We start from the raw sequence: 57,024 nt of genomic DNA, 5'->3' as shown, positions 1-57,024 counted from the left end.
CTCTGGATATAGGCGCCCCAGCGGGCTTCGAAGTCCAGTTCCTTGGGTTCGTTGGCCGACATGGGGTCGCTAATCAGCCAGATGACCTGATGGGTGTTTTGCGGATCGCTGTGCCCAAAGACCCGAATGGACTGGGCGGTGGGCGCAGAGGTGTAACTCAGGGTGGGGCTGGCGTAGTCATAGCTGCCATCGGCCCGCACCGTCAGCGAGCAGTCGGCGCCGGACAGCGTTTTGCCCGCGTAGGTGCCCGCCAGGCAGGCGCTAGCCGCCGGGTCCGAGCTGTTGCTGACCGCCGGACAGGCGGCCAGCCGGGTCGTTACCGCCGAGCCTGGGTTGGGATTTGGGTTCGGTGTCGGAATGGGGTTTGGCGTTGGCGTGCCCGTGCCACCTCCGCCACAGGCGGCGAGCAGCAAGGGGAAAACGGCGGTGATCAGCAGGTGATGACGCATCTTGGGTCTCCTTAGAGGCAAAAAAAGGCAGAGAAAACCGTCGCCGCCTGAGGGCGGACGGCGACGGCGGGAAAGCGGGCTTCAGTTAACCTGGCAGATTCTGATCATGCATTTGAAACCGGGGTCGCCAGGGCCGGCGGTGCCGCAGGCACTGGCCATTGGCATCAGCAGAGTGACGCCCAGTGCCAGGCACCGAATAATGAGGGTTTTACTTCGCTCCATAACAGCCTCCTGAATCTATCTCCCGAAGTGGGGTGCAGCTTAGCGCCACCAGAATCCAAAAAACCCGGTAGAATTTTTCCATGCGGCGTGTTAACATCAATGATTCATCCGCAATAGAAGTGCTTCTGGATTTCTCTAAAACACGCCTTCTGGGTCCTTTTATGCTTGAGCCTCAGTCTATTGCCGCAGTAGCCGAGGTCACCGGGCAGTCGCAGAATGCTCTGACGTACTGGGTCAAGCGTTTTGTTAAATTGGGGCTGCTCAAAGAAGTTGGCACCAGCCGCCCAGCGCTTTATCAGGCAGTGGCGCAGACGTTCATTATTGATCCGTCGCGCGTAATGCCGCTGGACGACATGCTTGACCGCCTGAACCGGCCGGGCTGGACACGGTTGCTTCAGGGCTTTACCCAGGAATACCGCCGAATCTCACCGGACTGGTTGGTTGAACTGCGCGTCACAGAAGACGGCATGCTCAGTCGGCGTCAGTTACCCACCTGGGCGCTGGACGACGCGCAGGCCCCAGCGCCTGAACTGCCGCTGAACGAGTGGGGGGTCATTCAGCTGTCCAGGGAACAGGCCAGAGAGCTCAAGGGCCGCCTGGAGGCGCTCATCATGGAATACTTTGAGGCCGGCCCAGAGACGGAGCAGGACGAGGTGTATTTTCTTCACTTGGCCCTGACGCGCGACGCGGTGCATGGGTGACGCTAGATATAGAGTGGACGCCCGCCTTCCTCTATACTTTGACTGAGTACAAGTTTTTGCGCCTGTTCCCTTCCTCGACCAAGGAGTGCCCTCTTGCTGCCCCTCGTTCACCAGATTCTGTTTTTCGTCTTTGCTCTGCTGGCCGGCGGCCTCGGCCTGTGGGGCTTTTACCGCCTGTACCGCCGCATCACGCGCGGGGCGGCCGCGACCGAAGCCCGCTTTGACCGGCCAGTCGCCCGCTTGGTCTCGGCCCTGCGCGTCAGCCTGACCCAGGAGCGCACCTTCCGCCGCCGCACCGTTATCAGTACGCTGCACGCCTTTATCTTTTACGGTTTCGTGTACTACCTGCTGGTTAACGTGATAGACGGCCTGGAAGGGTACATTCCCTTTCACATCTACAGCAAGGACAGCCCTCTCCTGGCCGCTTACAACCTGCTGGCGGACATCCTGAGTTTTCTGGTGCTGGTCGGGGTCATTAGTCTGGTTATCCGGCGGCTGTTTCTGCCCAGCAAGCGCGATTTCCGCTTTACCGAAAAGACGCTGCTGCACCCGCTGGTGCGCCAGAACTACATCTTGCGCGACGGCCTGATCGTCTCGGCGTTTATCACCTTCCACGTGGGCAGCCGCGTACTGGGCAACGCCGCCAAGATGGTCGAGGAAGCCCGTGTGCTGGGCGGCTTTGACCCCTATCAGCCGCTCTCAGGGGCCCTGGGCCGCGCGCTGTTTAGTGGCGCCAGCGAGCAGGCCGTTGAAGGCTGGCGCATCTTCGGGTACTGGGGCGCGCTGGGCAGCGTGCTGGCCTTCCTGGCCTATTTTCCGTACACCAAGCACATCCATATCTTCATGGCACCTCTGAATTACGCCCTCAAGCGTCCAGTGGGCAGCGGCGTGTTGCCGCCCATGAAGGGCCTGGAAGAAGCGATGGAAGCCGAGGAGCCCAAGCTGGGCGTCGAAAAGCTGGAAGAGCTGGAGTGGCCGCGCCTGCTGGACGCATACGCCTGCATTCAGTGCAACCGCTGTCAGGACGTGTGCCCGGCGAACGCCACCGGCAAGGCCCTGAGCCCGGCCGCCCTGGAAATCAACAAGCGCATGGAGCTGAATGTCATCGCTTCGCACCCCAGCCCCTTCACGCTGAAACCGGCGGCCTTCGAGTCTGGGGCCAGCACCGCCCACCCGCTGCTGGAATACGCCATCAACGAGGAATCCGTCTGGGCCTGCACCACCTGCGGCGCCTGCATGCAGGTCTGCCCGGTGCAGGACGAGCAGATGCTGGACATCATTGACATTCGCCGTCATCAGGTCATGGTGGCCGGCGAGTTTCCGCCGCAGCTGCAAACCGCCTTCCGGGGCATGGAACGTGCCAGCAATCCCTGGGGCATCTCGCGCGACAAGCGGATGGAGTGGGCCGAGGGCCTGAAAGTGCCCACCATTGACGAGAATCCAGAGCCGGATGTCATCTACTGGGTGGGCTGCGCGGCCAGCTACGACCCCGGCGCGCAGAAGGTGGCCCGCTCGTTTGTGCAGCTGCTGGACAAAGCCGGCGTGAACTATGCCGTGCTGGGCAAGAAAGAGGCCTGCACCGGCGACAGCGCCCGCCGCTCGGGCAACGAATTTCTGTATCAGCAACTGGCCCAGGAAAACGTGGAAACGCTGAACACGGTGGCCCCCAAACTCATCGTGGCCACCTGCCCGCACTGCATGAACGCGATTGGCAACGAGTACAAGCAGCTGGGCGGCGACTACAAGACCGTTCACCACACCGAATATCTGGAAACCCTGGTGGCGGCGGGGCAGTTGCCGCTGGAACGACTGCCTGAACACGTCACCTACCACGACCCCTGTTATCTGGGCCGCCACAATGGCGTCTATGACGCCCCCCGGACGCTGATCACCAGGATGGCGGGCGAGGTGCTGGACCTGGAACGCAGCCGCGAGAATTCGTTCTGCTGCGGAGCCGGCGGCGCGCAGTTCTGGAAAGAGGAGGAAGAAGGCCGCGAGCGCGTGTCTGACAACCGCTTCCGCGAGCTTCAGGCGCGGCTGGACAGTGCCCAGGTTGCCAGCGACGAGTACGAGCGGACCGGGAAGGTCGTCGCCGTGGGCTGCCCCTTTTGCAAGTCCATGATGAACTCCACGCCCGAGAAACAGGGCCGCGACGACATTATCGTCAAGGACGTGGCCGAACTGCTGCTGGAAAGCGTGCAGCGCGCCGACGGCACCTTTCAGACCCCCGCCGCCGCGCCCACCGGGCCGGTGCCTGACGCGACTCCGCTGGAGCAGCCTGAAGTGGTCAGCGCCCCCAACGCCCTGACGCCCATGCACCGCACCGGCGACCAGCCCTCTGCCGGCGCTCCTGAAGCGGTGGAAGGCGAAACCGGCTCGGAGCTGTTCAATGCTCAGCCGGGCAGTCCAGTGCAGAACCGCGACACCCAGCCCGAACCCCAGGCCGCCCACCCCGAGGCCAGCGCCCGCAAGGCCTGGCAGCCCAAGACGGCGCCTGGTGCGGCGCCAGTGTCCACTGAAACGGCTCCCGCTGAGGCGGCGCCTACCCGCAAAAGCTGGAAGCCCAAAGCCAGCGGTGATGATGTGAGCCCAGCCCCGGTCGCCACAGAGGCTCCGGCAGCGGCCCCAGAGGCTGCCCCCACCAGGAAAGCCTGGGCCCCGAAGGCCAAAACTGACGATGTGAACCCCGCTCCTGTGGCAGCTGAGGCTGCGGCTCAACCGGCTGAGGCCCCAACGCCTGCCCCTACGGCCCGCAAGGCCTGGGCCCCGAAAGCGAAAGCCGCTGAAGCAGAGGCGCCCCCCGCTGCTTCGACCACTCCAGCGGCGGAGCTGATACCCTCAGCCGAGCCTCAACCTGCCCCTGCAGCTACGGGCGAGCGCAAGAAGTGGTCGCCGAAAGCGGCGGCAGCTCCTGCGGAAGTCCCCGCAGCTGAAGCGGCGCCTGTTGAGGCTGAGGTCAGCCCACCCGCCTCTGCACCGACGCCCCCCGCTGCCGCTCCGGGCGAGCGCAAAAAGTGGCAACCCAAAGCGGCGCCTGCCGCCGAGGCCGCTCCTATGAGTGAACCGGCGGCCACCGAGACCCCCATCACCGAACATGTTCATCTGAGCGAAGTCGGAGAAAATGCCCTGGAAGAAGGCCAGCAGGCCACCAGCGCGCCCGAAGTGGGCCGCAAAAAGTGGCAGCCTAAGAAGAAGGACTAAAGGCGCGTTCTCTTCACTTCGTCAGCAAGAGAGCTGAAAACAGTAGGGTCAAGTTGGACTGTCGTAGCCCAGCTTGACCCTCAGCCTCCTTCCTACTTTCAAAAGTCAGAACGACGTAGTCTGAAGACTGTGGACCGGCTCGTTTTTATCCCTGCGGACACAATATATTGCTCTACAGGCCGTCTTGGACAGAGCGGTGCTGTGGAGGACTGGTTCTGCCCCTACTGGCAAGGGCGCCGCCGGGGGCCTATCGCCTCACGCTGGGGACGATGTGTGCTGTTACAAAAGAAGGACACGCCGTCTTCAGGCCTGTTATGGGATGCGATCAAGGACAAGAAATGTCCGGAATATAAGGCCGCTGCCGATTCGGTGAGGGTCTCTCGCTACTCCTGAATAGGCTGCATGCTGCGGGCGCCAAGAAGGGGTGTGTGCCTTCTCCAGACGCTGGGCAGTAACCGATTCCTTGGACATTTTCAACTGTCATGGCTCCAGTCAGCTCCTTAACGTGTCTTCCGTCACGCTAGTATCTGCGAATGACCATTGCCATTGTCACGGATTCCACAAGTGACCTCAGCGCGCAGCTGTGCGCCGACCTCGGCCTCGTCAGTGTGCCGCTGTATGTGCTGTTTGACGGCAAGATGCACAAAGACGGCATTGAAATCACGCCGGCGGACCTCTTTGCTGGCCTGAAAGCGGGCAAGAAGACGCCTAGCACCAGCCAGCCCAGTCCCGCCGAGTTTGCCGAGGTCTACACCAAGGCCCTGGCCACCGCTGACCATGTGCTGAGCATTCATATCAGTGGGCAGATGTCGGGAACGGTGGGCAGCGCCCGCCTGGCCGCCCAGGACTTTGGGGACCGCGTGACCGTTATTGACAGCAAGTCGGTCAGCATGGGCCTGGGCATGCGGGTGCTGCGCGCCCTTGACCTTATTAACATGGGCAAGACGGTTCCCGAAATTGTCGCGGAACTGGAGCGCGTGTCGCAACACGCCGATATCCGGTTTACCGTGGATACCCTGGATTTCCTGCGGATCAATGGACGCATCGGCGGCGCGCAGGCGCTGCTGGGCAGCCTGCTGAACATCAAACCCATTCTGACGGTCAAGAATGGGCGTGTGGAATCGGCCGGGCGCGTGCGTGGGCACAAAAAAGCCATGCAGGACCTCATGGACCATGTGCGCAAGTACGCCGCGCAGCATGGCGGCGCCCGCGCGGCGTTTCTGTCCACCCCCGGTGGTGAGGGCTACTTGCAGGAGGTCCGCGCCGGATTAGCGGGCCTGCAACTGGATGATCTGGGTGACCACCCCATTGGCGCGGTCGTGGCCACCCATGCCGGGCCAGGCACGATTGGCGTTACGCTGGAGCCGTTGCACACCTGATCTGAACATAGTGAAAGGCCCGGTCAAGCTGCGTGGCTGACCGGGCTTATGTCTGTGGCGTTGCCAGGGCTCTGGCTCCCCTAGCCCACTTCGCCGGCCCGCTCCAGTTCGGCAGCAATGGCGGCGTCCAGCAGCGTGCGGGCTTCTGGATATCGGAGATTCAGGGTGGCGCCTGCCGCTGGCACGTGGCCGCCGCCGCCCAACGCGACCGCGATGTTCTGGGCACTCAGGGCGCCGCGTGATCGCAGCGACACCTTCACGCGGTCGCCGTAATCCTTGAGCATCACTGCCAGCTCGGCTCCCTCGGCGTTGCGCAGGGTGCCCACATAGTTCTCCACGTCGTCCCAAGCGGCGCCGGCGCGCTCCAGCATGGCCTCAGTGACATGCGCCTGCACCACGCGCCCGCCGTGCAGGAATTCCAGAGTGCCCAGCACCTCGCGCAGCAGCGTGTAGTAGGTGCGCGGGTTGCGCCCCAGCTGGTCACTCAGCCAGCCCAGGTCGGCCCCGGCCCGGCGCAGAGCAGCGGCGCACTCAAAGGTCTCGGGGGTTACGCTGTCAAAGCGGAAGCTGCCAGTGTCGGTCACCAGGCCCAGCATCAGCGGCGTGGCAATGGCCGGGGTTAGGGGCACGTTCATGGCGCCCAGCAGATCGGCCACCATCATGGCGGCGGCGGGAATGCCCGGCTCGACCACGCCCGCCGTGGCCTGCCGGGCATTGGTGCCGTGGTGGTCAATGTTTACAACTGGGCCGTCAAACACACTCAGATCGGCCCCGGCCACCCGCGAAGGATCATTGTTGTCCACATCCAACACGGCGGCCAGCGCGCCTGATGGCCAGCTGGTCAGCGGCTCATCCAGTTCGCCGGAGTGCGGAACAAATGCTAGGTAGCGCGGCGTGGCCATGGGGGCGTAGACCTCGCGGCCCAGCCCCCGCAGGGCCCGTGCCAGGCCCAGAACGCTGCCCAGCGCGTCACCGTCAGGGTTTTCGTGGGATAGCACCACAATGGGGCCGTCATGAGAGAGCAGGGTCTGGGCCACCTGCTGCATGAGCTGGTGATAGGTGGGCGTGCGCGTCATCCTGCCCACTATAAGGACCACAGCCCAGAAAGCGGGCCATGTGCCAAGCCTGTGACACCCGTCCCCTATGCTGTGACGTGTGCCCCGCCGCCTGAACCTGACCGCCTTGACCGACGAGGAGTTGCAAACGTTGGTCGGTGAGGCGCAGGCTGTGGCGCTGCTGCCTGACCTGAGCCGCGCGCGGCTGGTGGACCGCGCGGTGTTGGGGCCTACAGTGCCCGAACAGCTGAGCGCTGAGCGTCTGCCGGAACGCACCTGGGGCGCCAGCCCCGAGGCTTCACGCGCGCTGGCCGCTCTGCACGCCGACCTGCTGGCGGCGCCTGCCACCGCGCACGGCACCTTTTACCTGCCCACCCTGAGCGACACGCGGCACTGGCGCGCCTACACCCTGGAACCAGAGGTTGTGGCGGCGGTGCGCTGGAGCGAAACCCCCGAAACGGCTGGGGGCGGCTGGCCCTCCCTGTACCTGCTGACCTGGCTGCGCGACCGCGCCAGTGGCTTTGCCTGCGTGCTGAGTACGGGGGCGCCGCACGCCCTGTCCCCGTCATCTGGCCCCGAGGTGGATGTGCACCGCCACCCTGGTCTGGGCGCGGCCGAGCTACTGGCCTGTCACCGGCAACATGTGCTGCGCCATGGCCGTGGGCAAAAGATGGGCGCTGAAGACGACTGGCTGCGGCCCTGGCAGGCGCTGCACACCATGAACCTGAAAGCCTGGGAAGGGCGAGGGCTGCTGCTGGAAGGCTAGTTCTCCTGACACCGTGGAACGCGCCTCGAAGCTGGTGCAGTTGGAAAGGGTTCACCTCTTTCTTTGAATGCCTGATTGTCCTCTCAATGCTTGCTGCGCCAGGAAGGCGGCCGTAGGTCTGGCTCGTCAAGAGGAGAGATCAGGCGGCGCAGTCTGCACAGCACTGGGCTGACCAGCCCCTCCCGTGCGCGACAATCTGGCCCATGACCTTTCCTTCTGCCGCGCCGCGCCACGTTGCTTTCGACTGGGGCGGGGTCTTTACTGTAGGCACCTTTGACGGCCGCAGCACCCAGAACGTGGCCGAGCGCAGTGGGGTGCCAGTGGAACGTGTGCGCGAGAGTTATTTCCGGCATGTGCGGCAGCTTGAGGTTGGTGCCTGGACCCTGCCGCAGTTCTGGACCACTGTGCAGAAAGAGGCGGGGCTGACGCTGCCGTACAGCGAGTTCGAGCCGCTGTATCTGGGCAGCATTCACGACAACGCGCCCATGTACACCACGCTGGCGCAGCTGCCGGCTGGCGTGCGCGTGGGCCTGCTGAGTAACAACTACCCGGTGGTTAGTGACCATCTGCGCCGCGACCCACGGTTTGGCCGCTTCGACGCCCTGGTGTTTAGCAACGAGCTGGGCCACAAGAAGCCGGCTCCTGAAGCCTTCGCGGCCCTGGAGGATGCCATGGGTGTGCCAGCCGCGCAGGTGGCTTTCGTGGATGACGTGCAAGAGAACATTGACGCGGCGCAGGCGGCGGGCTTTCACGGCATGCTCTACCACCACGACCACCACGCTGAATTTGAGGCGGCGCTGGCCGACTGGCTGCAGGGCTAAGCAGGGAAGCGGCGGCGCCGGGGGCTGACCTCGGCGCCGCCAGCCATTTGCGTTGGGTGGTGTACTTATGGCGCTGGTGTACCCCGGTCTGTCATGGGTACACCATGCATTGTGCGCAGGTGCCCGGCGCACAATGCCCCTACAGCAAGACCCGCCCAGCAGGGCATCCCAGACGACCCTCTTCTGACCTCGCCGGCAGCGGTGAGGCGCACCTTTCACACCCTACGGAGGCCCACCATGACCACCAACCCCAAAACGCCCGCCGAGATTCTGGAGAAAACCTGGCAGACCGAGGAGCGCTGGCAAGGCATCAAGCGCAATTACGGCGCCGAGGAAGTTGTGAAACTGCGCGGCAGCCTGCCCATCGAACACACCCTGGCCCGCCACGGCGCCCAGAAGCTGTGGCGCGCCATGAAAGACGAGCCGTTTGTGAATGCCCTGGGCGCCCTGACCGGCAACCAGGCCATGCAGCAGGTCAAGGCCGGCCTCAAGGCTATTTACCTCTCGGGATGGCAGGTGGCGGGCGACGCCAACAATGCCGGGCAGATGTACCCTGACCAGAGCCTCTACCCGGCCTCCTCTGTGCCGGAAGTGGTCAAGCGCATCAACAACACCCTGCGCCGCGCCGATCAGATTCAGCACAGCGAGGGCAAAAGTGATACGGATTTCTTCGTGCCCATCGTGGCCGACGCTGAAGCTGGATTTGGCGGTCCCCTGAACGCCTTCGAGCTGATGAAGGCTATGATTGAGGCCGGTGCGGCGGGTGTTCACTTTGAAGACCAGCTGGCCAGCGAGAAGAAGTGCGGTCATCTGGGCGGGAAGGTGCTGGTGCCCACCAGTCAGTTCATTCGGACCCTGAACGCGGCGCGCCTGGCGGCCGACGTGAGCGGCGTGCCCACGGTCCTGATTGCCCGCACTGACGCCGACGCGGCCAATCTGCTGACCAGTGACGTGGATGACAACGACAAGCCCTTCTGTACCGGCGAGCGCACCCCAGAGGGCTTTTATTACGTCAAGCCCGGCATTGAGCAGGCCATCAGCCGCGCGCTGGCCTACGCCCCTTACGCCGATGTCATCTGGTGCGAGACCAGCGTGCCCAACTTGGAAGACGCCCGCCAGTTTGCCGAGGCCGTTCACGCCCAGTTTCCTGGCAAGCTGTTGGCCTACAACTGCTCGCCCAGCTTCAACTGGAAGAAGAACCTCGACGACGAGACCATCGCCAAATTCCAAGTGGAACTCGGCAAGCTGGGTTACAAGTTCCAGTTCATTACGCTGGCGGGTTTCCACTCCCTGAACATGAGCATGTTTGACCTGGCCTACGGCTACGCCCGCACCCAGATGAGCGCCTTCGTGGAATTGCAGGAGCGGGAATTTGCCGCCCAGGAGCGCGGCTTCACAGCTGTCAAGCACCAGCGTGAGGTGGGCACTGGCTACTTTGACCTGGTGGCGCAGGCGGCGGGTGGGGGCCAGAGCAGCACCACGGCCCTGGCGGGCAGCACCGAAGCCCAGCAGTTCGGCAAAGAGCGGACCCTGGCCGCTGCCCACGACTGAGAGGGCGACTCAAGCGTTTGCAAAAACGGCTTCATCCGGTCAGAAGAACAAGGGCAGAAGCGGGCTGACGGGTGTGGAGTGTGCACATCGGGCAGGCTGTGATGTGCAATCGAAATAGATGCAATCCGTAGAGGAGGAACTCCGAAACAGTTCAGGTTGGAGGGCTGCGCGGCCAAGTGGGCCAGAGTGGTGTCATCCGTCAGGAACTGGGTGAGAGGCGCGGAGGACACCGGCCTGTTGCTGGGCAGCTAAGGCAACATCAACTGCAACTCCAGCAGGGCATAAGGCTCTGCTGGAGTTCTGTGCTTGTGCTGCCCTGAGAGTGTCTGAGTCCTGGCGTGCCATTTACAGCCTCAGCACACTGGAAAGGCGATGGACTGCATGTCTCTCAGCGCGTGTTTTCTTTCAGCATTGGCACCCGTCTTGGCGGCCCAGCAGCGCTTGACGGAGTTCCGCCAGCAGGCCCAGCGTGGAGTAGGGCCCCTGAACGGCGCGGCTAAAGTCAAGGTTTTGTTGGGTTACGCGGTCACCACTGCGCCGAATGACGGTGAAGGCCTGGGCCTCAGCCATGTTGACGCCACCCGGCGAGGCCGTCACCACAATCTTTCCACTGACTGAGGCCCCCGGTTCTCAAAAGTAGGAGTGAGCAAACTTACTCACTCTGCTCACAAGACGTTCTTCAAGTCTCCTGGCCACTTGACACAACTCTTACTTGTAAATAAAAATATGACAAGGCGAAGAGACTTGCCAGAGGAGGAACTCTATGAACAGTCAGTACGCTATCGCTGTCCATATTCTGTCTCTGGTGAACGACTCGCCCGAGCCGCCCAGTTCTGAGGACATGGCGGGCAGTGTCGGGGTGAATCCTGTGGTGGTGCGCCAGGTGACGGGCTTGCTGCGGCGTGCGGGCCTGCTCACCACACAGCGCGGCGTCCCCGGAGCGCGGCTGACCCGACCGGCCCAGGACATCAGTCTGCTGGACATCTACCGCGCCGTAGATGCGCCAGAAATGGTCCTGAAGCGGCACCGCAAACCCAATCCGGCCTGCCCGGTGGGCGCGCGTATTCAGGGGGTGCTGGATGACGTATTTGATCAGGCTCAGGCGGCCCTGGAAGCCCGGCTGGCCCAGATCTGTCTGTCTGACATCCACCAGGCTCTGGCCCAGCCTGCCTGATTTTTTTTGCACTGACCTGTCAACTTTTTCTCTACACCCTTGCCTCTCGTCGCTGGTTCGGCGTTCCGAGCCTCAGGAGTTCATATGATTGCCATTACTGGAGCCACCGGCCACCTCGGCCAGCTGACTATCGCCGCCCTGCTGAAACGGGGCGTGCCCGCCCAGAACATCGTTGCACTGGTGCGGAACCCGGCCAAAGCCGCAGAACTAGAGGCGCAGGGAGTCCAGGTGCGCCAGGCCGACTACCGGCAGCCTGAAACGCTGGACGCCGCGCTGCAAGGGGTAGATAAACTCCTGCTGATTTCTTCGAATGATTTTGAAGACCGTGTGGGCCAGCACCGGCAGGTCGTGGACGCCGCTGTGCGCGCTGGTGTCAAGCTGCTGGCCTATACCAGCATTCTGCGCGCCGACACTTCGGGCCTCGCTCTGGCCGCTGACCACAAAGCCACCGAAGACCTGATCCGCGCCTCTGGCCTGCCGTTTGTGTTTCTGCGTAACGGCTGGTATCTGGAAAACTACAACCCGGCCCAGGCGGCGCAGTACGGCGCTGTAGCTGGCAGTGCGGGCGAGGGCCGCGTGAGTGCCGCCAGCCGCGCCGACTACGCCGAGGCCGCCGCCGCCGTGCTGAGTCAGCCGGGCCACGACAATGCGGTCTATGAACTGGGCGGCGATGAGGCTTTTACCCTGGGCGACCTGGCCGCCGAGGTGCAGGCCCAGAGTGGCCGCCCGGTGGTGTACCAGAATATGCCGGAGGGTGACTACGCCCAGATGCTGCGCGGCGTGGGCCTGCCGGACGCCCTGGCCGAGATGCTGGCTGACTCAGATGTGCACCTGGAAAAGGGCGACCTCTACACAGATTCGGGTGACCTGCGCCGCCTGATAGGCCGCCCTACGACCACCTTGACGGAGGGCGTGCGCGCCGCATTGCAATAAGCCAAAGAGAGGGTCAAAGGGGAGAGGCCGCACTGGCTTCTCCCGCTTTTATATTTCATGCCAAAGGCGGACGGCGCGCTGGGTCAGGCTGCGTAGGCTGGTTCATGCTTCTGCTGGCGGCGGCCCTGTTCTTTTCCGTGACATTCCCCGGTGGCACCGCAGTGCAGGTGCCCCTGCGCGACCCAGGGCCAGACGACCTGTTTACCGATACTCGCCCCACGGTCGCCTTTAACCGTACCCGCACCGCTGCGGTGGTTCAGCGGTGCGTTTTGGGGCCAGTGAACGCCGACTGGTGCGACCTTTTTCTGGTTAAGGCAACTGGTGATCTCCAGGCTCTCTAGCGTACTCGTGGTCTTCCTGGCACTCTCTGGACCCCCAACGGGCGGTACCTGGTGGCCTGGGGTGACACCTCGCTGCGGCTCTGGAACCTGCGGGGCCAGGTGCGTGGGGTAGTGCCCGACCTGCACCTGAAAGCGGGCCAGCGGATGTTTGGCCGGCAGATCAAACAGGTCTGGCTTCAGGATCAGGCGATCTGCATGCGGGTCACGTTGACCTTTGGCCCGGCAGGAGCGCTGGCGCCCGTTCCTCCCGACGGGCTTCCCCGGCCTCATAAGGCGCTGACCAGTGTGACCACCGTGCTGGCCTATCACTGGCCCACGCTGGCACCAAAGGAAGAGGCGGCTTGCCGCCGCCCCTGAATGCTCTGTCTTTACTGAACGCTGACGTCGTGGCCGTCGTCGCGCTGTTCCAGCCGAAAACCGTGGGGCAGAAAGTCCTTCACGTAGCCGCTGACCACTTCACCGTGCTGGTTGACACAGACCACGCGGGCGTCGGGGGCAAATTCGTAGAGCACCTGCCTGCATGCGCCACACGGGCTGGCTGGCGGCGAGGCTTCGGAATACACGACGATGTCGGTAAAGTCGCGGCCCCCGGCGGTGGCCATCGCCTGCACGGCGCTCTGCTCGGCGCAGCGGCCCAGGCCGTAGCTGGCATTTTCGACGTTGGCGCCAAAATACACGCGGTCATCACTGGTGCGCAGGGCGGCGCCCACATGGAACTTGCTGTAAGGAGCGTACGCCTGCTTAAACGCGGCTTTGGCGCCTTCAAGCAGTTGGGGGTCGGGGGTCAGGTTCAGGGCGTTACTCATGGGTGTCCTCGGGGTCCAGCGGGTCGGTGTTCGGGGCGCGCTCCACCCGCACCCGCGTCACGCGGCGCTGGTCAGCGGCCTCGACCGTGAAGGCCCAGCCGTTGTGGGTGAAGCTCTGGCCGGCTTCGGGAATGTCCCCAAAGTAGCCAGTCATGAAGCCGCTCAGGGTATCAAATTCGCCCTCACCGTCTTCTATATTGCTGGCCAGCCGCTCCTCGACCTCGCCCACCGTCAGGCTGGCGTCCATCAGGTAGACGCCCTCACCGATGACCTCGATCATGGGCAATTCTTCTTCGTCGGTCTCGTCGTAGATTTCGCCCACAATCTCTTCCAGGGCGTCTTCCAGCGTGACCAGCCCCGCCGTGCCGCCGAACTCGTCCACCACGATGCTCAGGTGGCTCTTCTTGTCGCGGAATTTGGTGAGGAGGTCCTTGATTTTCATCCCTTCCGGCACAAAGAACACCGGGCGCATGATGTCGGCAATCAGGGTGTGGTCCAGGGTGTCCAGGTGGGCGAGCACGTCTCCGGTATGCACGATGCCCACGATGTTGTCGGGCGTGTCCTGAAAGGCGGGAATACGCGAGTAACCGTGTTCGGCGTGCATTTCCAGCAGGCGGCGCAGCGGCGCGGCGCTGTCGGCCAGTACCATTTCGATGCGGGGTGTCATGACCTCGCGCACGGTGGTGTCCGAGAGGTCAAAGACGTTGTACACCAGCTCTTTTTCGTCGTCTTCCAGTACGCCTTCCTGGCTGGACGCACTGACAATCATCCGGATTTCTTCTTCGGAGTAGGCGGTGTGATGTCCCGCCACGCCGCGCAGGCCGAAGGCGCGAACAACCCCGTTGCCCAGGGCGTTCAGCCCCTTAATGGCCCACTTGAAAACCGTGGTAAAGGCCAGAAGCGGGCGGGTGACCAGCAGACTGACCTGCTCGCTGCGCTGCAAGGCCCAGCTTTTGGGCGCCAGCTCGCCGAACACGATGTGCAGGACGGTGCTGATGGCAAAAGCCACCCCAAACGAGATTGCCTTGACCTGTGCCTCCGTAAACTGGCCTTCGGGAAACAGAGGTTCGAGTAGGTGTTCAATGGCTGGCTCGGCCACAAAGCCAATCGCCAGGCTGGCCATGGTGATGCCCAGCTGGGTGGCGGCGATATACAGGTCGAGATTTTGCAGGGCGCGCTGGGTGACCCGCGCCGTGGCGTTGCCTTCCTCGGCCAGCTGGTCGATGCGCGTGCGGCGCACGCTGACCAGGGCGAACTCGGCGGCCACAAAAAAGCCGTTCATCAACACCAGAAAAAACAGGGCGAGAATACCAAAAAGGTCACTCATGTAAGGACGCGCTCCGTGGTCGCGTCGGGGTCATCCGCAAGGCACATGCTGCCCGCCTGACGCCGCTCGGGCGTCAGGGCGTCGGTGACCAGTGGGGGGGTGCCAAGCAAAAACGCCGCTCCCTGGCGGTCGTCACCGGGCGCGGTCAGAGAGCCGGAACTGGGAGGCTCCATATGCAGGGCGGAGTCTAACACAGAGGTGTCAGCTTGGGCGGGCGCCTCTGAATGGACGCTCAAGGCTGGGGCCTCTCGCGCTAGCCTGCTCTCATGTCCACCCTGCCTGCGACCTTCCGCGCCCTGCGTGCTCAGCAAGCCGACCAGAGCACGCACGCCGAGTTTCAGACCCTGCCGCTCAGCGCACTGCCCGCCGGGGACGTGGTGGTGGCGGTGTCTCACTCCAGCCTGAATTACAAAGATGGCCTGGCGGTGCTGGGCCGCCCGGGCGTCCTGAAGGCGCATCCCATGACACCCGGCATTGACCTGGCCGGCACGGTGCTGGAAGACCGCTCTGGGCGCTGGGCTCCTGGCGCCCCCGTCCTGCTGACCGGCTGGGGAATAGGCGAGCGCCAGGACGGGGGGTATGCCGAACTGGCCCGCGTGCACCCCGACTGGCTGGTGGCCCTGCCTCCGGGGACCACGCCCCACTGGGCCATGAGTGTGGGCACAGCTGGTTTTACGGCCATGCTGGCTGTGCTGGCGCTGGAGGCCGCTGGCCTGAAATCCGGTCAGGGTGAGGTGCTGGTGACGGGTGCGGCGGGCGGCGTGGGGAGTACCGCCGTGGCGCTGCTGGCCGCTGCTGGCCATGAGGTCGTCGCCAGCACTGGCCGCCCAGAGGAGGCAGCTTACCTGCACGACCTGGGGGCCGCCCGCGTGATAGGACGTGAGGAGGTGTCTGGCCTGACCCGGCCCCTGGAAAAGGAGCGCTGGGCCGGCGTGGTGGACACCGTCGGCGGCGCGACCCTGGCCGGCGCTTACGCTTCGACCCGCACCCACGGTTCGGTGGCGGTGTGCGGGCTGGCGGGGGGGCACGACCTGCGGACGACGGTGTTTCCGCTCATTTTACGCGGCGTCAATCTATTGGGCGTGGACTCGGTGACGTGCCCGGCCGAGCGCCGGGAGGCCGCCTGGGCCCGCCTGACCCGTGATCTGCCTGCCGCGCGCCTGGCCCCCATCACCCAGACGCGGGGGCTGAGCGAGGTGCCCACGCTGGCCCCAGAGATTCTGGCGGGGCGTGTGCGGGGCCGCACCGTGATAGACGTGCGCCGCTGAGGACAAGGCTCAGCGGCGCACTGAACGCTTAGGGGTCAGCGGGGTTGCAGGTCGCCGACATCCACGCGGGGCGTGGCCCGGGCCAGCGTCACCTCGCGCTCGACCCGCTTCTCGTGGGCTTCGCCGTAAATGCCGTTGCTGTCGGTGTCCAGGCCGCCGATCACGCGGTAGGTGCCGTCGCCCAGGTACGCCTGGAACCGGCCCAGGGCGTCCACGGCAGGCTGAAAGGTCAGGCCGCGCGCGCTTTGCAGCCGCAGGCCCAGGGTGCTGCTGACTGCGGGCGCATTCAGGGCGGCGGCCGCGTTGACCATACCGTAGCCAAACTGGTCGTCGCGGCCCTGGGCTCCCAGGTCAGTGGCCGTGGCCACCAGGCGGGCCAGCGTGTCGGCGGGGCCAGTCGTGACGCCCTTACTGAGGAGCAGCGCCGCCAGGGCCGCCACCTGCGGGCTGGCCTGGCTGGTGCCCACCTGGGCGGCGTAATTGGGCTGATTCTTCATGTAGTCCCAGTCCGTCGAGAGAATCACGTCTGGGAAAGGCTGGCCGTTCAGGGTTCCGCCATTAAAACGGTTGCCGCCGTAGGGCTCAGCGCCGCCCGGCGCCGAGAGCTGCACCTCGGGATAAGCGTTACTGAATTTCGACCTTTGCGGCGCGCTGCCGCCTGAGAGGGTCACGCTGCCCACGGCCACCGCCGCGGAGCAGGCAGCGGGGTAATAGGGCGAGGTGCCGTAGCCGTTGCCCGCCGCCGCAATGACCAGCGAACCGGCGCTGCGGGCTTCTGCGATGGCGTCGCACATGGGGCGGGCGGTATCGGCGCTGATGTCGCCGCCCAGGCTGAGGTTGATGACCTGCGCGGGGTGTGGGTTGCGGTAGGTGGTGGTGCCCAGGGTGACTGGCAAGCCCGCCGCGTAGCGCACCGCCGAAATCACATCAGCCTCGCTGGTGTTGCCCTGCGCGTCCAGCACCCGAATCGGCAGCACCTTGATATTGGCCTTGTAGCTGGCACCGACCACGCCGGTCTGGCTACAGCCATCACAGGACACCCCATTGTCGCCCCAGCGCGCGGCGATGATGCCGGTGACGTGAGTGCCGTGACTGCCTGTGGTGCGGCCCTGGATGCTGGGGTCGGTGGGGTCGGTATCGGGGCCGTCGCCGTCGCCGCTGTCGTAGGGCGAGGTCTGGGCGTCGCCGGCCGTAAAGGGCAGCACGTCCAGGGCGCCCTCGCCTGGGCCCCACAGCTGGCCCTTCAGGTCTGGGTGGTCAAAACGGACGCCCGTATCCACGACGGCCACCGTGACGGGCTTGGTGTAGCCGCCTGCTTCCATGTCGCGCCACACGCCGCCGTACCCCATCAGAGGGTAAGCCCATTGCAGCCCGGCAAACTGGTCGCTGGGGACGACGGGCTGGGCCTGGGCGCTCAGGACCGCGTTGGGCACGGCGTATTCGACTTGAGGGTCAGCGCGCAGGGCCGCCAGGGCGGCGTCAACATTGGTCACATTCAGTTGTGCGCTCTGCGTGCCTAGAGCAGAGGTGGCCAGCACCTTAAGGCGTGCTGCTTCCAGAGTGCGCTGTCCTAGCTGTGCGGCGCTCAAGCTGGCCCCGCCCTGAGGCTTCAGGCTGGCGCTGCGGTATTTCACAATGACGCCGCGTGCAGTGCCGGCTGGGGCCTGTGTCCTGAGCGACGCCGCAGACTGCGCGTCCTGACCCTGGGCCTGGGCTGGGGCGACCAGGCGCCCACCCAGCTCAAACTGCTGAGCGGTGACCGTCCAGAGTGCTGCCCCTGATTTGGCCACGCTGCCCGTGCCGGAGGTCCATTCAATCTTGATCTGCCCACTGAGCTCAGACTGATTGGCCTTCAGGGGCGTAGCTGCCGCGCGGTCGGCCGTGATGGTCAGGGTGACATTTCCCTGACCAGACAGAGGGGTGACGCTGAGCCAGTCCGGGCGGTCAGTGACTCGCCACTGCCCCGCGAACGGAACGCTCGTACTGCCGCTGGCGGCCTGGGCCAGTGGGACGGTGCGGGCGTCAAGGGCATCGCTGGGCGTCGGGGTCGGATTACACGCGGCCAGCAGGGCGGTCAGCAGCAGCAGGCCGGGCAGGCGGGGCAGCAAGTTGGGCATGTGGCCTCAGGATGCCTGAAGTTTTCTGAGGGTGCATGAAGCCCGGTGCATCCCACTGGACAGGTCTGGCACAATGGCGCGCGTGCCCAGTGGACGAGTGCATAACCTGATCAATATTGCGGCCTATAGCGTGCTGGCTGCGGCTACGCTGGTGGCTTCCCGGCTGGAGGCCGTGGTGGTGACGCCCGCGCAAGGTCTGTGGTTCACGCTGGCCTACGCCGCTGGCACGTTTCTGCTGTCGCCCGACCTTGACCTGGCCGAGGGGCGGGTGGACAGCAAGCGGCACTGGGGGGTCTTGGGGGTGCTGTGGGTGCCTTACGGCATGCTCTTTAGTCACCGGGGGTGGTCACACACCTGGCTGGTGGGGCCGCTCACTCGTCTGCTCTACGTGGCCCTGATCGTGGCGCTGGTACTGGGCCTGCTGACCTATCTGGTGCCGGGGTTGACGCTTCCTACCTTGCCCGAGCCGCTGAGCTGGAAGGTTGCCGCGCCGCTGCTGGTGGGGTATTACCTCAGCCAGTGGTTGCACTTGATAGCTGATGGTGTGCGGCCAGACCACGGCGCGCGGCGGGTGCGCCGCAAGTAGGGACTGACCGGTTAGAGCAGGCGCGGGCGTGCTATACCGTGACCTATTGGCCAGCAGAGTTCTGGCTCTCTTTCCCCGAGGTCTGTCATGATTCTGAACCTGTTTATCGTGCTGTTTGCGCTGGCGTGCCTGGCGCTGGTGTTTTTCGTACTGCTGCAAGTGCCCAAGCAGGCAGGGCTCTCGGCCAGCATGGCGTCAGGCGGTTCCCTGCTGGGTGGGCGCGGCGTCGAGGGTGGCCTGATTCGCATCACCAGCGTGTTAGGTGGGTTTTTCATGTTGCTGGCGCTGCTAATTAGCTTCGTCTCGCGCTAAAAACTTGTTCTTCGCTCTGGCCCGTCACGTGTGGTATGGCGGGCTTTTTATGGTGTCTCTGGGAATTCTGTCCAGGCCGGGTCGTAATTGTAAGTTTGGGCTGACCTTGCCATGACGCGCCTCTGTATTGTTGCGGCGTACCTTGACCAAATCTAAGCCATTCCATATAGTTGGCCTCGCTGGAAAACCCTTTTTCAATGCCACTCCCGGCGTGAGCCGGCGCGTTGTCATATTCCACAGCTGCAACTTTTCGGAGGAACCTATGAAGAAGATCCTGACCCTTGCCCTCGCCCTGAGCGTTGGCTCTGCCGCTGCTCAGACGTTTGCTTATCCTGCTGCGTGGACGGCTGAGCAAAATACTGCAAACAAGCGTGGCGGCGAGCTTCGCATCTCGGCCATCAGCGACTTCAAAACTATGAATCCTTTCACTAGCGCGGAGGCAGATAGCATCCCCACCCGTCTGTCGACGGGCGGCACAGGCACGGTAGGTCTGTTTGCTCAGGATCCCCGCAACGATGAGTTCATTCCATACATGGCTGCCGCCGCGCCTGTGGTGAGCAACAGCAATAAGCGGTTTGTGGTCAAGATTCGTCAGGGTATGAAATTCAGTGACGGTCAGAACATCACGGCTGAGGATTGGGTCACTACTTGGAAGATTCACACTGACGACAAGGTGGGCAGCAACAGCCGTGACACTTTTTTCCTGGCCGGCAAACCCATCACCATCAAGAAGCTCGACAATTACACTCTTCAGTTCGACTTCCCGCAGCAGAGTGCTTCTGCTCTGAGCATCATGTCCTTCACGCCCTGGCCTGACCATATCTTTGGTGCCGCTTACCGTAGCGGCGGCGCTGACGCCATCAAGAAGATGTGGGGTCTGGCCACGCCAGCCAGCCAGATCGTGACACCTGGCATGTGGGCGATGGAAAGCTACCGCGCCGGCGAGCGCACTGTCTTTAAAAAGAACACTTACTTCGGTGACTGGAATAAAGACAGCCGTGGCCAGGAACTGCCTTACCTGAACAACCTGTCGGTGCGGATTGTGGCCGACGCCAATGCGGCACTGGCGGCCTTCCTGGCGGGTCAAATTGACACCGTAGGCATGCGCAACGCCGACGACTTGGCGCAGACTAAGCGTGCTATTGACGGTGGCAGCCTCAAGGCCTTCCTGAAGGCCAACGTGAGCCCGCAGGCCACCAGTCAGTGGATCACCTTTAACTGGAACAAGACGGATGACGCCGCTAAGCAGAAGCTGTTCCGTGACGTGCGCTTCCGCCGCGCCATGAGCCACATTGCCAACCGCGACGCGATGGTTCAGCTGGCGCTAGGCGGCCTGGGCACCCCCACCTACTTCAGCGTTTACCCAATCTTCAAACAGCAGATTGACGCAGGTCTCGCTGCTGGTGCGCCCCAGTACAAGTACAACCTGGCCGAGGCAACCCGTCTGCTGGCCCAGCTGGGCTACACCAAGAAGAATGCCCAAGGCTACCTCGTGGATAAGGCGGGCAAGGTCCTGGAATTCAACCTCAGCACCAACGCGGGTAACACGGTGCGCGAGCAACTCGGCGCTATCTTCCGTGACGAGGCCAAGAAGGTGGGCGTCAAAGTCAACTTCACGCCTATCGATTTCAACACGTTGGTGGGTCAGCTGACTGCTAAGGGCGAGAATCGTCCATTTGACGCGATTCTGCTGGGCCTGTCTGGTGGCAGCAACATCTGGAGCTTCGGCACCAACGTTGTGCCCTGCGGTACCAACCTGCACAGCTACAACAACCCCACCAGCGGTAAGTGCCTGACCAGTCAGGAACAGCTGATGACCAAGCTGTATTACCAGGGTGACGCCGAGCTGAACGACGCCCGCCGCCGCACTATTGGTGGTCAGCTGATGAAGACCGAAGGCGAGTTGCAGCCCGTCATCTACCTGGTCGGCGGGAACTTCCATGTGGCTTTCAATGAGCGTCTGGGCGGCGAGTTCGCGGCCAACATGATGGACGCTTACTACGGCCACCGTCTCCAGGCCCTGACCTTCATCAAGTAATACCAGAGCATTTCTGCTCCCAACGGGGGGTGGTTCGCCCGCGCGGACTACCCCCCACACGCATGACCAGTCACGGAGTACGTTCATGATTCCATTCCTGCTGCGGCGGGTGGTGCAGTCCATCCCCACCTTACTTCTGGCCAGCCTGCTGATCTTTTTCGTGATTCAGCTGGCGCCTGGCGACTTTCTCACGCCTGCAAAACTTAATCCCAACATTAGCCCTGAGCAGTTGGCTGCCCTGCAACGCAATTTTGGCCTGGACCGCCATCCTATTGAGCAGTATTTCCTCTGGATGCGGAATATGCTTTTCAATTTCGACTTTGGCTTGTCCTTTTCATATCAGCAGCCAGTGCTAGATGTGATGGGACCGCGCATTTTCAATTCACTCTGCTTGGTGCTGCTGAACTTGGTGTTTTTCTATGCCATTGCAATCCCGCTGGGCGTATTCGGGGCGGTGCGGCAGAATTCATTGATCGATAAGGCCGTTAATGTGGTCCTGTATTTCTTGCTTGGCTTCCCTAGCTTTTTCTTGGCCTTGATTGTTATTTATGGCCTGCTGTTACTCAAGCAGAAGACAAATATCGATATCCCATTCATTGGTATGACCAGCAACGAGTTTGACGACTACAGTCCACTGGGAAAGATCTGGGACGTACTCAAACACATTCTTATTCCGGCACTGGTGTTGGCCGTCAGTGACGCCGCAGGAACGACCCGCGTCATCCGCGGTCAGATGCTCGAAGTGATGCGCGCTGATTACATCCGTACCGCACGGGCCAAAGGGGTTACCGAGCGGACTGCCATTTGGAAGCACACTTTCCGTAACGCTATCTTGCCGATTGTGGCTGGCATTGGCGGGTTGCTGCCAGCAGCGGTCAGTGGAGCTGGTTTTATGGAAGTGGTTTTTGCCTATCCTGGCATTACACCTATGATTCTGGACGCCCTGAACGCGCAGGACCTGTACCTGATTGCGGGTTTTACCGTGATCACCACGGTCCTGCTGGTGGTGGGCAACGCACTGAGCGACATTCTTTTAGCGGTTGTTGACCCCCGCATCAAGGTCGGGTGATGGCGGTGACCACAACAGCCTCTACAGTATCAACCAAACAAGTGAAGGCCCAAGGGCAATCACAGTTCGCGGTGGCCTGGTCTCAATTCCGCAAAAACCGCCTGGCTCAGACTGGCGGCGTCATGCTCATTGCCATCTACCTCATGGCGCTCTTTGCGCCGTTCCTGGCTCCTGCAGGTTTGTCTAACTATTCCACCAGCAACATCACGCGCTTTCATCCTCCTACGCCCATTCATTTCCGTGACCCAGAAACGGGAGCTTTTGGTCGGCCTTTCGTCTATAAGTACACCCAGCAGCTCAATCCGGAGACGTTCGTCAATGAGTACCGGCCATCGGCCCAGAAATGCCCTCTCTACCTCGGCGTGCGTGGAGATACATACAGGATTCTAGGACTGTTTCCTGGCAGCCTGCATCTATTTGGTACTGGTAACTCGGAATGCAGTATCTATCTCTTCGGAGCAGAAGACCTGGGTCGTGACCTGCTGAGCCGTACTCTGTATGCTTCACAGATTAGTCTGACCATTGGCGTGGGGGCCGTGCTTATCAGCACGTTGATTGGGCTCTTCATGGGCGCAGCCTCTGCTTACTTTGGCGGCTTCGTTGATACGCTTATCATGCGCCTTGTTGAGGTGCTGGCTTCCATTCCTACCTTGTTTCTGCTTCTCTTGCTGCGCAGTGTCTTCCCTAAGGACATCAACCCTATCTTTGCGCTCTATGTCATTCTCGGCATTCTGGCGTTTATCGGCTGGGGCGGCCTGGCACGCAGCACACGTGGGCAGCTTCTGAGTGTGCGTGAGCAGGATTTTGTCTCGGCCGCCAAGAGTCTGGGCGCCAGCGATAACCGCATCATGATTCGTCACATGCTGCCCACCATGACGACTTACGTCATCGTGGTGACCTCACTGGCCATCCCCAGCTACATCCTGCTCGAATCTGGCTTAAGCTTCCTCGGTATTGGTGCTGTTGAGCCCTACGCTTCCTGGGGCAGTTTGCTCAAGCAGGCGCAGGACGGCGGTTTAAGTAGCCTCAATCAGAGGCCCTGGGTCTTGATTCCTGGCTTCTTTATCGTGTTTACCGTGATGTGCTTCCAGCTGCTCGGTGACGGCCTGCGCGACGCCTTCGATCCTCGCAAGCGCTCGTAGGTTTTTCTGCCCGGACGCGGCCAGATTTGCGGGCCGCGTCCGGGCACTGATTGTCCCTTACCATTCAATCCAGTTGTATGATGTTTGGCGTGCGCAAAACGGAGGAACAATGACCCACCAGGGTGAAGTCCTGCTGGCCGTAAACGGCCTCAAGACGTATTTCAATACTGACGACGGCGTCGTCAAGAGCGTAGACGGCGTGACTTTCCACATCAAGAAGGGTGAGACGCTGGCTGTCGTGGGTGAATCGGGCTCGGGCAAGAGCGTAACCAGCTTGTCGGTCATGCGCCTCATTCCCAGCCCTCCGGGCAAGATCGTGGAGGGCGAGATTCTCTTCACGGGCAAGGACGGCGCGCCCAAAGACATCACCAAGCTCAGCGAAGCGGCGATGCGCAAGATTCGCGGCAATGACATCTCCATGATTTTTCAGGAGCCGATGACCAGCCTGAACCCCGTGTATACGGTGGGCGACCAGATTGCTGAAGCGGTCATGCTGCATCAGGGCAAGAACAAGAAAGAGGCCATGGGCGTGGCCACCGACATGCTGCGGTTCGTGGGCATTCCAGCACCTGAAAAGCGCGTCAATGAGTACCCACACCAGATGTCGGGCGGGATGCGCCAGCGCGTGATGATTGCCATGGCCCTGTCGTGCAAGCCGGCCCTGCTGATTGCCGATGAGCCCACCACCGCGCTGGACGTGACCATTCAGGCCCAGATTCTGGACCTGATGCGCAAGCTGCAAAAAGAAGTGGGTATGAGCATCCTCTTCATTACGCACAACCTAGGCGTGGTGGCCGAAATGGCCGACCGCGTGGTCGTCATGTACGGCGGGCGCGTGGTGGAAGAAGGCGACGTGGTCGAGATCTTCAAAGCCCCCCGCCATCCCTACACCATGGGCCTGCTGAACTCGATTCCCCGTCCGGGTGAGGTGGAGCATGTGCCTGGCCAGCCCAAGGGCCGCCTGGAAGCCATCCCTGGGAACGTCCCCAACCCCCTGAGCCTGCCGCCCGGCTGTGCCTTTGAGCCGCGCTGCAAGTTCGCTGTTCCCGACTGCTCGAAAGCTGTGCCCGCGCTGGAAGACACCGGGCACGGCCACATGGCCCGCTGCATCCGCTGGCGTGAATTTGCCCAGGCTCAGGAAGTGACCGCATGACCGCTGCCCCCAAACCAAGCGCCCAGACCCGCCGCACCATGCCGGCGACCGGCGACACGCTGCTGGACGTTCAGAACCTGCAAAAATACTTTCCCATTCGCGGCGGGCTGCTCTCGCGCGTGGTGGGAAACGTCAAGGCCGTCAACGATGTGTCGTTCAAGATTGGGCGCGGCGAAGTGGTGGGTCTGGTGGGCGAGTCCGGCTCGGGCAAAACCACGGCCGGGCGCGCCATCCTGCGCCTGATTGAGCCCACAGGCGGCCAGGTCATCTTCAACGGCACCGACATCACGAAGCTCAGCAAGGGCCAGATGCGGGACTACCGCCGTGAGATGCAGATCATCTTTCAGGACCCCTTCGCGTCCCTGAACCCGCGCATGACGGTCTCGGACATCATCGGCGAGGCCATGCAGATTCATAACCTGCACCCCGGCAAGGGCCGCATTGACCGCATTGCCGAGCTGCTGCAAAAGGTCGGCCTGCGCCCCGAGCATATGCGCCGTTACCCGCACGAGTTCTCGGGTGGGCAGCGCCAGCGCATCGGCATTGCGCGCGCCCTGGCCGTGGACCCCGCGTTTATCGTGGCCGACGAGCCGGTGTCGGCCCTGGACGTGTCCATTCAGGCGCAGGTCGTCAACCTGCTGCAAGACCTTCAGGAAGAACTGGGTCTGACGGTGCTGTTTATTGCCCACGACCTGGCCGTCGTGGAGTACATCTGCGACCGAATCATTGTGATGTACCTGGGCCGCGTGATGGAAGTTGCGCCCAGCCGCCAGCTGAACACCAACCCCAAGCACCCCTACACCGAGGCCCTGCTCTCGGCGGCACCGGTGCCCGATCCCACGGTCAAGCGCCAGCGCATCATTCTGGAAGGGGACATTCCCAGCCCCATCAATCCGCCCAGTGGCTGCGTGTTCCGCACCCGCTGCCGCTATGCGATTGCCGACTGCGCCAACATCATCCCCGAATTGCGCGAAGTCAGCCCCGGCCACTTCAAGGCCTGCATCCGCGACGACATTCTGTAACTGGATGTCATAGATGGGCAAATCTGCTTGAATGTGTCTTCCCTTCTTCCTACCCTTAAATCGAGCAATGTCTCATAGGGAGGAAGAATATGAAGAAATTTCGTGTGTCTGCATTGGCCTTGAGTCTTTTGATCGGTTCGTCCAGCGTTTCCGCTGCTGGTAATGAGACACTCAACTTTTGTTCTGGTGGCGGTATGAGTGGCCCTATCTGGTGTTTTATTGATGGTTGGTTTTACTAAAGTTTTCTGAGTCACGCCCGCCCCTCTATTTTGGGGGCGGGTCAGTTCTGTTTTATTTCTGACGGACACTCTCACATCTCACAATTGAGGGCGCGGCACGATACAGCCATGAAAACTGCGTTGCCCGCTGTCCTCGCCGTCGCCTCTGCTCTTGCCCTGGGCCACGCCCATGCCGCCGACCTTCGCATCTACCCCAGCTTCTCAGAGGTGCGCCAGCCAGTCAGCAGCACCACCAACACGCTGAACATCAACCTGCCGCAGGACACCTGGGACAGCATTCTGGTAGGCAGCCTGGACCTGGACGGCCTGGCTTTTACACAGGCCATTCAGAAGCAGGAACCCAACTGGCTGGCCAGCCTGGAAGGCAAAACGGTCTACCTGAAGCGTGACGGCGAGCTAGAGCCAGTGACACTGGTACGCGCCCGCGACCTGTTGGTGAAGGACGCCCAGGGCCGCTATTTCAATGCCCGCTACGAGGACCTGCAGTTTGACGTGTTGCCCCCGGTGAATGCGCAGCGGCCCACGCAGTCGGTAACCTACACGCTGGCCCGCCCCGGCCAGGGCACACTGGGCTACCTGACGCGCGCCGTGACCTGGCAGCCGCGTTACACCCTGAAGGCCAGCAGCGCCGGTGCCCAGCTGGGCGCTCTGGCCGATATTCGCAACACCACCGAGCAGCCCTACGAGGTGCAGAACACCGAGCTGTACGCGGGCGACGTGAACGTGCAAAACCAGCAGGAAGCGGCCTACATGATGCGCGATGTGGCGATGGCGGCTCCGGTAATGGCTGAATCAGGTGCTGCACCCAAAATCGAGAGCCAGGGCGAACTGCGTGGGCTGTACCGGTACGCACTGACCACGCCCTTTACGCTGCCCGCCAACAGCGTGGTGACGCTGCCCTTCCTGACGCCCAAGCTGACCACCTTCGAGCGCTACGTGGGCCTGAACACTTACTTTGGCACCGAGACGCGCGAGGGGAATCTGAACCGTTTCTACCGATTCAAGGCCGACCAGCGCCTGCCCGCTGGCCCGATTACGGTGCGAGAGGACGGCCGGATCGTGGGCCAGACGAATATCAGCGAGACGCGCGAGGGCGGCACCGTGGACTTCACGCTGGGCGAGGACCCGGATGTGGTCTACACCCGCAGCGTACAGACCACCGCCCAGGTCAAAGACGCCAAGGGGAACGTGACCAAGACGACCTACCGCGTCACCTACGCGTTTGAGAGCAGCAAGGACCGTGTGGTGCGCGCCGAGGTCGCCGAGCGCATCGGCGGGCGCATCATCATCATTGACAGCGCCGCGCCGGTTCGCAGCCAGGGCACAGCCAACCTGAAAGTTGATGTGCCGGCCAAGGGCAAGGCCAGCAAGAGCTTTACCGTCGTCGTAGACAACAGCGCGAGCTGAGTCGGGCGGCAGAAAGGCACCGGGAGACATCCTGGTGCCTCTTTTGTTGGCAAGGTGATTGGGAACGCATTTGCCCCGAGCTTTGGAGAGAGGGGCCGATTCACTCAGCGTAGACAGAGAGACCTGTTGAGGTGGAGGAGCCCCTACCCTCAAAGCAACCTTCAATCGCTTCCAGGCCCTTTGCAGAGAGAAACGCTCTGTGCCGTCAGCCCTCTACAGGCTGGCGTTCCAGACGGCTTCCTGACGAGGCCGCCGCTCCTGCTGGCCACTCAGCAGGCCGCCCAGGTAGTCGAGCACCTTGACCTTTACGGGCATGAAGTAGGCGTGCTGACCGCGTTCACGCGCAAAATGCAGCAGATCGCGGGCAAAGGTGCGGTTACACGCCAGCGTCGGCGTGAAGGAGCGGGGAAAGACTGCGTGGTTGCGGGCCCGCCAGTAGTTGAAGCTCGCCTCGGTGAGGATGCTGGTCGCCCCCCACCAGACTGGCGTGCCGTCCGGCAGCAGGTCGCCCCAGGTGTCGGCCACGCGCAGGTCGAAGAAGGGCTGGGTGAAAAACCCGCACGCGCCGGCGTCTAGCTTGCGTTCCAGATAATTGCGCTCGCGCACGAAAGACTGCCGGTAAGGGTCAAGCCCTGCATAGACCCGCAGGTGCGGCGCCTCACGGCTCAGGCGGCGAATCAGGTCCACGGCGTCCACGTCGTAGACCTTGGCGCTCATGTCCACAGGTGCGTCCCCTGTAACGACCAGCACTTCCTCTATGCCGTGCGCTTCCAACAGGGGCAGGAAGGGCAGCGGCTCGCGCGGGTTGAAATCCACCGCCCGCAGGTGGGGAATAGAGGTCAGGCCCGGTCCCGCAAAGCTGCATCCGGCCCAGGAGCGCAGGGAGTAGCGGGTCAGGTCGGGGATGTTGACGGTATCCACCTCACTCAGATGCGCCTTGACCTCGGCCAATTCTGCTTTCAGCCCCGAGCGGCTGCGGGGCACGAGTTCGACCGAGATGCGGCTCACAGGGAACCGCCTACAGCAGGTCTGAGGGTCACCGGCTCTAAGGGCCGAAGAGGCACGGCTTCCCTCGGCTCCTCCCGACCTGTGGCCTCTTCGGCGTTGTAGGCCAGGATGGGCCCCAGCCACCGCTCGGTTTCCTGCACGGTTAGGCCTTTGCGCGCGGCGTAGTCCTCCACCTGGTCACGGCCGATGCGGCCCACGGCAAAATAACGGGCTTCGGGATGGGCAAAATACAGGCCAGAGACGGCGGCTGCAGGGGTCATGGCGCAGGATTCGGTAAGGCGCAGGCCAGCTTCTTCTGCTTTCAGGAGGCGAAACAGGGTGCGCTTCTCGGTGTGGTCGGGCTGGGCAGGGTAGCCAGGGGCCGGGCGAATGCCCTGGTAGCGTTCCCGGATCAGGTCGTCGTTGCCCAGTGTCTCGTCGGGGGCGTAGCCCCAGTGGTGGGTCCTTACGTCGCGGTGTAGCTTTTCGGCGAAAGCCTCGGCCAGCCGGTCGGCTACCGCTTTGACCAGAATGGCGCTGTAGTCGTCGTGTTCGGCCTCGAACCGCGCGGCCAGTTCCTCGGCGCCGTGAATGGCCACGGCAAACGCCCCGATATGGTCGCCAGCCGGCTGGATGAAGTCGGCCAGCGCCGTGTTGGGCGTGGTCTGGTCGCGCTGTTGACGCAGGGTATGCAGATGCACCACCTCGGGGAGGGCCTCGCGTCCGGCGGCAAGTTCGTGCGTGTGCAGATCAAGCGGTTCGCCCAGAGGCGCGGACGGCGCCACCTGCACGGCAATGTCGTCGCCGTCGCGCGCTGCGGGCCACAGCCCGATCACGCCGCGTGCGGTCAGCAACCTTTCGTCTATCACGCGCCGGAGCAGCGCCTGGGCGTCGGCAAAGAGGGTGCGGGCCTCGGCGCCGCGCAGGGGGTCGGTCAGAATGTTCGGGTAGATGCCCTTCATTTCCCAGGCGATGAAAAAAGGGGTCCAGTCAATGTAGTCCAGCAGGCCAGACAGCGACTGCTCGATGACCTGCCGGCCACGTTCACGCGGGGCCGGGGCCGGGGCGGGGGAGAGCTGCGGCGCTCGGGCGCGGGCGTCTTTCAGGTCAATCAGGCGGACCTGCCGCCCGCCGTGGCGCTCACGCAGGGCGTCGTATTCGGTGCGGATGCGCGCCTGCACCCCGGCGGCGTCGGCCAGCAGGTCGGCGGTGGTGGTCACGGCGCGGCTGGCGTCCAGCACATGCACCACGGGGCCGGGGTAGGCCGGGTCAATCTTGACAGCGGTGTGGGCGCGGCTGGTGGTCGCGCCGCCGATCAGCAGCGGCAGGGTCAGCCCGCGCCGGGTCATCTCGCGGGCCACCGTCACCATCTCGTCCAGGCTGGGGGTAATCAGGCCAGACAGCCCGATTACGTCGGCGCCGATGCGCGCGGCCTCGTCCAGAATCTTCTCGGTGGGCACCATCACGCCCAGGTCGGTGACCTGATACCCGTTGCAGGCCAGCACCACGCCCACGATATTCTTGCCGATGTCGTGAACGTCGCCCTTAACGGTGGCCAGCAGCACCCGGCCCTTGCCGCCGCTCTGCTGCTTCTCGGCCTCCATGTACGGCGTCAGGTAGGCCACGGCGCGTTTCATCACGCGGGCCGACTTGACCACCTGCGGCAGAAACATCTTGCCGGCCCCGAACAGGTCGCCCACCACGTTCATGCCGTCCATCAGCGGCCCTTCAATGACGGCCAGCGGCGAGCCGAGTGCCTGATACGCTTCCTCGGCGTCGGCGTCCACAAAGTCGGTGATGCCGGCCACCAGCGCGTGCGTCAGGCGCTCCTGCACGGACAGGTCGCGCCACGCGCTGGCAGCGCCGACCTCCCGCTTGATGCCCTTGTAGCGGTCCGCCAGCTCGACCAAGCGCTCGGTGGCGCTGAGGTCGCCCGTCTGTGGGCGGCGGGCCAGAATCACGTCCTCCACGGCCTCACGCAGTTCTGGCTCAATGTCCTCGTAGACTGCCAGCATCCCCGCGTTCACGATGCCCATGTCCAGGCCCGCGCGGATGGCGTGGTACAGAAAGACCGCGTGCATCGCCTCGCGCACATGGTTGTTGCCCCGGAAGGCGAATGAGACGTTGGAAATGCCGCCTGACACCAGCGCGCCCGGCAGATTGGTCTTGATCCAGCGCGTGGCCTCGATAAAGTCCAGCGCGTAGCGGTCATGTTCCTCAATGCCGGTGGCCACCGTCAGCACGTTGGGGTCAAAAATGATGTCCTGCGGCGGAAAGTCGGCCTGTTCTGTCAACAGGCGGTAGGCGCGCGAGGTGATCTCGGTGCGCCGCGCCAGATTGTCGGCCTGCCCCTGCTCGTCAAAGGCCATGACCACCGCCGCCGCGCCGTAACGCCGCAGCAGGCGGGCGCGCTCCAGAAACTTCTCTTCACCGTCCTTTAGCGAGATTGAATTCACCACGGCCTTGCCCTGCACCCGCTTGAGGCCCGCTTCCAGAATCTCCCATTTGGAGGAATCCAGCATCAGCGGCACGCGGGAAATATCCGGTTCCCCAGCCAGGAGGTTCAGGAACTTCACCATTGCGGCCTCGCCGTCCAGCATGCCTTCATCGAAATTCACGTCCACCAGCTGCGCGCCGTTTTCGACCTGCTGGCGGGCAATTTTCAGGCCAGCTTCGTAATCGCCGGCCAGAATGGCTTTGGCAAACTTGGGGCTGCCCGTGACGTTGGTGCGCTCGCCCACGTTCACGAAGTTCAGTTCTGGGGTGACCGTCAGCGCCTCCAGGCCGCTCAGGCGCAGCTGGGTGGGCAGGCGGGGGGCGGTGCGCGGGGCAATGTCCCGCATGGCCTCGGCAATCGCGCGGATGTGGTCGGGCGTGGTGCCGCAGCAGCCCCCCACAATGTTCACCAGACCTTCGCGGGCAAAGTCGGCCAGCACGGCGGCCGTGTAGTTGGGGGTCTCGTCGTACTCGCCAAAGGCGTTGGGCAGGCCCGCGTTGGGGTGAACAGAGACCAGGGCCTCAGTGCTGCTGGCGATGTCCCGCAGATGGGGGCGCAGCAGGTCGGCCCCCAGCGCGCAGTTCAGTCCCAGGCTGAAGAGGTGGGCGTGGGCCGTGCTGATGGCAAACGCTCCGGGGGTCTGCCCGCTCAGCGTGCGCCCTGAGGCGTCGGTGATGGTGCCGGACAGCATGACCGGCAGGGTCTTGCCGGTGCGGGCAAAGGCTTCCTCGCAGGCGTACAGCGCCGCTTTGGCATTCAGGGTATCGAAGACCGTTTCTAGCAGCAGCAGGTCGGCGCCGCCCTCGATCAGGCCCTCGGCCGCCTCGGCGTACGCGGCCACCAGATCGTCAAAGGTGACGTTGCGGAACTCAGGGCGCTCCACATCCGGCGAGAGGGTGGCGGTGCGGTTCGTGGGCCCAATGCTGCCGGCCACCCAGCGGGGGCGGCCATCGCGCGCCGTGAATTCGTCGGCCACCTCGCGGGCCAGCCGGGCACCCGCCACATTCATGGCGCGGGCGTGCGCTTCTGTGCCGTAATCCGCCTGGCTGATGGTCGTGGAATTGAAGGTGTTGGTGCTGGCGATGTCTGCCCCGGCCTCAAAGTAGGCGCGGTGAACGCCGCGAATCATATCGGGGCGGGTGAGTTGCAGCAGGTCGAAATTGCCCCGGTACATCCGCAGGGGGTCGGCGTCAGGCAGGCGAAAGTCGGCCTCGGTCAGGCCGGCGCGCTGCAGCTGGGTGCCCCAGGCGCCGTCCAGAATCAAAATACGTCGGTGCGCCTCGGCGCGAATGTCCGTCACGTCGTGAACCTCTTGCAGACTGGGCTGGCCACCAGGGCCGCCACATCAAGCGTTGAGCGCGGGGGCGCCGTTAAAGCGGGCCATCGTTGCCGTTCGCGCTATCGTCAGCGCGCGGGGGCGGCACTTTCCTGAGGGCACCGTGCCGCAATGGGGGCCGGTTGCCACGCCGGTATGGGCAGGAAAAACCCCTGTCGGCGATTCTTGATGACCACGCCGGTTGGGCGCGGTAAGGCCCAGCATAGCGCAGAGGTGGGGGCGGCAGGTCGGGCGGGGTGGACAGGCTAGGCGCGGCAGCAAGGTGAGAGCGTTAGGCGCCCCACCAGGATCAGTAGTTCTGGATTTGCCTATTTGGGCTGCTTCAATCAGGTTTCAGGCACCTCAGCTAGATCGCCCGCACCTGCCGCAGCATGTCGGCTGTGCCGTTGTCGCCCTGTAGAGCCAGGCACCCAGCGGCATGAGTCACCAGGAGCTGTGGTCTTACCACCTGCACGACTATTGGCCGCACGACCTGCTAGGCGGTCTCAGCGCGAAAGAGCGCCATGCCGCAGGCAACGCCGTCTATACGAAGCACCGTACTGCCATGTCAGCCGCTTACGGCTGGGACGAAGAGTCCGCAGCAATCCATAGGCCGCCGGTAGAGCACAAATGCGTCTGACTCACAGAGAAAGAAGCCCTATGCTGCGCTCTGTTATGCCCCGTCTTTCAAGCACACAACGTAAAGGGCTTTTCTTCCTCGCGGGGGCCTTCGTCATCAATCTAGTCAGCGCTGCACTCACGGGCCACCCATTCGGGGTGCAAAAGAAAACGGACGAACCGAAAGCACCATAAGCTCAGAGAAAGCGTCCCCACCCGCCCGAAGGCAAGGTGGGGGTGTTATGCGCTCCTGGCAGCTCTAGGGACCACTGGGCAGTGGACGGCCCCGGGCTGTAGCGCTGAATCAAACGAAGAAAGCCCCCTACGTGGGGCGAGAGCAGACCTGAGGGCTACCGAATGCCGAACACCGTGATGCACACGCTGGCCTCGGTGCTGAACCGGTTCGGCTCTTTGGGCCGGTCCTGCAACTCCAGCAGGTAGGTGTAGCGCGGCGTGGGCTGCGCCGTGTATTGGCGGGCCAGCCACTGTCCCTCCTGCCAGGGAAAAGGCGTCTGAAAGCCGCCATTGTTGAAGACGTCCAGGTAGGTCCGCTCCGAACTGGCATTCGTAGTCCCCCGGAACGCGAAGGTCTTGATGAACTTCAATTTGGCCAAGGGCGCGCGCGGGTAGTTGTTGTAGGCATTCTGTGCGGCGCGGGCCTTGCAGAACTCGCTGTCCTGCCCAGTCCAGTTGCGCTTGACTGCCAAGCTATTGACGATGCTGGTTGGCGTGGCCGCATTGGCCACGGGGGCAACCGGTACGGCCTGGGCGGTCAGCAGCAGAGAGGAAAGCAAGACGCTGAACATGTGCCGTTATTCTGGCATGGCGCTCACTGTCGAGAAACGAAAAGGCCCTGCTCTATGCCGAGGCGCGTGCAAGAAGCTCTGTTTTGTCAGTGCGTTCTGGATTCAGCGTCAGCAGGCGCAGCGAGACTCCCCAAGACGAGCAGGGCAGCAGTCACCATTAAGCGCGTAGTAGCACCTTAGATAACTCTCGCCATCCGCCCGAAGGTGGATGTTGCTGGTTCTCTGCGGCCCACTCTGGGCTGGTCAAGATGATTAGGGGTCGTTTTTCTTCTCTCACAGTGCTTCCTAGGACGGGTGAAGCCGACTTGTCGCTTCTGGGGAAAGGGCTTCACAGGACGCCGCGATGGTGGAGTGCAGCTGCGTTCTCTGCGGCAAAGGAGCGTCAACGTCCACCCAACCTCTCGGTCCTGCCCAGCATGGCGCGCTCGACTATGGGCTGGCCGGCTCAATTTTGCTCGCCCCATCCGTTCTGGGCCTGAAGGGCTCTGCTCGCGCCTGGTGTTACGGCTTTGGAGCGGCGGCCGCCTTCCTGAATGGCCTGACTGACCAGCCCTTCACCGTCAAACGGCTCATTTCATTCCGGGTGCATGGGCAGGCCGACACCCCCTTTGTGCCGCTGCTGCTCCTGCTGCCGTGGGCCACTGGAGCACTGAAACAGCCGAAAGCCCGCGTGTTCTTCACAGGGTACTTTCTGGCCGCCCTGACCAATTACCTTCTGACCGACTATGACCGTTTGCCGGCGAAGAGGAGCCAAGCAGGCCGCTAGGCAAGCTTGTCAGGTTGGAAAACAGGCTGGGCTTCAGCGGTCGGCCTTGTAGTCTTATCCCCAGCGCTCTACGCTTCTTGCGCCAGGCCCACGGCGGCCAGCACGGGCCGCAGCACATCCCATCCTTCATCGCCCTGCTGGGGCAGCAGAGTCTGAGCCTCGGCGGCCAGTGTCCGGGCGGTGTCGGGGTCGCCGCCGTCCAGGGCCAGGGCCGCCTGCTCGGCCACAATCAGGCCGCGAATAGACCCGGCGTTCAGGGTGCGGGCGCAAACGTCGGCGTCGGTCAGGGCGGCGCTGGCAGCCGGCCACTGGCCCAGGCGGCGCAAACTGGCCCCGTAGCGCCACAGGCTCAGCACCCGGCCACGGGTGGGGCTGCTGGTGGGCAACGCCTGAACAGACGCCAGATAGTGCTGCGCGGCCTGGTCAAACTGACTGGTCTGAAGGTGGCTGTAGCCCAGCCAGTACAGAATGTTTGATTCCCGCACCGGGTTGATCCCGCGCGTCAGCGCCAGCGCTTCTCCCAGCGCCCCCTCGGCCTCGGGCCAGCGGTCCAGGCAGGCCAGCGCCGCGCCGCTTTCAAGGAGCAGCGCCGAACGGTTGTCAGCGCCTAGGTACGCCCCCCAGCGGGTCAGGGCGCCCTGGGCCGTGGCGATGGCCCCGGCATAGTCGTCGTCTTCGGTGCAGCACTTGGCGGCGCGCACCGCATGCTCGGCGTGTAGGGCCGGGTCGTTCAGGTCGGCGGCAATGGCCTGCATGGCAGCCAGAGCAGCGCGGCGGGTAGCTGAATCGTCCAGGTGGCGGCACAGGTCGCTGCGCTCGGCGTGGAGGGCAAAGGCGTCGTTCGGGGGCGGAGAACAGGCCAGGGCGCGGGCAGACAGGTCCAGGGCGTCGGCGTGGGCATACAGGCGCTCGGCGTCCAGGGCGGCGGCGTGCCAGTGGGGCCACGCCAGGGCGACCTCGCCGGCCAGTTCATAGTGGCGGGCCAGGGCGGCGGGCGGCGTTCCGGCGGGGGCCAGCCGTGCCAGGCGGCCATGGAGAAAGCGGGCGCGTGGCTGCCCCAGGGTTGCGGTCAGCACCCGGCGGTAGAGGTGGTGCCCAAAGCGGTACACCGGCCCTTCCGGGACGATCAGGCGGGAGGTTTGGGCGCCCTCCAGGGCGTCGAGCGCGGCCCCCTCGCCCAGGTCGCAGGCGGCGGCCACCAGCGCCGCCGAGAAGGTTTCGCCCCACAGTGCCCCGGCGTGCAGCAGGCGGCGGGTGTGCTCCCCCAGGCGGTCCAGGCGCTGAGAAATGGCCGCCGTGACGCTGGGCGGCACCGGCACCTCGGCGTAATTCACCGTGGAGGCGTCAAAGGGCGTGTGCCAGCGCCCGCCGCGCTCGGTCAGCAGGCCGCGCTCGCGCAGGTCCCGCAGCGTTTCAAGCAGAAACAGGGGGTGCCCGGCCGTGGCCTCGTACAGCCGCCGGCTGAACAGGGGCGCGGAGGCCCCCGACAGCGCCTGGATCAGGGTACCGACCTCGGCCTCGTTCAGCTCGTTCAGGGTCAGGCGGGGCGGGTTCAGGCGGGCCAGCACCTCCAGCAGCTCGGGTCTGGCGTTCAGTTCGGCGGGCCGAGCCGTCAGCCACAGGCGGGGCGCGCCTCTGTGCAGGGCCAGAAAGGCGGCTTCCAGGGTGCTGGGGTCCAACCAGTGCAGGTCGTCCAGAATCAGGGTGCGCCCGCCGCACAGGCTGACCAGCGCCTGAGCCAGGGCGTCCAGCAGCGCGGCGCGGTCGGGGGGTGGGACCGCGCCGGGGGGCGCCAGCGCGGCGCTGAGCAGAGGCCGCAGGCGCGGCGGGCAGTGGTGGATGGCCCCGGCGCGCAGCACGTCCAGCAGCGCGCCGTAGGGCAGCGGGGTCAGTTCCGGCACGCCCCGGATCAGCAGCGCCTCACCCGCCGCTTCGGTCACCAGGCGCGTCTTGCCCAGGCCCGCTTCGCCCAGGACCATGGTCAGGCGGTTCTCGTGCAGGGCGCGGCAGTCCTGCGCGCGGCCCACCAGCGGCGCGGCCGGGGGGCTGGGTGCCGTCACGGGACCGGCCAGCAGCGCCTCTATCTGCGCCCGTAGCGCCTGGGTGGCGGGCAGCGGCGTTCCCCCCAGCTCCTGCGCCAGGTGCCGTTCCAGGGTGCGGTAGGCGTCCAGGGCGTCTTCCGGCTGCCCCAGCGCCAGGCAGGCGTCCATGAGGGCGCGCGCGCTGCGTTCGCGCAGGGGGTCCAGCCCCAGGGCGCGGCGGTGGGTGGCGGCGGCTTCGGCCCACGCCCCGGCCCGGCTCTGCGCCGCCGCGTGGCCGTCCAGGGCGCGCAGCTGCGCCTCAAAGGTGGCCTGGGCGGTGACCGCGTGCCAGTCGTCAAAAGCTGCCGCTCCGGGCACGCTCAGATGGTCCAGAAAGCGGCCCCCCGCCAGGGCGGCGGCGCGGGCCAGGTCACCCCCGGCCAGCGCTTCTTGCAAGGTCAGCGCGTCTACCTGCACGCCCGGCCTCAGCCCCAGCGCGCCTCCAGAGACGGCCAGCCACGCCCCAGCCGGCGAGGCCCGCAGGCGGTGAACCTGGACCCGCAGGTTGCGCCGCGCCGCGCCCGCGTCCTGGTCCGTCCACAGCAGGTCGGCCAGCACCTCGCGCGGCGTCTGACCCTCTATGGCCAGATACACCAGCAGCGCCAGGCTCTTGCCGGTAACGTCCAGCACCTGCCCGGCCAGCGTGACCTGGGGTACACCCAGGGTGTGCAGGCACAGGGGCTCGGCGGTCATGGGTCAGTCTAAACACTCTGAAGGCAGAATCTAGAGCAGTCGGGGGGCAAACGCCCCCGAAATAAGTGACCCAACGAAACAGCGGTGCTCACGGCAGGGTGGGGTGCACTTGGCCTCAGGGTGGCATGGGCATCTGCAACGCCCCCGTAACGCCCCGTCCCTTAGCCTGACCCACCATGAGGCGCGACGACGATCTTTCCCCCCACAAGGAGTACCAGCTCCGCATCGAGCGCCTGGTCGGCGGCGGGCAGCGCCTGGGCCTGCGGGAAGTCCGCGCCGGGCAGGAGACCGCTCCCTGGCTGGAATTTCAGGACACCGATGCCTTGCTGCGCCACCTCTGGACCCTGGTCGAGCCGACGCCTGGCCTGAAGTAAACCGGATTCTGATTCCATCGGTTGCGAAAATAATCGAATCCCAGAGAACTGACAAAGCGGCTCAGCCTGCTTGAAGAGTTTTGCAGAAAGGTAACAAGCGGACCGATGGGCGTTGAGTTGACACGTCGGTTCTGTTGCGATGTGTTGGCGTGACAGCCGGCATCCGTGTAAGCCGGCTGCTGACATCTGCGCAGGCATGAGGGCGGGAGCACCAATAGGCCCGGTGGCAGGGTCGGCACTCTACGGTGAATCGCAGCCGAAGGGTTAGCGGAGCGCAAACAAGCCTGCTGAGGCAAGAACAAGGGTCTTCTCAGCGTGATGCTCGGCAAGCCTGGAGATCAGTGTTCTGAACGCAGCCCGGTCAGTTCTTCCCGGTCCAGCCGCGCTTTGAGGACCGTGCGGGCCACCTTGCCGCTGGGCGTCAGAGGGAGTTCGGGCACTACAGTTAACGGGGCAGGGCGCAGGCGCCGGGGCAACCGCGCGGCCAGGGCCGCCTGAAGCCTGGCCGCCGAAACCCCCGGTTCAAGCTCCACAAATGCGGCGGGCCGCTGGCCGTAGTCGGCACACGCGACTGGAAAGACCGCGCAGGCCCGCACGCCGGGGAGCCCCAGCAGGGCGGCCTCTAGCTGCGCGGGCCAGATGTTCTCGCCGCCAATGACCATCAGGTCGTCGGCCCGGCCCAGCAGATGCAGGCAGCCTGCACCGTCCAGCGAGCCCAGGTCGCCGGTGTTCAGCCACTGCCGCGTCAGCAGTCCGCGCACCTGCAGTTGGCCGTCCGCCGCGCGGCGCACCCGCACGCCGGGCAATGGGCGGCCCACGCTGTCCGGCGAGGCGCACAGATCGTCTGGCGTGGCCAGCGAAATCAGGCCGGCTTCGGTGCTGCCGTATAGATTGTGCAGCGCGGGGCCCAGTCGCGTCTGGGTGCGCCTGACCAGCGCCGGGTCCAGCGGCGCCGAGCCGCAGACGACCGTGCGGAGGCTGGGGGCCGATCCCGGCGCGTCCATCAAGCGACGCAGCAGGGTCGGCACGAGCACCAGTATCTGTGTGCTCTGGCGCGCCATGACCGCCCACAACTCGGCAGCGGGTGTGCCCCGGCACAGGTGCAGCCGCGTGCCCAGCGCCAGGCACAGGGCCAGGGTGGCCAGCCCATGCCCGTGCCATAGGGGCAGCGGCAGCAGAACTGGCGCGTCCCGGTGGGGCAGCAGCGCTGCCAGCAGGGCCAGCGTCAGGCGCCCGGCCGCCAGTGGTTTCACCCGCCGCGTGACCGGACGCGGCTCGCCAGTGGTGCCGGAGGTGAGCAGGACCGGCTGCCCAGCGCGGGGCCAGCCCGGCCAGAACCTTTCAGTAGGGCTCCGGTGCAGGGACAGACACGGCACGCCCAGACCGGCCAGGCCCGGATCATCGGTCAGGAGGGCCTGCGCGTTCAGTCGGGCCAGCAGGCGTGCGGTGGCGCCCTCATCCTGTCCAGGCGGCAGCAGCACCAATCGCAGCCCCAGGCGCAGGCCTGCCAGCAGCGCGGCCACAAAGGGCAAATCGTCTCCCGCTGGCAGTGCCACCACGGCCCCAGGCGGCGTGTATGGGCGCAGGCAGGCCGCTACATGGTCTGCGCGGGCCTGCAACTCGGCAAAGGTCACGGTGCCCTGGCCGCTGGAGAGGGCTATTCGCGCTGGGGTCCGCTGGGCATGCCAGGCGACCAGGGCGTACAGGGTGGTGCCGTGGCGTGCGACCTGCCACAGCAACCCGGCGGCGGCTGGCAATGGGGCTGGCGCCAGCACGCCGGTGGCTTTTAGGGCGGTCCACGCGGCCCTCACGGCCGGGTCTCCCAGCGGCGTTCGAGCCGTTCCAGGGCGCGCAGACTGCGTCCCAGTGCAGCGGGCGCCAGCAGGCTGGCCAGTTCGGCGCCGCGCAGCCACCACGGGGCCACCCGCACCACCGGGCGCACCAGGGGAAAGAGCACGGCCTGGGCTGCCTCGTCGGCGCTCAGGGCCGGCAGGCAGCGGTACAGGCGCGTCGGGGCGCTCATGGGGGTGCGCACAAGAGGAAGGTAGACGCTGGCGACACGCACGCCCGGCCACTCGGCAGCGGCGGCCTGAAGCCACAGGTCAAAGCCCGCCTTGCTCCCCTGATACGCCCCCCAGCGCGGCGCCCCTATGTGCCGCGCCGACACGCTGGAGACATTGATGATCACGCTGCCCCTGGCCAGCGCCGGGCGCAGCGCCAGCAGCAGCGCCGCTGGGCCGCTGAAATTGACCCCCAGCAGCCGGGGCAGGTCTGCTTTTGGCGCGCCGTCCTGGGCCCGCCGCCGCACCGAGCGCCCCGCGTTGCTGACCACTGCGTCCAGCTGGGGGTGGTCGGCCATGATGGCGCGGGCCACGGCTTCCACCTGCGCGGGGTCGCCCAGGTCAGCGGGGTAGACCTGCGCCTGCCCACCAGCGGCCCGAATCTGCGCCGCCACGGCCTCCAGCCTGTCCGGGCGCCGGGCCAGCAGCAGCGTGGTGACGCCGGCCTGCCCCAGCTGCCGCGCCGCCGCCGCGCCAATCCCCGACGAGGCCTGTCACCAGCACAGTGCGCCCGGCGGCCACGTTCCGCAGCGCTGCTAGGTCGCGGCAGGCGGGGGGCGAGAGCAAAAGGCGAGATAGGCGCGGCATCACTTCATGGTGCCATGCAGAGACGAGCCTGACTGCCGTGCTCAACATGCGGTCTTTGTTCGCCCTCGATTTAGCAAAGGGCCTGCAGTGGGTCCCAGGTCGCCTCACGTCTGGCACTCTGGTGACAGACCGGGGCCAATCAAGATGCATCCTGAACACCGCAGGCCTCAACTTCGCCCAAGCCCTGCTTACCGCTGGAGCAATCTCAATTCAGCAGGAAGTCAGCTGAAGCAGGTTCTCTATCTGCCCGCCTTCAGGAGCTATGTCGTTTGAGGCTGCCTGTCTGACAACAACGCAGCGCCTAGTTCTGCGTCTGGCAGGGCTGTCTCGATCAGGAAGCTGGGCGCGCCTTTCTTTCACTCCACCGTGCCCTGCGCGGCCGGGTACGAGCCGATAATTTTGGCGTAACTGGCTTTGCGCAGCACCCCGGCTAGCGCCTGCGCCACCTGCGGGTCGTGGGCGCTGCCCTCGATATCCACGTACATCAGGTAGCTCCAGGCGCGGTCGCGGCGCGGTCGACTTTCGATGCGCGACAGGTTCAGGCCGCGCAGTTCATTCAGGGTCTCGACCAGAAAGCCGGGCGTGTGGCGCACAGCGAAGACCAGGCTGGTCTTGTGGGGCGCGTCGCTGGGCGCGGGTTCCTGACGCGACAGCACCATGAAGCGGGTGTAGTTAAAGGGCTCGTCCTCGATTTGGCGGGCCAGGATGTTCAGGCCGTACAGTTCAGCCGCCCGCGCGCTGGCGATGGCGGCCAGGTCGCGCTCGCCGCTGCTGGCCAGATTCCGGGCGCTGCCGGCGGTGTCGTGGGCTGCTACAGGTTGCCAGCCGTACTGCCGAATCAGCTGGGTGCACTGGTCCAGGGCAGGCTGTTGGCTGGCCACCCGGCGAATTTCCTCCAGGGCCACGCCGGGCAGCGCCATCAGGCAGTGCGACACGCGCACGACCACCTCGCCGACCACATGCAGGTCGGTTTCACTGAGCAGGTCAATGCTCTGGTGGATGGCGCCCATCAGGCTGTTTTCCACAGGGAGCACGCCGCAGGCGGCCTCGCCGCTCTCCACGGCGCGCGCCACCTCGTGAAAGGTGGGGTAACCGCGCGTCTCGGCAGCGCCGGGGACGGCATGCAGCGCGGCAATCTCGCCGTAAGAACCGGGGTTGCCCTGAAAGGCGGTGGGAGCGGGCGGGGCAGTCATGCCCGCCACGCTAGCGCAGCGGCCTGTGCCCGCCAGCGGCCGCGCATAGACGTATCGTGAGGGCCGTGACCCCTACCATCCCTGACCCGATTCTGGACCTGGACGCCGTGACGCTGGCTGCTGCCACCCGCCGGGGTGACCTGACCTGCGCCGAGGTGGCGCGGCTGTACCTCTCCCGTCTGAATGCCCACAACCCACGCCTGCGCGCCGTAATCACCGTGAACCCACAGGTCCAGGCCGACGCCGACGCCCTGGACCGTCTGCCTGCCGGGCGGCGCGGCGCGCTGCATGGGGTGCCGGTGCTGGTCAAGGACAATATCGACGTGGCGGGCCTGCCCACCACGGCCGGCAGCGCCCTGATGCGCGGGCATATGCCGGCCACCGACGCCCCGCTGGTGGCCCGGCTGCGCGCGGCGGGCGCTGTGATTCTGGGCAAGGCCAACCTGACGGAGTGGGCCAACTTCATGACCCTGGGCATGCCCAACGGCTATTCCAGCGCCGGCGGGCAGGCCGTTAACCCCTGGGGCGCGGGCCTGGATACCGGCGGCAGCAGCGCCGGCAGCGGCGTGGCGGTGTCGGCCCGCCTGTGCGTGGCGGCGATTGGCACCGAAACCAGTGGCAGCATCGTCAGTCCGGCGCACCAGAACGGCGTCATCGGTCTGAAGCCCACCCTCGGGTTAATCCCACGCACCGGCGTCGTGCCCATCAGCCACAGTCAGGACACGGCTGGCCCCCTCACGCGCAGTGTGCGCGACGCCGCGCTGCTGCTCTCCGTGATGGCCGGTCCCGACGATCGTGACGAGGCCACGCGCCGCCTGCCTGTGCCCGACCTGGCCCTGACCGAAGGCGCACTGGATGGCGCGGCCATCGGCATCCTGCGCGACGAGGACGGCCTCAGCGAGTCGGAAACGCAGGCGCTCGACAGGGCGGTGCAGACCATGCGCGCGGCGGGCGCCACCCTGCACGACCTGAAGTTCCCCACCCGCACCGACCTCAAGGCGGTGGGCGTGGGCATGGAGGTGCTGGAATACGAGTTCAAGGGCGACCTGAACGCCTACCTGGCGGGCGTGACCAGCGGGCCGCGCAGCCTGGCCGAGGTGATCGAGGCCGGGGGCCGCGACCCCGAAACGCTGCTGCGCTACGGCCAGACCCTGCTGCACGCGGCTCAGGCCACACGCGGTGACGGCAGCGAGGCCGCCTACCGCCTGGCGCGCGCGCGCGACCTGACCCTGACCCGCACGCGCGGGTTTGACGCGCTGTTCGCGCAGGGCCTGGACCTGGTGGTCTTTCCCGGTATTCGCGGCTATCACCTGGCCGCAAAGGCGGGGTATCCCAGCCTGGCACTGCCGGTGCCCACCCAGAGCGGCGCCCAGCCCGGCGGCATCCTGCTGGTGGCCCCTGCCGGTGCCGACGCCCCCCTGCTGGCCCACGCCGCGCACCTGAACCGCCTGCTGGGCGGCGTGCAGTTTCCGGCAGGCGTGTAAGAACGTAGGGTGCGGGACTAGCCCGCGTCCTGCACCCTATTTCTGCACGTCAATCTGAATAACGCCATCTTGCAGGCGGGCGATCTCGGCCAGGGGCTGATCGTCGCGGTGGCGCATGTTGCTCAGGCTGCTGCCCTCGGGCGCGCGGGCCACGGCGTCACCAATGCGGATCTGGGCGCTGGCAATCGGCCGCGCCCACACGATGGCGTCGCCGTTGCCCCCGGTGCCCGCGTGGGCCAGGCCGCGCAGGGCGCCCACCACGATCACGTCGCCGCCTGCCAGAATCTCGGCGCCTGGATTCACGTCGCCCAGCACAATCACGCTGCCGGGATACGTCTCGCGGAAGCCGGCGCGCAGCGTGTGGGGCACAATCTGGGTGCGGGCTGGGGCTGGCGTGGCGGGGGCGTCACTCTGGGCCGGGGCCGGCACACTGACGCGCGGGGCGCGCACCCGGCCCGGCGTGCCGCCCGCCGCCCGAATGGCCTGCAGGGCGGCGTCCAGGGCGTCTGGATCGGCGTCGCCCTGGATCTCGACCGTGACGTGGCTGGCCAGCAGGTCGGCACGCACGCCGAGCGCCTCGGTCACCGCCGGGCCGGTATCGCCGGGTTCCAGCAAGAGGTTGAGCCCGCCCAGAGTGCCGCGCAATTTCATGAGGCCAATCTAGCGCGGGCTCTCATGGGCTGTAGTGGCTGACCTGGCTGGAAGGAGCCAACGAGGCCGCCTTAAATGCACTTTGACCGCGTCCAGCACAGGTCCTGATTGACGGTAGGCAAGGGGTGGCGAGGGGCCTTTCACTCTGCGCCTCTGCCCTTCATTCTCAGGAACTGCGCACGGGGGGCGGGGGATGGTGTACCATGAGTTCCATGCTTTTTAAGGAGACCTCCTTTGGTGCAGCTTGATTCCGGCGCGGTCGCGGAGGGCCGCGTCACGCGCGTGACGGATTTCGGCGCGTTTATCCAGTTCGAGAACGGTGAGACGGGCCTCGTCCATATCTCACAAATCGCGCACTCCTTTGTGCGGAACATCCACGATCACGTCCGCGAGGGCGAGAACGTGGAAGTCAAGGTGCTGGGCCGCGACGAGCGTGGCCGCCTGGACCTGTCCATCAAGGAGCTGCTGGAAGAACCCGAGGAGGTGCCCCGCCCCCGCGCCATCGGCCGGCAAAGCCCTCAGTTCGAGGCCAAGCTGCGCTCGTTTATGCGCGACGCCAAAGAGCGCACCACGGGTGGCGGCGGCAAGAAACCTGCCACCAAGCGCAAGAAGTAACTTTGCCCGGAAGGGAATTGCTTTCAAAGGCGATTCACTTCGGGTCAAAACGGGCTGACTGGCCTGGCGCTGTCCTCTCAGCGTGTGGCTGGTGTCACCACCTGACCAACAGAACCCGCAGCCAGTCTTCCAACAGGGCCTCGCTCCTTACCAGGGCGAGGTTTTAATTTGTCTGTACTGATGCCTGGTCTTGAGCGCAACTTAAGCGGTGGTGTTGCACCCTCCGTTTTAACACTGGCGTAACCCCCAGGCGGCAGAGTCTGGCTATGAACCGCACCCTCTCCCTTCTGGCCCTGACTGGCAGTCTCACCGTGGGCGCTCTGGTGGGCTATGACATCCGTGACCGCGCGCTGAATCAGGGGGTGCCGGCCGTCACCTCGGCTCAGGCCGCCACCCACACAGCCACCTCTGGCGAGATGGTGACGGCGCTGGCCACCACGCCAGCTGCCGAGACCCGCGCCCGCACCGAATCCGAAGCGAACACCGTGCAGGTGGTCAAGGCGCGCCAGGACGGCCTGGTCTATATCAGCGTGACCGAGAGCGACACGGGCAGCGCCCAGGCCCAGCTGCGCGAGCGGCTTCAGCAGCAGCTGCCCTTTGACTTCGGCCTGCCCGACGAGGACGAGGGGGGACAGGCCCAGACCGGCACTGGCAGCGGCTTTTTCGTCACGAGCAGCGGCGACATCATCACGAACAATCATGTCGTGGAAGGCGCCAGTGAGATCACGGTGAGACTGCACGGCAGCACCAAGACTTACCCGGCCAAGGTGGTGGCCCGCGCCCCCGACTTTGACCTGGCCCTGATTCGTGCCGAGGGGCTGCCGCAGGGCGCCGCAAAAGCCATTCCGCTGGGCGACAGCGAAGGGCTGGATGTGGGCCTCAAGGCCATTGCGATGGGTGCGCCGTTTGGTCTGGATTTCAGTGTTTCTGAAGGCATTATCAGCAGCCTGGAACGCACGGTGCGGGTGGGCACGAAAGGCGTCGAGCAGTCAGTGATTCAGACCGACGCCGCCATCAACCCCGGCAACAGTGGCGGCCCGCTGCTGAACAGTGCCGGGCAGGTGATCGGCGTGAACACCCAGATTCTGACGGGTGGGATCGGCCAGAGCGCGGGGGTGGGCTTCGCTATTCCGGTGAATACGGTCAAGAAGCTGCTGCCTCAGCTGCAGGCCGGCAAAGGGGGTCAGGACGCCGTGATTCAGACGCCCAGTCTGGGCATTCAGTTTGCCCCCGTGGCTGCCCTGACCGATGAGCAGCGCGAGCAGGCCAAGCTGCCCGAGCAGGGAGCGCTGGTGGCGCAGGTGTACCCTGGCAGCCCAGCGGCAGCGGCAGGTCTGCGCGGCAGCACCGTGACCACTGGGGCAAACGGCCAGCGCACCGCCGCCAACGACGGCGACGTGATTGTCGCCGTGGACGGCCAGCCTCTGACCGACGCGGGCGACCTGCCGCGCACGGTTATCAACAAGCAGATTGGCGACACCGTGACGCTGACGGTGCAGCGTGCAGGCAAAACGCGCGAGGTAAAGGTGAAGCTGGCCGCCTTTGACCTGGCCGCCGCCCAGAATCAGCAGCCTTAACCCGGTAACGCCAAGGGCCCCAGACACTCTGCGCTGGGCCTTTGGCCTGCCGCTAGCCGAACAGCGGCCCCAGGTCGGTCATCAGGCCAGTCGGCTCGGCAGGGGTGAAGGTATAGGAGCCGAACACGTTCAGGAACTCCTCGGGACTGAGGTGGCGGGTCTGCCCGCTGGGGCCTGTGGCCTGGACCGTTTCGCCGCGCACGGTCAGGCGGTAGTCGCCCAGCTCGCGCACGGTGGCTTTCTTGCCGCGGCCGGCCCACAGCAGGGCGGTGACGCGGTATTCCCGGCCACCCCGGACCGTCAGAAAGTGCAGCAGTTCGGGGGCGCTGGGCATCGGCGCGCAAGCATAGCACCCGCCTTGACGCTAGGACACCACCGTGCCCGCGCCGTTCAGGGCGGCGGTGATGGGCTGGCCCGCGCGGGCATCTCCGAAGATGACGCGGCGGACCCCGCCCTGCACGGCCTCGGCGGCCCCCAGCACCTTCTTTTTCATGCGGTCCTGCGCGAAGTCCAGGTACTGTTCCACGTCGTTCGCTGGAATCTGGCGAATCAGGCTGCTCTCGTCGGGGTAGGCGCGCAGCAGCCCCGGCACGTTAGAGAGCAGCAGCAGGGCGTCGGCTTTCAGGGCCACGGCCAGGGCGGCGGCGGCGCGGTCGCCGTCCACGTTGATGGCCACACCGTCGTAGGAGCTGGCGGGCGGCGTCAGCACCGGCAGGTATCCCGCACCCAGCAGCAAGTCCAGCAGGCCCGTGTTCACCCGCTCCACGGTGCCGGTGTGATCGCCGCGCAGCACCTTCACCTTGCCATTTTCTACGGCCCGCACGCTGTCTTTGTGCCGGCCTTCAAAGATGCGGCCGTCCAGCCCCGACAGGCCCACCGCGTTCACGCCCAGGCGCTGCAGGCGCTCCACGATGCCCTTGTTCATCTTGCCGCAGTACACCATCTCGAAGATTTCCAGCGTCTGGCGGTCGGTGAAGCGGCTGGTGTAGCCGCTAGGACTGGTCACAAACCGGGGCGGGTGCCCCAGCGCCTCGGCCACCCGGTTAGTCTCGCCGCTGCCGCCATGAACCAGAATCAGGCGCTCGCCTGCTCGCCAGCGCCCGGCCAGGTCGACACACACGGCGTCGTAATCAATTCCGGCGCTTCCGCCGACTTTCACCACAATCATGCCGAAGATCTTAGCGCATGAAAGAAAATATGGCTAACTGGGTAGCGTTTGATAGCCTAGAGGGCCTGAAGGATGCCCAGGACAAGCCAGGCAATCAGCCAGAGGCTGGCAGAGCGGCGAAAAACGCGCTGGTAGATCTTCTTGCGCGTTTTGTGCCGCAGCGTCACCTGCGCCAGGCCTGACCCCAGCCAGCCGCCCCAGGCTTCCAGGTGGTGCAGCTGCGCTTCTGGGATTCTGGTTCGGCGTTCCTGCGCCAGCCGCTTATCACGCCACATCGTCACAAAAGCCACCAGGCCCCACACCACCTGCCACACCACGAACAGGGAGAAAGCGAAGCCCAGGGCGTCCTGCACGGTCAAGGGCGCCTCCTCAGACCAATTCCGGAAGACTTCGCCGCCTGTGACGGACTTTTTTCGACCAGAGGGAGGAAAGAGGACGGATTTCCGGGTACTGGAGGAACATTAGGTGCCCTCCCAGATATTGCGGAAATGGACGGAATCCGTCTCACTGCATGGTGCGCGGCAGCGGCTGTGTGGGCAGCATCTTCTTCGGCTCACGGAATTCGATGTTTTCCCACTCGCCTTCCTCAATGACCGCCAGCGCCGGGTTGAGTGCGCGGAAGTGCGCCACCACCGCCTGCACGAGGTCGTCGGGGGTGCTGGCGGCGCTCGTAATGCCCACCGAGCGCACGCCCGCAAAGTCCAGCCCAGCCAGGTCGGCGGCTGTCTCCAGGCGCTCGGCCCGGCCACAGGTCTCGGCGGCCAGTTCCAGCAGGCGCATGCCGTTGCTGGAGTGCGTGCTGGTGAGCACCAGAAACATGTCCACCTGCGGGGCAATCGCCTTGACCGCGTCCTGGCGGTTCTTGGTGGCGTAGCACAGGTCCTCGCTGGGGGGCACCACCAGCGCCGGAAAGCGTCCGCGCAGCACGTCGACCGTGCGGCGGGTGTCGTCCACGCTGAGGGTCGTCTGGGTCAGCACCACCAGGCGCTCCGGGTCAGGCACCTCGACGGTGTGGGGGTCGTGCAGGCCTGCGCCACGTTTGCCCAGCACGCCCACCAGAATGGTGTGCTCCGGGGCCTCGCCCCGTGTGCCGATCACTTCCTGATGCTGGGCGCTGTCGCCGATCAGCAAGATGGTGTATCCCTCACGGGCGTATTTCTTGGCTTCGGTGTGCACCTTGGTCACCAGAGGACAGGTGGCGTCAATGGTGGCCAGCCCCAGGGCCCGCGCCCGCTCACGCACCGCCGGGCTGATGCCGTGGGCACTGAACACCACCGTTTCGCCGCCCTGAGGCAGGGCGTCCACCCCGTCCAGGTCCTCGACGAAATGCACGTCGTAGCCGGCCTGAAGCCGCTCTACGACCGTGTGGTTGTGCACGATGGAATGGTAGACCGTCACCGGCCGGGCCTCGGTCTGGGCCGCCTTTTCCACCGCCTGAATCGCCATGACCACGCCCGCGCAAAAGCCTCGGGGTTTGGCCAGATGCAGCCGCTCAACCATGTCTGACCGCCTGCCTCTGACCAGCGCTTTTCTCCACGACCCTCATATGCCCGACAGTGTAGTGCGCGCCCCAGGCTCAGAAGGTGGTGCCCGGCGCCTGCCAGCGCTCGGGGGGAATGGGCCGGCTGCCGGTGAGCCACGCCTGCTCGAAACTGGCCTGCTGCCCGGTCACCGCCGCCGGGTCGCTCGTCGCCAGCGCGGCCTCGGCCAGGCCCAGCGTGCCCCAGGCACTGAAATGAAAGTTCATGCTGCCCACCAGGGTCATGCTGCCGTCCACGGTCATGGCCTTGGTGTGCATGGGAAAGGTGGAGTAGCGCGCCTGGAGCCGGTCTGCCGGAACGCCGCGCCGCGCCATCTCCCGGCGCAGCAGCGCCACCCCGGAACGGTTGGCGGCGGCACCCACGCCGTAATCCACAACCAAGAGTCGCACCTGCACGCCACGCTCCAGCGCGTTCAGCACCGCCCAGAAATACACGGGCAAGGCTTCCGTTACGCAGCCTTCGGGATGCAGGTAGGCGTACCAGCAGGCGAGGTCGGTGCCAAAATCCGACTGCATCAGGTCGAGGCTGGTCTGGGCGGCTCCCAGCAGGGCCAGGTGGGCCTCATCGGCCAGGTTTTCTCCGCCGGGGCGGCGGTAGAGCACAAAGGCCCGCGCGTCCCCGGCCCGGACTGCCTCGGTCGCCGGGGCAGGGTGACTGGGCGCCGGGGCGGGACCAAGCGTGCAGCGCCGCCGGACCTCGGCGGGGGTCACGTTGTCAGGACACACGAGCGCCAGGCTGTGCCGCTGAAGATCGTCAAAGGCCGCCACACCCGCCTGCGCCACTGGCCCGCGCAGGTGCAGCCCCAGGTCGTGCAGGCCCCAGCCGCCGGGAGCGCCCACTGGCAGATGCCAGTTCGTCAGGTTAAAGCCGGCTACAGTCACGTCCTGGCCGTCGATCACCTGCAACTTGACGTGGCTGTGGGGAAACGAGGCGAAGCGCAGCAGAGTGAGCGTCCAGCCGGCCTGCGGGTCGCTGAGGGGCACGCCTGCCGCCCTGAGGTCCTGCATCAGGGCCAGAATCTGATCGGTGCCGTCCGGGCGCGACAGTTGGGGGTAATTGCCCAGCAGCAGGCGAACTGTCATGCCGTGCGGGTACGCCGCTGGGCTGGCCCTCACCTGCGCGTAGAGCCGGGCCACCGCCTGTGCCACTGTCCACCCGGGCGTTCCTGGGCCGCTGTCCCACTGCATGTTGGTCAGCAGCACCTCTGAGCGGGCGGCCTCGATCTGCTCGGCCAGGCCGGCAAAAGCGTCCTGGGGGGTGTCCAGACTCTGCGGCGTACGGAGATAGCCGATGAAGGCGTTGCCGCAGGACACGTCGCTGCCACCCCGCGCGCGCACCACCGCCCACACAGCCCGTTCCAGGCGGTCTGTGGGCTCGGCACAGGCGTCTGCGGGCCAGTTGATGGCCACGGGCGGCCGGGCCGGACCCAGCCACAGGGGCAGCGGCGCCGCTGCCGCCCCGGCCACCACCCACAGCACTGCCAGAGACACCAACCACCTCATTCCCGCGCAGCCTAGAGGGTTGGGAGAGCCTGGCCGACCAGAGTGCCTGACGGGACCTTTAGAGATGGGCCGTGCAGGTGGAGGCCAAGGGGGTGTGGAACAGAATCCACCGGACCCGGAGGAGCAGGCGGCGGGGTGCTGTAACCCGCCTCAAGCGGGCCTTGCCTCAGTTAGAGGTAGGTTGCAGCGTTGATCTAAAAGATTGGATGACACCGCGCCGCCTCGTCATAGGACGGCTGGAAGCGATCAAGCGCGTTCGGGCTCTCACGATCTGCTGTGCCTCTATTCCACAACCTGAAAGCCCAGTTTGTCGGCCTGCTCCACAAAGAAATTGATGTTCTCGCTCAGGGTCTGCGGTCCCAGGCTCTTGCGCCAGTGTTCCCCGGTGGCGGCAATAATCAGGGTCTCGGCCAGGCAGGCTGGCACCTGCCCTTCACCGAATTGCAGGTCGATGTTGCTGGTCATGCCGCCGGGGGGGCGCACCACGCCGCCGGGGATGACTCGCACGCCGGGGACAGCCTGCACGCTTTCGTGGGCATCGGCGGGGCGGCCCTCATCGAAAATCCAGGCGCCCGGCTTGACATGCGGCGGAAAAATTACGGGGTTAGGGTCGCTGGTGGCCGTGAAGATCAGGTCGGCTTCTTTCAGGGTGTCGTAACTCGTGGTGGTGACAATCTCGGTGGTTTTGGCGGCGCGGCGCAGGGTGGCGGCGCTGCGTTCCAGGCGCTCCAGGTCGCGGCCAATCATGATCAGTTTGCCCACCTGTGGGGCAATGGTGCGGGCGATCCCAAACGCCACCACGCCGTTGGCGCCCACCACGCCGGCCGTCGCCTGTTTCAGGTCGCGGCCCTGGGCGGCAAAGTGCTCCAGAATGCCCGGAATGGCGGCCTTGATGGTCCCCGAGGTGTAGGCGCCGCCGTTGGTGATCGTGATGTCCGGCACCGCCGCCTGCACGTCCACGCCCTTGTTGCCCACCACGGACCAGAACGCGCCCAGGCCAAAGACCTCGGCACCCAGTTCCTGGGCCAGCCGCGCGCCTTCAATGGCGCGGCGGGTGGCCAGCTCCGGCTGGTCGCGGAAGACATCGGGCAGCAGGGGGCTGGACAGCAGATAACAGCGGATGCTCTTGCCGTCCACGGTGCGGATGCCGTGCAGTTCGCCCACTTTCATGGGGCGCAGGCTCTCGGCAAGCTGCCGCACGCCTTTTTCGCTGATGACCCCGCGCTCCACCAGGGGCCGCAGCCAGGCGAAACGGCGCGCACTCCAGAAGTTTTCCAGCGTCATGGGGTGAATCATGAAGGCGGCCACCACCTCGTCGCTGCGGCGGCCCGCCAGCGGCACCGGGTCGCCTAGTCGCGGCTCGGTGCCGTCCAGCAGTCGGCCCAGATTCTCCTTGAAGCGCCAGGTGGCGGCCACCAGCAGGGCCAGGGCGCCCAGTTTGGCCGCCGGATCCAGGTTCAGGGTTGCGGCGGCCAGGGTAAAGGTCAGCAGGCCGGCCAGGGTCGCGGCGCTGACGTAGCCCCAGAACCCAGCCACTCCCGCGTACACCATGACGGGCAGCGTGGCGGCCCACAGCGGCACGGCTCCGGTCACCGCCAAGGCCGCCAGAACGCCCAGTAGCAGCATGTTGCCCCGGCCACGCGGGGGGTTTGGCCCGTACAGCAGGCGCGGCGGGTTCAGGTGGCCCAGGTAGGCGGCCAGCGCCGCCAGCACACTGACCTCGGGCGTCCCCAGGCTGGAGGCCATCAGGACGGCCAGAAAGCCCTTGCCCGCGTCCAGCAGGGCGCCCAGGGCACTCAGGCGCACGCCGACGCGGTGCAGCACATTGTCCACCCCTAGGTTGTGGGCATTGGTCACGCGGACATTGACCCCGGCGCGCGACAGCACGGCGCTCCCCACAGGTACGCTGCCCACCAGAAACGCCACGAGCAGGAGCAGGGCTGACAGAAAGACCATTGGGGCATTGTAGGACAGCGCCTGCCAGGAGACGGGAACCGTCAGACCAAAGCAAGCGCCGGGGGCCAGAGACTGGGTGAGGGCCGACTTGTAGAGGGGTGGCGCTGTACGAATTCGCTGTTGAGGTTCGAGGGGGAATTCGTCCGAGAAGGTGCATCTGGCTATTGCCTGAGATGGGCGACTTGAGAAACGTGACCTGACCCTTCTATCTGGGAGTGGTGGGACGGGATATAGAGACGACTAAGTTTCTCGACTTCAACTGCGGCTTTGAAAAAACCAGAGGACTGACAATTGCTTTGATTCTGCAATTTACAAAGAGCGTACCAAGCTGGCGCATTTAGTCAATCGATGCAGAAAATAACTGCCCGTCATAACAGATCTACACTCAGATAAAAACCTGAATTATATTGTCAAACATTTTGTTTCAAATGTAATTGTCGGATATTTCAGTCAGAGTATTGTTGGTGCTTTGTCTTATCAGTCTCTGCGCCATGTCTACCTCTGTGCAGCGTGAGTCAAAAGAGCAGAGCAACCTCAACAAAGTATGCGGTCTCTGCGGCTGTCAACCGCGCGGCTGGTCCATACCCCTCGGCAAATGCTTCCCGGTCAGCTCGCGTCAGCTCGTGTGTCGCGACCGCCACGTCGTAACGCGGGTCGCCGACATCAGCAAATGACCAGTCAATGAATCCTGTGACGCGCTCTCCCACCGTCATGACATTGTCCAGAAACAGATCACCGTGGATCAGGGCTGTGGCGACCGGCGCCGGTTGGTGGTGTCGCAGGTGTCCGAGCCGACCAGCGTCTGCTGCAGGATTCAAGCTCTTCGCAACCTCCAGGGCATTTTCGAGCCAGTCGCCAGTGCCAAATCCTGTCGGGGGCGGGGTGGCGTGCAGCCGGGCCACTGCAGCGCCAAAGTCTGTGAGGAGCGATGTGCGCCGGGCATGGTCGGGCTGAGTCCGGAGTGCCGCCTCCAACGTCGTGCCGGGGAGGCGGCGCGTCACGAGCCAGCCCTCCTGTTCAAGTGGAGAGGAGCACTCAAGGAACAGCAGGGGTGCCGGCGCGGATACGTCAAGAGGCGCGAGGGCCTGCAGCGCACGGTGTTCCCGCCGAACCACGTCAAGGTGTTGTCCGGCAGAGCGTTTGATCACCATAGGCTCGCCACGGGCATCAACTGCGAAGGCAACGCGGGAGGTGCGACCTTGCTGCGGGGGTTCCTGGAGGGGGACGTTGTTGTCGAGCAGTGCCCTGACCTCATCGGGAAGGTCAGCAAACGTTAGTGGCATGGCGTACGGGCGCCGCGGCTCCATCCATCCAGTATCGACTGTTGCAGCGGCTGAGTCTGGTTTGCTCTCACGGGACTTGCTGACAGCGCCTGCCGACTTCCTGGTCAGCATGTTCTTTACCATCCAGTAGAACATGGGTGAGGTGCATACCGCTCAAGCAGGAGGAAAGAGCTTTAAGCCGTAAGGCAGAGGTGCGCACACCGTATTCACTTTTTCATCAGCGCCATCCTCTTAAGTCGCTACGTTTTTCAGGTGCTGGGTTTCCCACACGAGGTCGCGCAGTACCCAGCCGCTGCCGGGAAAGCGCAGGCCCAGGCGCAACTCGCCCAGCAGATAATCGCGCACATCGGCCAGCGGCGTGCCCTGATCCACAGCCTCGCCCAGGGTGCGTTCGCCGTCCAGCATGCGGGCGACGGGGTGCAGGGCGGCGCGCTGCTTGGTGGGCTGCAGCTTCAGGCGCTGCCACTCGAAGCGGTTCTGAGGCTGCAAGGTGCCGCCCTGCACCGCCTGCGACACCGTCTGCGCGACCTGAAACAGCGGCAACTCGGCCGAGGCGGCGGCGGCGCGCACGGAGCGGCCCCCCGGCAGGTCGAACAGCGGCACGCGGCCTTCAAAGACCTGACTGGGGCTGCCAATCACCTGGCACACCTGAATCCACTCGTCACTCAGGCGCGCCCAGTCGGTCGAGAAGTGGCCGTAGGGCCCCAGCGGCGCGCCCGTGACAGCGCGCGGCTCGAACATGAACATCCCGGCGTCCACCAGGAGGGGGCAGGCCTGCACGGCCTCAGTGCCCAGCCAGTCCAGAATGCCGCCTGACACAATCTCGCCGCCCACAAAGGCCACCGTGAACGGCACGTCGGCCTGTACCTCCAGCACGCCAGTCTGACGCGTCGTATGAATCAGCTCCAGAACACCCAGAAGCGGAACGTCGCTCAGAAGACCTTGCATGAGTGCCCGCACGCTACCACCTTTCGGTCAGGGAAAGTGGAGTTGACCAGTGGGCGGCTCAGGTCCCCCCGCCAGGGGCCCCGGCAGCGGCCTGCAGGTCGTGCCACGCGCCGCCCAGTTCGGCTGCCACATCAGAGGCGCTCAGGCCGTACCCGAAGGCCCGCGCGGCCCGCTCACCAGCGCGGGCGTGCAGGCGCACGCCACTGCGCGCGGCGTCTTCAGGGGACACGCCCTGGCCCAGCAGCGCCGCCAGGATTCCGGACAGCGTGTCGCCCATGCCCGCGCTGGCCATGCCGGGATGCCCGCCGCGCGACACACTCAGGCCGCCTGGCGCCGCCACCACGCTGGGGCCGCCCTTCAGAACCACCACCCCGCCCAGCTGCGCCTGTAACGCGCGGGCGGCGCTCAGGGGGTCGCGAGTGACTTCGGCCGCCGTGTGCCCCAGCAGCCGCGCCGCCTCGCCGGGGTGTGGGGTCCACACGCAGCGGTCATGGCCGCTGCCGGCCAGCTCCGGCTGCAAGGCGTCAGCATCTAAGACCGTCGGCAGGCCCCAGCGCAAGACGCGGCGGGCGTGGTCGGCGGCGTCCGGGCCCAGGCCCATACCCAGGGCCACCGCGTCGGGGCGCCCGTTGGCGGAGACGCCGTCCAGAAACGCCCCCAGGTCGCTGTGCCGGCGAACCATCAGTTCGGGGTGCAGCAGCGGCACCTCGGCCCCTGAGTGCAGGGTCACCAGCCCCGCGCCTGTGCGCAGGGCGCCCCAGCCCGCCAGCACGGGGGCACCGGCCGTGCCAGGGTGGCCGCCCACCACCCACACTCGTCCGGCGGTGCCTTTGTGGGCGCCTGCCGCCCGCACCGGTAAACATGCGCCCAGGTCGGCGTCGAGAGGGCGCTGGGCCAGCGCTTCTGCCGTGGCCCACTCAGGCGGCAGCCGCAGGGGGGCCAGCACCACCCGGCCCGCCCGTTCGGCGGCGGGGCCAAACAGCAGGGCGGGTTTCAGGCCGCTGAAAGTCACGGTCAGGTTGGCCTGCACGCTGAGGCCAGCCTCGGCCAGGGCAGCGTCCAGGCCGCTGGGCAGGTCCAGGCTGACCACAGCCAGGCCGCGCGCGCGCGCCGCATTGACTGCCCCTACAACCTCCGCCAGCGCAGGGCGCAGCGGCGGCTGAAATCCGGTGCCCAGCAGGCCGTCCACCAGCACGCCCGCGTCCCGGCTGCGGCGGGCCAGGGCAGCGGGCGTCAGGGCAAAGGTCTGGCCCCCCACGGCCCGCCAGCGTGCCCGGTTGCGGCGGGTCAGGGGGTGGCGGGCCGGGAGGGCCAGCACGGTGGCTCCCACGCCCAGGCTCAGCAGGTGACGGGCGGCCACAAAGGCGTCGCCGCCGTTGGCCCCGCCGCCGGCCAGCAGCAGCGTCGCCTGGCCAGGAAAGGCGCGCCTCAGCTCATTGGCCGCCGCGCGCCCCGCCTCTTCCATCGCCAGGTCCAGCAGGTCCGCCCGGGCCAGGCGCTCGTCAAGGCGCCGCACCCCGTCCGGCGTCAGGACCGCCTCGGGGCCCGGCACGCCTAACCGCCGCCGCGCAGCGCCAGAAAGATGATCAGAGCCAGCACGCCCAGCACGACCCAGCGCATGTTCTTCATCACTGGGTTGGTGGCAAAGCGCTCTTTCATCTCGGCGTCGGTGTCGTCCTTGGAGCGTTTCATGGCCAGGCGCTGCCCCTGGCGAATGCTTTTCACGCCCTCGGCCACTCGGCCCTGACGGCGCAGCGCCACGCCCAGGTTGTGGTGCCCCCCGTCGTACTCGGGGTCAATGCGCAGCACCTCGCGGTAAATCGCCTCGGCCTCGGCAAAGCGCCCGGCTTCCATGTCGAGGTTGCCCAGGTTGGTCAGGGCGCGGTAATGGCCGGGGTCGGCCACCCGGGCGTCGTCCAGTACGCGCCGGGCGTCTGCCTCTTCGCCGCGCACCGCGTACAGGACCCCCTGCATGTTCAGCGCCTCGGCGCGGGTCAGCGGCAGGGCCAGCGCCCCGGCCAGGGCCGCTTGCAGGGCCGCTGGGTCGGTTTCCTTCTGTTGGCTGTCCAGGGCCAGCAGCGCCGCGCCCAGGGCGTCCGGCGGCACCTGCCCGGCCAGGCTGCCCAGCAGCGGGTGTGCCGCCGCGCCCTCGGTCAGGGCCTGGCGGTACTCGCCCAGCGCCCGCCGGGCCGAGGGGTAGCGCCGCGCCCGCACCGCGTTTTGCAGCGCCAGCAGGGCCTCCAGGGCTTCTTGCACCACCACGGGCTCATTCGCAAACTGCGCGGTGGCCGCTGCCCGCCGCCACTCGCCGGCCGTCACCAGGTCGGCCAGGCTGGGGGCGGGGGCCTGGAGAGCCGTGTCTTCCTCAGTGCGCGTCATGCCTGCCCCCGGCACAGAGAAATGGGCGGGCAGGGAAGGGGACAGGCACGAACAACGCTCACGCGCCGAGTATACTGATGCGTTCTGCGGCCCGCCCCGGCGAGGCCCCCGCGAACCACCCCCTGCCCATGCCCCACCCTGACCCAGATTCTTCCAGCGCGCCCCTATCCGGCGAGCGCGACCTCCGCCTGGCTCCTCTGTATTCGCCCGCCCGCGTGCGCGAACTGCTGACCCGTCACGGCCTGCGGCCCACCAAGAGCCTGGGCCAGAACTTTCTGATTGACGGCAACATCCTGCGCGCCATCGCCAAGGCTGGCGGCGCCGCGCCGGGCGTCCCCGTGCTGGAAATCGGCCCCGGCCTGGGCGTGCTGACCCGCGAAATTGCCACGCGCGGCGCGCAGGTCACGGCCCTCGAAAAAGATGAGCGCCTTCGCCCCGTGCTGGACGAGACGCTGGACGGCCTGGACGTGCAGATCGTGTGGGGCGACGCCCTGGATTTCGACTACGCCGCGCTGCCGCCGGGCACCCGCGTGATTGCCAACCTGCCGTACTACATCACCGGGCTGCTGCTGTCGCGCTTCATGCGCGCGCCGGGTATTGTCAGCGCCACCGTCTTGGTGCAAAAAGAGGTGGGGCAGCGCCTGGCCGCGCAGCCAGGGGGTGACAATTACGGCTTCCTGAGTGCCATCGCGGCGCTCTATGGGACTGTGCGCCACGTGCGTGACGTGCCCAAAGGCGCCTTCCTGCCGGCACCCGACGTCACCAGCAGCGTGATTCGGCTGGACTTTGACCGCACCCGCGCGGCCCCTGAGCCTGAATTTCTGACGTTTGTGGAGACTGCTCTGCACCACCGCCGCAAGACC

Annotated in this window: 51 protein-coding genes (2 of these 51 running past the window's edge); 26 read left to right on the top strand and 25 right to left on the bottom strand. The window is 65.4% G+C overall.

Annotation, left to right across the window (positions count from 1 at the left end; all coding sequences use genetic code 11):
• Positions 1–449, bottom strand: partial view of a hypothetical protein gene (locus GO986_RS05930; RefSeq protein WP_157458345.1) — the 5' portion only. 79 nt of this gene lie to the left of the window's left edge; 449 of the gene's 528 nt are visible here — the first part of the coding sequence; its start codon is at positions 447–449; its stop codon lies beyond the left edge, outside the window.
• Positions 450–832: 383 nt separating this feature from the next.
• On the opposite strand from GO986_RS05930, the gene GO986_RS05925 reads away from it, so the two are divergent.
• The 3 genes from GO986_RS05925 to GO986_RS05915 all read left to right on the top strand — a co-directional run bounded on the left by GO986_RS05925 (position 833) and on the right by GO986_RS05915 (position 5,952).
• Positions 833–1,372 (top strand): hypothetical protein, encoded by a 540-nt coding sequence (locus tag GO986_RS05925; protein ID WP_157458344.1) that lies wholly within the window; start codon positions 833–835, stop codon positions 1,370–1,372.
• Positions 1,373–1,465: 93 nt separating this feature from the next.
• Complete coding sequence (locus tag GO986_RS05920; RefSeq protein ID WP_157458343.1) at positions 1,466–4,573, top strand: heterodisulfide reductase-related iron-sulfur binding cluster; 3,108 nt, start codon at positions 1,466–1,468, stop codon at positions 4,571–4,573.
• Between the two features lie 533 nt (positions 4,574–5,106).
• A complete protein-coding gene (locus GO986_RS05915) occupies positions 5,107–5,952 on the top strand; it encodes a DegV family protein (RefSeq protein ID WP_157458342.1) in 846 nt (281 codons plus the stop codon).
• Positions 5,953–6,032: 80 nt separating this feature from the next.
• Here the strand turns inward: GO986_RS05915 and GO986_RS05910 are convergent, their stop codons facing one another.
• A complete protein-coding gene (locus GO986_RS05910) occupies positions 6,033–7,028 on the bottom strand; it encodes a DHH family phosphoesterase (protein WP_157458341.1) in 996 nt (331 codons plus the stop codon).
• A gap of 79 nt (positions 7,029–7,107) precedes the next feature.
• Here GO986_RS05910 and GO986_RS05905 point away from each other — a divergent pair, with 79 nt between their 5' ends.
• The 3 genes from GO986_RS05905 to aceA all read left to right on the top strand — a co-directional run bounded on the left by GO986_RS05905 (position 7,108) and on the right by aceA (position 10,145).
• Positions 7,108–7,773: a hypothetical protein gene (locus GO986_RS05905; protein ID WP_157458340.1), complete on the top strand. Its 666-nt coding sequence runs from the start codon at positions 7,108–7,110 to the stop codon at positions 7,771–7,773.
• Between the two features lie 203 nt (positions 7,774–7,976).
• Positions 7,977–8,594 carry an HAD family hydrolase gene (locus GO986_RS05900; RefSeq protein WP_157458339.1) on the top strand — a complete coding sequence of 206 codons (618 nt, stop codon included), beginning with the start codon at positions 7,977–7,979 and terminating at the stop codon, positions 8,592–8,594.
• 237 nt (positions 8,595–8,831) lie between these two features.
• Positions 8,832–10,145 (top strand): isocitrate lyase, encoded by a 1,314-nt coding sequence (aceA, locus tag GO986_RS05895; protein ID WP_157458338.1) that lies wholly within the window; start codon positions 8,832–8,834, stop codon positions 10,143–10,145.
• Between the two features lie 405 nt (positions 10,146–10,550).
• Here the strand turns inward: aceA and GO986_RS05890 are convergent, their stop codons facing one another.
• Positions 10,551–10,742 (bottom strand): hypothetical protein, encoded by a 192-nt coding sequence (locus GO986_RS05890; RefSeq protein ID WP_157458337.1) that lies wholly within the window; start codon positions 10,740–10,742, stop codon positions 10,551–10,553.
• A gap of 166 nt (positions 10,743–10,908) precedes the next feature.
• Here GO986_RS05890 and GO986_RS05885 point away from each other — a divergent pair, with 166 nt between their 5' ends.
• From GO986_RS05885 to GO986_RS05870, 4 genes are all read left to right on the top strand, one after another.
• Positions 10,909–11,319: an Rrf2 family transcriptional regulator gene (locus tag GO986_RS05885; RefSeq protein WP_157458336.1), complete on the top strand. Its 411-nt coding sequence runs from the start codon at positions 10,909–10,911 to the stop codon at positions 11,317–11,319.
• An 84-nt stretch (positions 11,320–11,403) separates the two neighbouring features.
• Complete coding sequence (locus tag GO986_RS05880; protein WP_157458335.1) at positions 11,404–12,252, top strand: SDR family oxidoreductase; 849 nt, start codon at positions 11,404–11,406, stop codon at positions 12,250–12,252.
• 104 nt (positions 12,253–12,356) lie between these two features.
• Positions 12,357–12,593, top strand: coding sequence for a hypothetical protein (locus GO986_RS05875; protein WP_157458334.1), 237 nt, complete (start codon positions 12,357–12,359; stop codon positions 12,591–12,593).
• Positions 12,594–12,644: 51 nt separating this feature from the next.
• Positions 12,645–12,950, top strand: coding sequence for a hypothetical protein (locus GO986_RS05870; protein ID WP_157458333.1), 306 nt, complete (start codon positions 12,645–12,647; stop codon positions 12,948–12,950).
• A gap of 11 nt (positions 12,951–12,961) precedes the next feature.
• Here GO986_RS05870 and cdd read toward each other — a convergent pair whose 3' ends face one another.
• From cdd to GO986_RS05855, 3 genes are read right to left on the bottom strand one after another with little or no spacing between them, the layout of a single operon-like run.
• Entirely contained in the window at positions 12,962–13,399 is a 438-nt protein-coding gene (gene cdd / locus GO986_RS05865; RefSeq protein ID WP_157458332.1) for a cytidine deaminase, read from the bottom strand.
• The gene (locus tag GO986_RS05860; protein WP_157458331.1) at positions 13,392–14,726 is read right to left on the bottom strand and encodes a hemolysin family protein; all 1,335 of its coding nucleotides are present in this window, start codon (positions 14,724–14,726) and stop codon (positions 13,392–13,394) included. The genes cdd and GO986_RS05860 overlap by 8 nt, the downstream gene beginning before the upstream one ends.
• Positions 14,723–14,899, bottom strand: coding sequence for a hypothetical protein (locus tag GO986_RS05855; protein ID WP_157458330.1), 177 nt, complete (start codon positions 14,897–14,899; stop codon positions 14,723–14,725). The genes GO986_RS05860 and GO986_RS05855 overlap by 4 nt, the downstream gene beginning before the upstream one ends.
• A 93-nt stretch (positions 14,900–14,992) precedes the next feature.
• On the opposite strand from GO986_RS05855, the gene GO986_RS05850 reads away from it, so the two are divergent.
• On the top strand, positions 14,993–15,994 hold the full coding sequence (locus tag GO986_RS05850; RefSeq protein ID WP_157458329.1) for an MDR family oxidoreductase: 1,002 nt from the start codon (positions 14,993–14,995) through the stop codon (positions 15,992–15,994).
• 35 nt (positions 15,995–16,029) lie between these two features.
• Here the strand turns inward: GO986_RS05850 and GO986_RS05845 are convergent, their stop codons facing one another.
• Positions 16,030–18,111 carry a S8 family serine peptidase gene (locus tag GO986_RS05845; protein ID WP_157458328.1) on the bottom strand — a complete coding sequence of 694 codons (2,082 nt, stop codon included), beginning with the start codon at positions 18,109–18,111 and terminating at the stop codon, positions 16,030–16,032.
• Positions 18,112–18,184: 73 nt separating this feature from the next.
• Between GO986_RS05845 and GO986_RS05840 the strand changes: the two genes are divergently transcribed.
• The 9 genes from GO986_RS05840 (at position 18,185) to GO986_RS05800 (ending at position 27,079) form a co-directional block, all read left to right on the top strand.
• Positions 18,185–18,697 carry a metal-binding protein gene (locus tag GO986_RS05840; RefSeq protein ID WP_157458327.1) on the top strand — a complete coding sequence of 171 codons (513 nt, stop codon included), beginning with the start codon at positions 18,185–18,187 and terminating at the stop codon, positions 18,695–18,697.
• 87 nt (positions 18,698–18,784) lie between these two features.
• Complete coding sequence (secG, locus tag GO986_RS05835) at positions 18,785–19,009, top strand: preprotein translocase subunit SecG (protein WP_157458326.1); 225 nt, start codon at positions 18,785–18,787, stop codon at positions 19,007–19,009.
• Between the two features lie 262 nt (positions 19,010–19,271).
• Positions 19,272–21,047 carry an ABC transporter substrate-binding protein gene (locus GO986_RS05830; protein ID WP_157458325.1) on the top strand — a complete coding sequence of 592 codons (1,776 nt, stop codon included), beginning with the start codon at positions 19,272–19,274 and terminating at the stop codon, positions 21,045–21,047.
• A gap of 85 nt (positions 21,048–21,132) precedes the next feature.
• Positions 21,133–22,116, top strand: a complete 984-nt coding sequence (locus GO986_RS05825) for an ABC transporter permease (RefSeq protein WP_157458324.1) — start codon at positions 21,133–21,135, stop codon at positions 22,114–22,116.
• Complete coding sequence (locus GO986_RS05820) at positions 22,116–23,258, top strand: ABC transporter permease (RefSeq protein ID WP_157458323.1); 1,143 nt, start codon at positions 22,116–22,118, stop codon at positions 23,256–23,258. The genes GO986_RS05825 and GO986_RS05820 overlap by 1 nt, the downstream gene beginning before the upstream one ends.
• A gap of 109 nt (positions 23,259–23,367) precedes the next feature.
• On the top strand, positions 23,368–24,411 hold the full coding sequence (locus GO986_RS05815) for an ABC transporter ATP-binding protein (RefSeq protein ID WP_198170428.1): 1,044 nt from the start codon (positions 23,368–23,370) through the stop codon (positions 24,409–24,411).
• On the top strand, positions 24,408–25,433 hold the full coding sequence (locus tag GO986_RS05810; RefSeq protein ID WP_157458322.1) for an ABC transporter ATP-binding protein: 1,026 nt from the start codon (positions 24,408–24,410) through the stop codon (positions 25,431–25,433). The genes GO986_RS05815 and GO986_RS05810 overlap by 4 nt, the downstream gene beginning before the upstream one ends.
• An 89-nt stretch (positions 25,434–25,522) precedes the next feature.
• Positions 25,523–25,672 (top strand): hypothetical protein, encoded by a 150-nt coding sequence (locus GO986_RS05805; protein ID WP_157458321.1) that lies wholly within the window; start codon positions 25,523–25,525, stop codon positions 25,670–25,672.
• A gap of 108 nt (positions 25,673–25,780) precedes the next feature.
• Positions 25,781–27,079 (top strand): DUF4139 domain-containing protein, encoded by a 1,299-nt coding sequence (locus GO986_RS05800; protein ID WP_157458320.1) that lies wholly within the window; start codon positions 25,781–25,783, stop codon positions 27,077–27,079.
• 213 nt (positions 27,080–27,292) lie between these two features.
• Here the strand turns inward: GO986_RS05800 and GO986_RS05795 are convergent, their stop codons facing one another.
• The 3 genes from GO986_RS05795 to GO986_RS05785 all read right to left on the bottom strand — a co-directional run bounded on the left by GO986_RS05795 (position 27,293) and on the right by GO986_RS05785 (position 33,302).
• On the bottom strand, positions 27,293–28,087 hold the full coding sequence (locus GO986_RS05795) for a methylenetetrahydrofolate reductase (RefSeq protein ID WP_369409184.1): 795 nt from the start codon (positions 28,085–28,087) through the stop codon (positions 27,293–27,295).
• Complete coding sequence (metH, locus tag GO986_RS05790) at positions 28,084–31,863, bottom strand: methionine synthase (protein WP_369409183.1); 3,780 nt, start codon at positions 31,861–31,863, stop codon at positions 28,084–28,086. Before metH ends, GO986_RS05795 begins: the two co-directional genes overlap by 4 nt.
• A gap of 983 nt (positions 31,864–32,846) precedes the next feature.
• Positions 32,847–33,302, bottom strand: a complete 456-nt coding sequence (locus GO986_RS05785) for a hypothetical protein (RefSeq protein ID WP_157458318.1) — start codon at positions 33,300–33,302, stop codon at positions 32,847–32,849.
• Positions 33,303–33,753: 451 nt separating this feature from the next.
• On the opposite strand from GO986_RS05785, the gene GO986_RS05780 reads away from it, so the two are divergent.
• Entirely contained in the window at positions 33,754–34,068 is a 315-nt protein-coding gene (locus GO986_RS05780; protein WP_198170427.1) for a hypothetical protein, read from the top strand.
• Between the two features lie 68 nt (positions 34,069–34,136).
• Here the strand turns inward: GO986_RS05780 and GO986_RS05775 are convergent, their stop codons facing one another.
• Positions 34,137–36,842 (bottom strand): BTAD domain-containing putative transcriptional regulator, encoded by a 2,706-nt coding sequence (locus GO986_RS05775; protein ID WP_157458316.1) that lies wholly within the window; start codon positions 36,840–36,842, stop codon positions 34,137–34,139.
• Between the two features lie 176 nt (positions 36,843–37,018).
• Here GO986_RS05775 and GO986_RS05770 point away from each other — a divergent pair, with 176 nt between their 5' ends.
• Positions 37,019–37,216, top strand: a complete 198-nt coding sequence (locus tag GO986_RS05770; RefSeq protein ID WP_157458315.1) for a hypothetical protein — start codon at positions 37,019–37,021, stop codon at positions 37,214–37,216.
• Positions 37,217–37,554: 338 nt separating this feature from the next.
• Here GO986_RS05770 and GO986_RS05765 read toward each other — a convergent pair whose 3' ends face one another.
• The 3 genes from GO986_RS05765 to GO986_RS05755 all read right to left on the bottom strand — a co-directional run bounded on the left by GO986_RS05765 (position 37,555) and on the right by GO986_RS05755 (position 41,057).
• Positions 37,555–39,027: a class I adenylate-forming enzyme family protein gene (locus GO986_RS05765; RefSeq protein WP_198170426.1), complete on the bottom strand. Its 1,473-nt coding sequence runs from the start codon at positions 39,025–39,027 to the stop codon at positions 37,555–37,557.
• On the bottom strand, positions 39,024–39,707 hold the full coding sequence (locus GO986_RS05760) for an SDR family NAD(P)-dependent oxidoreductase (protein ID WP_232337478.1): 684 nt from the start codon (positions 39,705–39,707) through the stop codon (positions 39,024–39,026). Before GO986_RS05760 ends, GO986_RS05765 begins: the two co-directional genes overlap by 4 nt.
• 513 nt (positions 39,708–40,220) lie before the next feature.
• Positions 40,221–41,057, bottom strand: coding sequence for a prephenate dehydratase (locus tag GO986_RS05755; RefSeq protein ID WP_157458313.1), 837 nt, complete (start codon positions 41,055–41,057; stop codon positions 40,221–40,223).
• A gap of 65 nt (positions 41,058–41,122) precedes the next feature.
• Between GO986_RS05755 and GO986_RS05750 the strand changes: the two genes are divergently transcribed.
• A complete protein-coding gene (locus GO986_RS05750; RefSeq protein WP_369409182.1) occupies positions 41,123–42,541 on the top strand; it encodes an amidase family protein in 1,419 nt (472 codons plus the stop codon).
• A 36-nt stretch (positions 42,542–42,577) separates the two neighbouring features.
• On the opposite strand, the gene GO986_RS05745 is transcribed toward GO986_RS05750, so the two are convergent.
• Complete coding sequence (locus tag GO986_RS05745; RefSeq protein ID WP_157458312.1) at positions 42,578–43,192, bottom strand: septum site-determining protein MinC; 615 nt, start codon at positions 43,190–43,192, stop codon at positions 42,578–42,580.
• Between the two features lie 234 nt (positions 43,193–43,426).
• On the opposite strand from GO986_RS05745, the gene GO986_RS05740 reads away from it, so the two are divergent.
• Complete coding sequence (locus GO986_RS05740) at positions 43,427–43,807, top strand: S1 RNA-binding domain-containing protein (RefSeq protein ID WP_157458311.1); 381 nt, start codon at positions 43,427–43,429, stop codon at positions 43,805–43,807.
• A 266-nt stretch (positions 43,808–44,073) separates the two neighbouring features.
• Positions 44,074–45,384, top strand: coding sequence for a S1C family serine protease (locus GO986_RS05735; RefSeq protein ID WP_157458310.1), 1,311 nt, complete (start codon positions 44,074–44,076; stop codon positions 45,382–45,384).
• A 52-nt stretch (positions 45,385–45,436) separates the two neighbouring features.
• Here GO986_RS05735 and GO986_RS05730 read toward each other — a convergent pair whose 3' ends face one another.
• From GO986_RS05730 to GO986_RS22545, 10 genes are all read right to left on the bottom strand, one after another.
• Positions 45,437–45,718 carry a hypothetical protein gene (locus tag GO986_RS05730; RefSeq protein ID WP_157458309.1) on the bottom strand — a complete coding sequence of 94 codons (282 nt, stop codon included), beginning with the start codon at positions 45,716–45,718 and terminating at the stop codon, positions 45,437–45,439.
• Positions 45,719–45,748: 30 nt separating this feature from the next.
• On the bottom strand, positions 45,749–46,552 hold the full coding sequence (locus GO986_RS05725; protein WP_157458308.1) for a [LysW]-aminoadipate kinase: 804 nt from the start codon (positions 46,550–46,552) through the stop codon (positions 45,749–45,751).
• A gap of 56 nt (positions 46,553–46,608) precedes the next feature.
• Positions 46,609–46,905 carry a DUF1294 domain-containing protein gene (locus tag GO986_RS05720; protein ID WP_369409189.1) on the bottom strand — a complete coding sequence of 99 codons (297 nt, stop codon included), beginning with the start codon at positions 46,903–46,905 and terminating at the stop codon, positions 46,609–46,611.
• A gap of 151 nt (positions 46,906–47,056) precedes the next feature.
• The gene (gene ispH, locus GO986_RS05715; protein ID WP_157458307.1) at positions 47,057–48,052 is read right to left on the bottom strand and encodes a 4-hydroxy-3-methylbut-2-enyl diphosphate reductase; all 996 of its coding nucleotides are present in this window, start codon (positions 48,050–48,052) and stop codon (positions 47,057–47,059) included.
• Between the two features lie 76 nt (positions 48,053–48,128).
• On the bottom strand, positions 48,129–49,583 hold the full coding sequence (locus tag GO986_RS05710) for a phospholipase D-like domain-containing protein (protein WP_198170425.1): 1,455 nt from the start codon (positions 49,581–49,583) through the stop codon (positions 48,129–48,131).
• Positions 49,584–49,877: 294 nt separating this feature from the next.
• The gene (locus GO986_RS05705) at positions 49,878–51,551 is read right to left on the bottom strand and encodes a glycerol-3-phosphate acyltransferase (RefSeq protein WP_157458305.1); all 1,674 of its coding nucleotides are present in this window, start codon (positions 51,549–51,551) and stop codon (positions 49,878–49,880) included.
• A 515-nt stretch (positions 51,552–52,066) separates the two neighbouring features.
• Positions 52,067–52,969, bottom strand: coding sequence for a phosphotransferase family protein (locus GO986_RS05700; RefSeq protein WP_157458304.1), 903 nt, complete (start codon positions 52,967–52,969; stop codon positions 52,067–52,069).
• 96 nt (positions 52,970–53,065) lie between these two features.
• Positions 53,066–53,782, bottom strand: a complete 717-nt coding sequence (locus tag GO986_RS05695; protein WP_157458303.1) for a DUF4388 domain-containing protein — start codon at positions 53,780–53,782, stop codon at positions 53,066–53,068.
• A 58-nt stretch (positions 53,783–53,840) separates the two neighbouring features.
• Positions 53,841–55,247: an NAD(P)H-hydrate dehydratase gene (locus tag GO986_RS05690; RefSeq protein ID WP_157458379.1), complete on the bottom strand. Its 1,407-nt coding sequence runs from the start codon at positions 55,245–55,247 to the stop codon at positions 53,841–53,843.
• Positions 55,248–55,336: 89 nt separating this feature from the next.
• Positions 55,337–56,161 carry a tetratricopeptide repeat protein gene (locus tag GO986_RS22545; RefSeq protein ID WP_198170424.1) on the bottom strand — a complete coding sequence of 275 codons (825 nt, stop codon included), beginning with the start codon at positions 56,159–56,161 and terminating at the stop codon, positions 55,337–55,339.
• Between the two features lie 77 nt (positions 56,162–56,238).
• Between GO986_RS22545 and rsmA the strand changes: the two genes are divergently transcribed.
• Positions 56,239–57,024: the 5' portion of a 16S rRNA (adenine(1518)-N(6)/adenine(1519)-N(6))-dimethyltransferase RsmA gene (gene rsmA / locus GO986_RS05680; RefSeq protein WP_232337468.1), read on the top strand. It continues 150 nt past the right edge of the window; 786 of the gene's 936 nt are visible here — the first part of the coding sequence; its start codon is at positions 56,239–56,241; the stop codon falls past the right edge of the window.

The sequence above is a fragment of the Deinococcus arboris genome, from assembly GCF_009755355.1.
Taxonomy (GTDB): domain Bacteria; phylum Deinococcota; class Deinococci; order Deinococcales; family Deinococcaceae; genus Deinococcus; species Deinococcus betulae.
The sequence above is the reverse complement of the archived record's forward strand: the minus strand, read 5'-3'. Positions and strand labels throughout refer to the sequence as shown.

Coding starts and splice junctions, on each gene's coding strand:
- GO986_RS05925 (WP_157458344.1), top strand. CDS start 833: ATGCTTGAGCCTCAGTCTATTGCCGCAGTAGCCGAGGTCACCGGGCAG.
- GO986_RS05915 (WP_157458342.1), top strand. CDS start 5,107: ATGACCATTGCCATTGTCACGGATTCCACAAGTGACCTCAGCGCGCAG.
- GO986_RS05910 (WP_157458341.1), bottom strand. CDS start 7,028: ATGACGCGCACGCCCACCTATCACCAGCTCATGCAGCAGGTGGCCCAG.
- GO986_RS05900 (WP_157458339.1), top strand. CDS start 7,977: ATGACCTTTCCTTCTGCCGCGCCGCGCCACGTTGCTTTCGACTGGGGC.
- aceA (WP_157458338.1), top strand. CDS start 8,832: ATGACCACCAACCCCAAAACGCCCGCCGAGATTCTGGAGAAAACCTGG.
- GO986_RS05885 (WP_157458336.1), top strand. CDS start 10,909: ATGAACAGTCAGTACGCTATCGCTGTCCATATTCTGTCTCTGGTGAAC.
- GO986_RS05880 (WP_157458335.1), top strand. CDS start 11,404: ATGATTGCCATTACTGGAGCCACCGGCCACCTCGGCCAGCTGACTATC.
- GO986_RS05875 (WP_157458334.1), top strand. CDS start 12,357: ATGCTTCTGCTGGCGGCGGCCCTGTTCTTTTCCGTGACATTCCCCGGT.
- cdd (WP_157458332.1), bottom strand. CDS start 13,399: ATGAGTAACGCCCTGAACCTGACCCCCGACCCCCAACTGCTTGAAGGC.
- GO986_RS05860 (WP_157458331.1), bottom strand. CDS start 14,726: ATGAGTGACCTTTTTGGTATTCTCGCCCTGTTTTTTCTGGTGTTGATG.
- GO986_RS05855 (WP_157458330.1), bottom strand. CDS start 14,899: ATGGAGCCTCCCAGTTCCGGCTCTCTGACCGCGCCCGGTGACGACCGC.
- GO986_RS05850 (WP_157458329.1), top strand. CDS start 14,993: ATGTCCACCCTGCCTGCGACCTTCCGCGCCCTGCGTGCTCAGCAAGCC.
- GO986_RS05845 (WP_157458328.1), bottom strand. CDS start 18,111: ATGCCCAACTTGCTGCCCCGCCTGCCCGGCCTGCTGCTGCTGACCGCC.
- GO986_RS05840 (WP_157458327.1), top strand. CDS start 18,185: ATGGCGCGCGTGCCCAGTGGACGAGTGCATAACCTGATCAATATTGCG.
- secG (WP_157458326.1), top strand. CDS start 18,785: ATGATTCTGAACCTGTTTATCGTGCTGTTTGCGCTGGCGTGCCTGGCG.
- GO986_RS05830 (WP_157458325.1), top strand. CDS start 19,272: ATGAAGAAGATCCTGACCCTTGCCCTCGCCCTGAGCGTTGGCTCTGCC.
- GO986_RS05825 (WP_157458324.1), top strand. CDS start 21,133: ATGATTCCATTCCTGCTGCGGCGGGTGGTGCAGTCCATCCCCACCTTA.
- GO986_RS05820 (WP_157458323.1), top strand. CDS start 22,116: ATGGCGGTGACCACAACAGCCTCTACAGTATCAACCAAACAAGTGAAG.
- GO986_RS05815 (WP_198170428.1), top strand. CDS start 23,368: ATGACCCACCAGGGTGAAGTCCTGCTGGCCGTAAACGGCCTCAAGACG.
- GO986_RS05810 (WP_157458322.1), top strand. CDS start 24,408: ATGACCGCTGCCCCCAAACCAAGCGCCCAGACCCGCCGCACCATGCCG.
- GO986_RS05805 (WP_157458321.1), top strand. CDS start 25,523: ATGAAGAAATTTCGTGTGTCTGCATTGGCCTTGAGTCTTTTGATCGGT.
- GO986_RS05800 (WP_157458320.1), top strand. CDS start 25,781: ATGAAAACTGCGTTGCCCGCTGTCCTCGCCGTCGCCTCTGCTCTTGCC.
- GO986_RS05785 (WP_157458318.1), bottom strand. CDS start 33,302: ATGTTCAGCGTCTTGCTTTCCTCTCTGCTGCTGACCGCCCAGGCCGTA.
- GO986_RS05775 (WP_157458316.1), bottom strand. CDS start 36,842: ATGACCGCCGAGCCCCTGTGCCTGCACACCCTGGGTGTACCCCAGGTC.
- GO986_RS05770 (WP_157458315.1), top strand. CDS start 37,019: ATGAGGCGCGACGACGATCTTTCCCCCCACAAGGAGTACCAGCTCCGC.
- GO986_RS05755 (WP_157458313.1), bottom strand. CDS start 41,057: ATGACTGCCCCGCCCGCTCCCACCGCCTTTCAGGGCAACCCCGGTTCT.
- GO986_RS05745 (WP_157458312.1), bottom strand. CDS start 43,192: ATGAAATTGCGCGGCACTCTGGGCGGGCTCAACCTCTTGCTGGAACCC.
- GO986_RS05735 (WP_157458310.1), top strand. CDS start 44,074: ATGAACCGCACCCTCTCCCTTCTGGCCCTGACTGGCAGTCTCACCGTG.
- GO986_RS05730 (WP_157458309.1), bottom strand. CDS start 45,718: ATGCCCAGCGCCCCCGAACTGCTGCACTTTCTGACGGTCCGGGGTGGC.
- GO986_RS05725 (WP_157458308.1), bottom strand. CDS start 46,552: ATGATTGTGGTGAAAGTCGGCGGAAGCGCCGGAATTGATTACGACGCC.
- ispH (WP_157458307.1), bottom strand. CDS start 48,052: ATGGTTGAGCGGCTGCATCTGGCCAAACCCCGAGGCTTTTGCGCGGGC.
- GO986_RS05705 (WP_157458305.1), bottom strand. CDS start 51,551: ATGGTCTTTCTGTCAGCCCTGCTCCTGCTCGTGGCGTTTCTGGTGGGC.
- GO986_RS05700 (WP_157458304.1), bottom strand. CDS start 52,969: ATGTTCTACTGGATGGTAAAGAACATGCTGACCAGGAAGTCGGCAGGC.
- GO986_RS05695 (WP_157458303.1), bottom strand. CDS start 53,782: ATGCAAGGTCTTCTGAGCGACGTTCCGCTTCTGGGTGTTCTGGAGCTG.
- GO986_RS05690 (WP_157458379.1), bottom strand. CDS start 55,247: ATGGAAGAGGCGGGGCGCGCGGCGGCCAATGAGCTGAGGCGCGCCTTT.
- GO986_RS22545 (WP_198170424.1), bottom strand. CDS start 56,161: ATGACGCGCACTGAGGAAGACACGGCTCTCCAGGCCCCCGCCCCCAGC.